The 57,671-nt window shown below is 44.0% G+C and carries 61 protein-coding genes and 2 pseudogenes (2 of these 63 running past the window's edge); 21 read left to right on the forward strand and 42 right to left on the reverse strand.

Annotation, left to right across the window (positions count from 1 at the left end; translation table 11 throughout):
* The 23 genes from H8S75_RS21065 to fliD form a co-directional block, all read right to left on the reverse strand.
* Positions 1-32, reverse strand: the 5' portion of a protein-coding gene (locus H8S75_RS21065; protein WP_187023314.1) for a HelD family protein. It extends 2,044 nt beyond the left edge of the window; the window shows 32 of its 2,076 coding nt (coding positions 1-32); the start codon lies at positions 30-32; its stop codon lies off the left edge, out of view.
* Complete coding sequence (locus H8S75_RS21070; protein ID WP_187023258.1) at positions 19-870, reverse strand: helix-turn-helix domain-containing protein; 852 nt, start codon at positions 868-870, stop codon at positions 19-21. Before H8S75_RS21070 ends, H8S75_RS21065 begins: the two co-directional genes overlap by 14 nt.
* A 295-nt stretch (positions 871-1,165) precedes the next feature.
* On the reverse strand, positions 1,166-2,380 hold the full coding sequence (locus H8S75_RS21075) for a sensor histidine kinase (RefSeq protein WP_187023259.1): 1,215 nt from the start codon (positions 2,378-2,380) through the stop codon (positions 1,166-1,168).
* The gene (locus tag H8S75_RS21080; protein ID WP_187023260.1) at positions 2,377-3,057 is read right to left on the reverse strand and encodes a response regulator transcription factor; all 681 of its coding nucleotides are present in this window, start codon (positions 3,055-3,057) and stop codon (positions 2,377-2,379) included. Before H8S75_RS21080 ends, H8S75_RS21075 begins: the two co-directional genes overlap by 4 nt.
* 48 nt (positions 3,058-3,105) lie before the next feature.
* Entirely contained in the window at positions 3,106-3,411 is a 306-nt protein-coding gene (locus H8S75_RS21085) for a choline transporter (RefSeq protein WP_187023261.1), read from the reverse strand.
* 498 nt (positions 3,412-3,909) lie between these two features.
* On the reverse strand, positions 3,910-4,059 hold the full coding sequence (locus H8S75_RS21090; RefSeq protein WP_187023262.1) for a hypothetical protein: 150 nt from the start codon (positions 4,057-4,059) through the stop codon (positions 3,910-3,912).
* 296 nt (positions 4,060-4,355) lie between these two features.
* Complete coding sequence (locus H8S75_RS21095) at positions 4,356-5,561, reverse strand: site-specific integrase (protein ID WP_187023263.1); 1,206 nt, start codon at positions 5,559-5,561, stop codon at positions 4,356-4,358.
* A 74-nt stretch (positions 5,562-5,635) separates the two neighbouring features.
* On the reverse strand, positions 5,636-5,848 hold the full coding sequence (locus H8S75_RS21100; protein ID WP_002571651.1) for an excisionase: 213 nt from the start codon (positions 5,846-5,848) through the stop codon (positions 5,636-5,638).
* Between the two features lie 427 nt (positions 5,849-6,275).
* Entirely contained in the window at positions 6,276-7,211 is a 936-nt protein-coding gene (locus tag H8S75_RS21105; RefSeq protein ID WP_002571650.1) for a DUF5688 family protein, read from the reverse strand.
* Positions 7,212-7,601: 390 nt separating this feature from the next.
* Complete coding sequence (locus H8S75_RS21110) at positions 7,602-7,970, reverse strand: DUF5688 family protein (RefSeq protein ID WP_002571648.1); 369 nt, start codon at positions 7,968-7,970, stop codon at positions 7,602-7,604.
* Positions 7,971-8,057: 87 nt separating this feature from the next.
* Entirely contained in the window at positions 8,058-8,831 is a 774-nt protein-coding gene (locus H8S75_RS21115; protein ID WP_187023265.1) for a hypothetical protein, read from the reverse strand.
* A 181-nt stretch (positions 8,832-9,012) separates the two neighbouring features.
* Positions 9,013-11,232 carry a PcfJ domain-containing protein gene (locus tag H8S75_RS21120; RefSeq protein WP_187023266.1) on the reverse strand — a complete coding sequence of 740 codons (2,220 nt, stop codon included), beginning with the start codon at positions 11,230-11,232 and terminating at the stop codon, positions 9,013-9,015.
* Between the two features lie 3 nt (positions 11,233-11,235).
* Positions 11,236-11,802, reverse strand: coding sequence for a DUF7666 domain-containing protein (locus H8S75_RS21125; RefSeq protein WP_002571645.1), 567 nt, complete (start codon positions 11,800-11,802; stop codon positions 11,236-11,238).
* 26 nt (positions 11,803-11,828) lie between these two features.
* Positions 11,829-12,545 carry a Cas9 inhibitor AcrIIA9 family protein gene (locus H8S75_RS21130; protein ID WP_002571644.1) on the reverse strand — a complete coding sequence of 239 codons (717 nt, stop codon included), beginning with the start codon at positions 12,543-12,545 and terminating at the stop codon, positions 11,829-11,831.
* A 59-nt stretch (positions 12,546-12,604) separates the two neighbouring features.
* On the reverse strand, positions 12,605-13,060 hold the full coding sequence (locus H8S75_RS21135) for a hypothetical protein (RefSeq protein WP_187023267.1): 456 nt from the start codon (positions 13,058-13,060) through the stop codon (positions 12,605-12,607).
* A 20-nt stretch (positions 13,061-13,080) separates the two neighbouring features.
* Positions 13,081-13,440 carry a hypothetical protein gene (locus tag H8S75_RS21140; RefSeq protein WP_002571642.1) on the reverse strand — a complete coding sequence of 120 codons (360 nt, stop codon included), beginning with the start codon at positions 13,438-13,440 and terminating at the stop codon, positions 13,081-13,083.
* A 343-nt stretch (positions 13,441-13,783) separates the two neighbouring features.
* Positions 13,784-14,488, reverse strand: a complete 705-nt coding sequence (locus H8S75_RS21145) for a response regulator transcription factor (protein WP_169728237.1) — start codon at positions 14,486-14,488, stop codon at positions 13,784-13,786.
* A gap of 437 nt (positions 14,489-14,925) precedes the next feature.
* Complete coding sequence (locus H8S75_RS21150) at positions 14,926-15,153, reverse strand: hypothetical protein (protein WP_187023268.1); 228 nt, start codon at positions 15,151-15,153, stop codon at positions 14,926-14,928.
* A gap of 68 nt (positions 15,154-15,221) precedes the next feature.
* On the reverse strand, positions 15,222-15,419 hold the full coding sequence (locus H8S75_RS21155; RefSeq protein WP_147296733.1) for a hypothetical protein: 198 nt from the start codon (positions 15,417-15,419) through the stop codon (positions 15,222-15,224).
* 262 nt (positions 15,420-15,681) lie between these two features.
* Positions 15,682-16,089 carry a bacteriohemerythrin gene (locus tag H8S75_RS21160; RefSeq protein ID WP_021641493.1) on the reverse strand — a complete coding sequence of 136 codons (408 nt, stop codon included), beginning with the start codon at positions 16,087-16,089 and terminating at the stop codon, positions 15,682-15,684.
* Between the two features lie 22 nt (positions 16,090-16,111).
* On the reverse strand, positions 16,112-16,510 hold the full coding sequence (locus H8S75_RS21165; protein WP_021641494.1) for a hypothetical protein: 399 nt from the start codon (positions 16,508-16,510) through the stop codon (positions 16,112-16,114).
* A complete protein-coding gene (locus H8S75_RS21170; RefSeq protein WP_021641495.1) occupies positions 16,510-16,881 on the reverse strand; it encodes a flagellar export chaperone FliS in 372 nt (123 codons plus the stop codon). Before H8S75_RS21170 ends, H8S75_RS21165 begins: the two co-directional genes overlap by 1 nt.
* A gap of 36 nt (positions 16,882-16,917) precedes the next feature.
* Complete coding sequence (gene fliD / locus H8S75_RS21175; RefSeq protein WP_187023269.1) at positions 16,918-19,350, reverse strand: flagellar filament capping protein FliD; 2,433 nt, start codon at positions 19,348-19,350, stop codon at positions 16,918-16,920.
* 178 nt (positions 19,351-19,528) lie between these two features.
* On the opposite strand from fliD, the gene H8S75_RS21180 reads away from it, so the two are divergent.
* The 3 genes from H8S75_RS21180 to tnpA all read left to right on the forward strand — a co-directional run bounded on the left by H8S75_RS21180 (position 19,529) and on the right by tnpA (position 21,337).
* The gene (locus H8S75_RS21180; RefSeq protein WP_187023270.1) at positions 19,529-20,290 is read left to right on the forward strand and encodes a ParA family protein; all 762 of its coding nucleotides are present in this window, start codon (positions 19,529-19,531) and stop codon (positions 20,288-20,290) included.
* A gap of 17 nt (positions 20,291-20,307) precedes the next feature.
* On the forward strand, positions 20,308-20,895 hold the full coding sequence (locus H8S75_RS21185) for a late competence development ComFB family protein (protein ID WP_049943619.1): 588 nt from the start codon (positions 20,308-20,310) through the stop codon (positions 20,893-20,895).
* A 220-nt stretch (positions 20,896-21,115) separates the two neighbouring features.
* A complete protein-coding gene (gene tnpA, locus H8S75_RS21190) occupies positions 21,116-21,337 on the forward strand; it encodes an IS66 family insertion sequence element accessory protein TnpA (protein WP_044902213.1) in 222 nt (73 codons plus the stop codon).
* Positions 21,338-21,586: 249 nt separating this feature from the next.
* Here the strand turns inward: tnpA and H8S75_RS21195 are convergent, their stop codons facing one another.
* From H8S75_RS21195 to H8S75_RS21240, 10 genes are all read right to left on the reverse strand, one after another.
* Complete coding sequence (locus H8S75_RS21195; protein ID WP_187023271.1) at positions 21,587-22,075, reverse strand: hypothetical protein; 489 nt, start codon at positions 22,073-22,075, stop codon at positions 21,587-21,589.
* A 57-nt stretch (positions 22,076-22,132) separates the two neighbouring features.
* On the reverse strand, positions 22,133-22,666 hold the full coding sequence (locus tag H8S75_RS21200; RefSeq protein WP_187023272.1) for a hypothetical protein: 534 nt from the start codon (positions 22,664-22,666) through the stop codon (positions 22,133-22,135).
* Positions 22,667-23,059: 393 nt separating this feature from the next.
* Positions 23,060-23,470 carry a hypothetical protein gene (locus tag H8S75_RS32785; protein WP_021641503.1) on the reverse strand — a complete coding sequence of 137 codons (411 nt, stop codon included), beginning with the start codon at positions 23,468-23,470 and terminating at the stop codon, positions 23,060-23,062.
* Between the two features lie 98 nt (positions 23,471-23,568).
* Positions 23,569-23,883, reverse strand: coding sequence for a type II toxin-antitoxin system HicB family antitoxin (locus tag H8S75_RS21210; RefSeq protein ID WP_021641504.1), 315 nt, complete (start codon positions 23,881-23,883; stop codon positions 23,569-23,571).
* Positions 23,884-23,893: 10 nt separating this feature from the next.
* Positions 23,894-24,712, reverse strand: coding sequence for a type II toxin-antitoxin system HicA family toxin (locus tag H8S75_RS32470; RefSeq protein WP_049943621.1), 819 nt, complete (start codon positions 24,710-24,712; stop codon positions 23,894-23,896).
* A 182-nt stretch (positions 24,713-24,894) separates the two neighbouring features.
* Entirely contained in the window at positions 24,895-28,170 is a 3,276-nt protein-coding gene (locus H8S75_RS21220; protein ID WP_021641506.1) for a GGDEF domain-containing phosphodiesterase, read from the reverse strand.
* Positions 28,171-28,206: 36 nt separating this feature from the next.
* Positions 28,207-29,583: a methyl-accepting chemotaxis protein gene (locus H8S75_RS21225; protein WP_021641507.1), complete on the reverse strand. Its 1,377-nt coding sequence runs from the start codon at positions 29,581-29,583 to the stop codon at positions 28,207-28,209.
* A gap of 60 nt (positions 29,584-29,643) precedes the next feature.
* The gene (locus tag H8S75_RS21230) at positions 29,644-30,843 is read right to left on the reverse strand and encodes an N-acetylmuramoyl-L-alanine amidase family protein (protein WP_187023273.1); all 1,200 of its coding nucleotides are present in this window, start codon (positions 30,841-30,843) and stop codon (positions 29,644-29,646) included.
* Between the two features lie 29 nt (positions 30,844-30,872).
* Positions 30,873-31,145 carry an EscU/YscU/HrcU family type III secretion system export apparatus switch protein gene (locus H8S75_RS21235; protein WP_021641509.1) on the reverse strand — a complete coding sequence of 91 codons (273 nt, stop codon included), beginning with the start codon at positions 31,143-31,145 and terminating at the stop codon, positions 30,873-30,875.
* On the reverse strand, positions 31,132-32,574 hold the full coding sequence (locus H8S75_RS21240; protein WP_021641510.1) for a hypothetical protein: 1,443 nt from the start codon (positions 32,572-32,574) through the stop codon (positions 31,132-31,134). Before H8S75_RS21240 ends, H8S75_RS21235 begins: the two co-directional genes overlap by 14 nt.
* Before the next feature lie 105 nt (positions 32,575-32,679).
* Between H8S75_RS21240 and H8S75_RS21245 the strand changes: the two genes are divergently transcribed.
* The 11 genes from H8S75_RS21245 to csrA all read left to right on the forward strand — a co-directional run bounded on the left by H8S75_RS21245 (position 32,680) and on the right by csrA (position 41,963).
* Positions 32,680-34,761: a chemotaxis protein CheA gene (locus H8S75_RS21245; RefSeq protein WP_021641511.1), complete on the forward strand. Its 2,082-nt coding sequence runs from the start codon at positions 32,680-32,682 to the stop codon at positions 34,759-34,761.
* An 11-nt stretch (positions 34,762-34,772) separates the two neighbouring features.
* The gene (locus H8S75_RS21250) at positions 34,773-35,279 is read left to right on the forward strand and encodes a chemotaxis protein CheW (protein ID WP_021641512.1); all 507 of its coding nucleotides are present in this window, start codon (positions 34,773-34,775) and stop codon (positions 35,277-35,279) included.
* A 15-nt stretch (positions 35,280-35,294) separates the two neighbouring features.
* Positions 35,295-36,107, forward strand: a complete 813-nt coding sequence (locus H8S75_RS21255) for a CheR family methyltransferase (RefSeq protein ID WP_021641513.1) — start codon at positions 35,295-35,297, stop codon at positions 36,105-36,107.
* A 10-nt stretch (positions 36,108-36,117) separates the two neighbouring features.
* Positions 36,118-36,696, forward strand: coding sequence for a CheB methylesterase domain-containing protein (locus H8S75_RS21260; protein WP_021641514.1), 579 nt, complete (start codon positions 36,118-36,120; stop codon positions 36,694-36,696).
* Positions 36,697-36,775: 79 nt separating this feature from the next.
* The gene (locus H8S75_RS21265; RefSeq protein WP_021641515.1) at positions 36,776-37,078 is read left to right on the forward strand and encodes a flagellar biosynthesis anti-sigma factor FlgM; all 303 of its coding nucleotides are present in this window, start codon (positions 36,776-36,778) and stop codon (positions 37,076-37,078) included.
* 13 nt (positions 37,079-37,091) lie between these two features.
* Positions 37,092-37,586 carry a flagellar protein FlgN gene (locus tag H8S75_RS21270; protein WP_021641516.1) on the forward strand — a complete coding sequence of 165 codons (495 nt, stop codon included), beginning with the start codon at positions 37,092-37,094 and terminating at the stop codon, positions 37,584-37,586.
* Positions 37,587-37,599: 13 nt separating this feature from the next.
* Entirely contained in the window at positions 37,600-39,117 is a 1,518-nt protein-coding gene (gene flgK, locus H8S75_RS21275; RefSeq protein ID WP_187023274.1) for a flagellar hook-associated protein FlgK, read from the forward strand.
* Positions 39,118-39,129: 12 nt separating this feature from the next.
* Positions 39,130-40,128: a flagellin family protein gene (locus tag H8S75_RS21280; RefSeq protein ID WP_021641518.1), complete on the forward strand. Its 999-nt coding sequence runs from the start codon at positions 39,130-39,132 to the stop codon at positions 40,126-40,128.
* Positions 40,129-40,169: 41 nt separating this feature from the next.
* Entirely contained in the window at positions 40,170-40,763 is a 594-nt protein-coding gene (locus H8S75_RS21285) for a DUF6470 family protein (RefSeq protein WP_187023275.1), read from the forward strand.
* Positions 40,764-41,274: 511 nt separating this feature from the next.
* The gene (gene fliW / locus H8S75_RS21290; protein WP_187023276.1) at positions 41,275-41,733 is read left to right on the forward strand and encodes a flagellar assembly protein FliW; all 459 of its coding nucleotides are present in this window, start codon (positions 41,275-41,277) and stop codon (positions 41,731-41,733) included.
* Complete coding sequence (gene csrA, locus H8S75_RS21295; protein WP_021641521.1) at positions 41,727-41,963, forward strand: carbon storage regulator CsrA; 237 nt, start codon at positions 41,727-41,729, stop codon at positions 41,961-41,963. Before fliW ends, csrA begins: the two co-directional genes overlap by 7 nt.
* A gap of 2 nt (positions 41,964-41,965) precedes the next feature.
* Here csrA and H8S75_RS21300 read toward each other — a convergent pair whose 3' ends face one another.
* The gene (locus tag H8S75_RS21300; protein WP_187023277.1) at positions 41,966-42,607 is read right to left on the reverse strand and encodes a flagellar brake protein; all 642 of its coding nucleotides are present in this window, start codon (positions 42,605-42,607) and stop codon (positions 41,966-41,968) included.
* On the reverse strand, positions 42,604-43,878 hold the full coding sequence (locus H8S75_RS21305) for a nucleotidyltransferase family protein (protein ID WP_187023278.1): 1,275 nt from the start codon (positions 43,876-43,878) through the stop codon (positions 42,604-42,606). Before H8S75_RS21305 ends, H8S75_RS21300 begins: the two co-directional genes overlap by 4 nt.
* Positions 43,879-44,105: 227 nt before the next feature.
* Here H8S75_RS21305 and H8S75_RS21310 point away from each other — a divergent pair, with 227 nt between their 5' ends.
* From H8S75_RS21310 to H8S75_RS21320, 3 genes are all read left to right on the forward strand, one after another.
* Positions 44,106-45,770 carry a flagellin N-terminal helical domain-containing protein gene (locus H8S75_RS21310; protein ID WP_187023279.1) on the forward strand — a complete coding sequence of 555 codons (1,665 nt, stop codon included), beginning with the start codon at positions 44,106-44,108 and terminating at the stop codon, positions 45,768-45,770.
* Positions 45,771-45,870: 100 nt separating this feature from the next.
* Entirely contained in the window at positions 45,871-46,644 is a 774-nt protein-coding gene (locus tag H8S75_RS33640) for a lytic transglycosylase domain-containing protein (RefSeq protein ID WP_277958342.1), read from the forward strand.
* A gap of 1 nt (position 46,645) precedes the next feature.
* Positions 46,646-47,500: a cysteine peptidase family C39 domain-containing protein gene (locus H8S75_RS21320; protein ID WP_187023281.1), complete on the forward strand. Its 855-nt coding sequence runs from the start codon at positions 46,646-46,648 to the stop codon at positions 47,498-47,500.
* On the opposite strand, the gene H8S75_RS21325 is transcribed toward H8S75_RS21320, so the two are convergent.
* The 4 genes and pseudogenes from H8S75_RS21325 to H8S75_RS21340 all read right to left on the reverse strand — a co-directional run bounded on the left by H8S75_RS21325 (position 47,440) and on the right by H8S75_RS21340 (position 50,631).
* Positions 47,440-47,835, reverse strand: a complete 396-nt coding sequence (locus H8S75_RS21325) for a replication initiator protein A (RefSeq protein WP_187023282.1) — start codon at positions 47,833-47,835, stop codon at positions 47,440-47,442. The two genes, H8S75_RS21320 and H8S75_RS21325, sit on opposite strands and share 61 nt — an antisense overlap.
* Positions 47,836-47,927: 92 nt before the next feature.
* Positions 47,928-48,062, reverse strand: a pseudogene (locus H8S75_RS21330) (RNA polymerase sigma factor); the annotation flags it as partial.
* Positions 48,063-48,446: 384 nt separating this feature from the next.
* Positions 48,447-49,781 (reverse strand): MATE family efflux transporter, encoded by a 1,335-nt coding sequence (locus tag H8S75_RS21335; protein WP_187023283.1) that lies wholly within the window; start codon positions 49,779-49,781, stop codon positions 48,447-48,449.
* A complete protein-coding gene (locus H8S75_RS21340) occupies positions 49,774-50,631 on the reverse strand; it encodes a GNAT family N-acetyltransferase (protein ID WP_187023284.1) in 858 nt (285 codons plus the stop codon). Before H8S75_RS21340 ends, H8S75_RS21335 begins: the two co-directional genes overlap by 8 nt.
* A 480-nt stretch (positions 50,632-51,111) precedes the next feature.
* On the opposite strand from H8S75_RS21340, the gene H8S75_RS21345 reads away from it, so the two are divergent.
* Positions 51,112-52,026, forward strand: coding sequence for a DUF4368 domain-containing protein (locus H8S75_RS21345; protein ID WP_277958344.1), 915 nt, complete (start codon positions 51,112-51,114; stop codon positions 52,024-52,026).
* Positions 52,027-52,121: 95 nt separating this feature from the next.
* Here H8S75_RS21345 and H8S75_RS21350 read toward each other — a convergent pair whose 3' ends face one another.
* Positions 52,122-52,535, reverse strand: coding sequence for a cysteine-rich VLP domain-containing protein (locus H8S75_RS21350; protein WP_002570053.1), 414 nt, complete (start codon positions 52,533-52,535; stop codon positions 52,122-52,124).
* 314 nt (positions 52,536-52,849) lie between these two features.
* Between H8S75_RS21350 and H8S75_RS21355 the strand changes: the two genes are divergently transcribed.
* From H8S75_RS21355 to H8S75_RS21365, 3 genes and pseudogenes are all read left to right on the forward strand, one after another.
* A complete protein-coding gene (locus tag H8S75_RS21355) occupies positions 52,850-53,875 on the forward strand; it encodes a hypothetical protein (protein ID WP_187023286.1) in 1,026 nt (341 codons plus the stop codon).
* A 253-nt stretch (positions 53,876-54,128) separates the two neighbouring features.
* A complete protein-coding gene (locus tag H8S75_RS21360) occupies positions 54,129-54,647 on the forward strand; it encodes a hypothetical protein (RefSeq protein WP_242353572.1) in 519 nt (172 codons plus the stop codon).
* A gap of 50 nt (positions 54,648-54,697) precedes the next feature.
* A pseudogene (locus tag H8S75_RS21365) lies at positions 54,698-54,925 on the forward strand (helix-turn-helix domain-containing protein); the annotation flags it as partial.
* A gap of 694 nt (positions 54,926-55,619) precedes the next feature.
* Here H8S75_RS21365 and H8S75_RS21370 read toward each other — a convergent pair.
* Both H8S75_RS21370 and H8S75_RS21375 read right to left on the reverse strand, forming a co-directional pair.
* On the reverse strand, positions 55,620-56,897 hold the full coding sequence (locus H8S75_RS21370) for an EAL and HDOD domain-containing protein (protein WP_187023287.1): 1,278 nt from the start codon (positions 56,895-56,897) through the stop codon (positions 55,620-55,622).
* A 2-nt stretch (positions 56,898-56,899) separates the two neighbouring features.
* Positions 56,900-57,671, reverse strand: partial view of a chemotaxis protein CheV gene (locus H8S75_RS21375; protein WP_002570057.1) — the 3' portion only. It continues 143 nt past the right edge of the window; the window shows 772 of its 915 coding nt (coding positions 144-915); its start codon lies beyond the right edge, outside the window; its stop codon occupies positions 56,900-56,902.

The following is a 57,671-nucleotide window of genomic DNA, read 5'->3' on the forward strand; positions in this document are numbered from 1 at the left end:
TCCGGAAACGGAATACTGCTATTGTCCATTATTATTTTCCTCCTGCGGCAGAATAAACCGCTGAGTCGGATATCCATACTCCACCAGAAGTTCTGCCTCCGCAAATCCAAGTCCCTGAATCTGCTTTCGCTGCCCTGTATCCGCCCGATCTCCTTCTCTGTATGTGGTAATACTTATTTCCTTCCCTTTCATCAGTTCTCCCATCACCTTATGCAGAAATGCTCTGGGGATCCCCTTTTTACGATACAGCGGATGACTTCCCATGAAATCAATACTCCCAGTCTCACTGGAGAATAAAAGAATTCCTACTGCAGTATTCCCATCCTTCAATATCAGGGCTTCTTTTGCCTCTATTTTCTGCTTAAGCACACCAATATACTCGTCCTCACACAAATATGGAAATCCGTCCACCACCAGTCTTACCAATTCCATCCAGCATGAGATATCCTCTTCATCTGCAAATGTGATATCCCAGGGTATCTCTTTCCTTTCACTCAACATAGCATAACTCCCTTCAAACCTAAATCTCATCTGCAACGGATAGAACCTCTCATTTTCCCGATACTTATTCGGCGGCATCTTATACATATCCGTAAAAATAGTGGTAAAGGCCTGTTGGCTCTTATAGCCGGCCATCAGCGCGATATCAATAATAGGCCTGTCTGAAAAAACCAGAAGTTTTGCTGCTTCTGTCAACTGCCTCCGTTTAATATAATCATGGATCGTAAGGCCCACTGTATCCGAAAATACACGGTGCAAATGGTATTTGGAATAATGAACCTCTTCTGCGATCTCGTCCAGTTCCAGCTTTTCAGTCAGATTATCCTCGATAAACCCAATTACCTTCCTTACTTTATCGATGCGTTTCACGGGCTGCCTCCTTTCTGTCAGGTACCCATTATAAACGATAAATAGCTTACTGTTTTTATCAATCTTGCTCATTTTATAACATTAACAGTTTACATAATCTTAATACAAAAAGTGATTAAAAACCAATTGCTGATTTTTAATCACTCCCGAATAAAACAGTATCCTGTATATTATCTGATTTTCCTATGGCATATATCCCCGCCGATATCTTTGGCAGCTTGAACATACACTTAATATCATATGATTCAATTATACTTCCCTATCATAGCACAAAGTTCCGTTCTGTTCCACCTGCTTAATCATTGCCGCAGACTACTGTTCCATGTCGAGGAGATACACATCCGCGTCTTTCCACACCGTGGTATGAGGCAGGGAACCGCAGTATAAATGTCGTTCCCTCACCGGCCGTGCTCTTCACCGCGACCTCTCCCCCGTGCTTCTCCACGATGTCCTTTACGAGGGGAAGTCCCAGACCGGCTCCGCCCACGGTGCGGGACCGGGACTGATCCACCCGGTAAAACGGTTCAAAAATATGAGGAAGCGCTTCTTCCGGGATTCCAATTCCCGTGTCTTCGATCTTCACAGTCACATCATTATCTTCTCTGCCTGTGACAATTGAGATGGACCCATGCTCCCTGTTGTATTTTGCCGCGTTCTCCAGCAGATTGCTTATAACGCGGTAAAGCATGATGCGGTTGCCGGTCAGGCTGATATCCGGCGTATTCTCGATGGAGACGGTCAAGTCCTTTTTCCGGATCAGCGGTGAAAGCTCATAAAGCGTTATGGCAAACACTTCGCCCAGTTCCACTTCCTCCTCCATCTCGTGGTCCTCATCTGACGTCAGACGCATCAGGTCCTCCACCAGACGGATCATCCGCTCCGTATTCGCTTTTACGATGGTCAGCACCTTTTCCATGCGGTCCGGCGAAGTCTTCCCGTCCAGCTCCAGGACCTCCAGATTCACCAGAATCGTGGCAAGCGGCGTCTTCAGCTCATGGGCGGCACTGGCGGAAAAACGTTTCTGCCGTTCAAATGAAGCGCTGACTTTGTCCATCATATGATTAAAAGACCGGGCCAGCCGGCCGATCTCATCCTGTCCGCCCTGTATCTCCACGCGGTTCGACAAATCATTGCCGCTGATTTCCTCAATCGCGGACGACAGCTCCTTCAGCGGCTTCAGCACATGGCCCGCCATCAGCCACGTCGCCCCGGTTCCCAGAATAAGGACCAGAAAAAGGGCCGCCATCCCCCATAGATTAAACTGCGTGCCCGCCTTTTTCAAGGAAACGGTAATCTCCTGCAAGTCCATATTTTCGTTAGGGACTCCCTCTTTCTTAACACTGGTGATGATAATATCCTGGGGCTGAAACGTCATCTTCTGCTCTAAGTCTCGTACGAAAATGCGGTCTGCCCCAAATAAAAACATGCTGGTCAGTATGACTGCCACACTGGCCATCACCAGGGCCGAGAGCAGGGTCAGCCGCATGCGAAGTGACAATTTCCTCATCATAGAGGTTCCTCCTTATCGATCAGATATCCGGCGCCGCGGATACTGCGGATGATTTCCTCATCCGTAACCGCCAGCAGCTTGCGCCGTATGACGCTGATATAGACCTTCACCTGATTGGAAAAGGGATCGGCCTCCCTGTCCCACACATGCTCCAGCAGTTCCTCTGCACTGACCGGCCTGCCCATATGAATCATCAGATATTCCAGAATTGCGAATTCACGCATGGAGAATTCCAGCTGCTTTCCCTGAAAAGCAGCTGTCTTTAAATTGGAATCCAGACAGAGACCTCCCCTCGTCAGGGCGGCCTCTGTCTGGATAAATGATCTTCTCAGCAGCATACGAATGCGTGCCTCTAATTCCTCAAAATGAAACGGCTTGGTGAGATAGTCGCTGGCTCCGCTGTCCAGCCCGCTGATCTTGTCTGCAAGCTCCGAGCGGGCAGAGAGAATCAGCACCTTCGCCGGGTTCTCCATGGACCGAATGTGCTTCAGCACTTCCATGCCATCCAGACCGGGGAGATTTAAGTCGAGCACCACCAGATCATACTCATTGATCCCGCACTGTTCGACCGCGTCGGTGCCGTCACCTGCAGCGTCCACCGCATACCCGCGTCTGCGCAGGCCGTAGCACAGCGCCTCCCGCATATCTTCCTCATCTTCCACAATCAAAAGTCTCATGGTAAATCAAATCCTCTCATCCTTTTTGGTATCCCGATAAAAATCCTTCTACTCAGCCGCGACGACGCTGTATATGACACTGCCGTCATTGCCGATTCCTTTTTCCGTCCAGCTGATATAAATCTTCGATCCATCATCCGCGATAATATACGATTCTCCATTTTCATCGGTTCTGATCTCAGACTTATATTGTCTATTCCCGTCCGCATGGTCCATAACGTTGGAAGTGCATACGGCGGATTTGCTGGTATCCGCCTGTACATCCTTTACAGCTGCAGATGCAGTAAAGGCTAATGTCGTGGTTGCTACGGCTGCTGCTGCCAAAATGGCTGTTGTTCTGTGTTTTAACATCATAAATGCCTCCTGTTATTCGTTCTTTTATTTTCTGTGTTATGCGATCACAGGCTTATTATACAGAAGCCATGGTTAAAGTACGGTTAGAAATTCACGATTCCTTCCGGAAAAATCCTCCGTCCGGCGCCCGGTTGTGAATATCCGCAAAGATGTCCATGGCTGTCCACCAATTATACACAGTAAACTTATTGAGTATCAATTATAACATTACGGCGATTCATAATGCCACAGAATGTAAAAAACTTAAGTTTAATGTAAAAACTCTGCCGGATCACCGGGAGACGCTCCCTGCAATAAAAATACCTCACAACTGCAAAGATACAAGTTCTCTGCGGCTGTGAGGCATTCGTGCTGAATTCACCGGTATTTGTGCATGCAGTACCAATAATATGTAAAACACCGTCCGCCAGTTTACAGACGGCCTCCGTTTCTTCGTCAATCCGGATCAGGTCCCCACTACGTTAGACACCTCTGCCGGTGATCTCCTCGATCGCCACTTTATAATTTCCACGTGTCACAGGAATGAAACGGAAACTGTTTCTCCACCTCATGGTCCGGCGCGGCAAACGGCACCAGCGTACAGATAAACTGGGCCTCCTCCCTGCTTACAATCACAGAAAACAGCTTGTCCCTGGAAACCTCTATCACCGTATCCGGGCCAAATTCCTCTTTTATCGCCCCTGTCAGCCCAGCCTCCGAAAGCTCAGCCCTATTAAGAAGGGCGAACCTCCCCCCGTTTTGACAGCAGATTGTATAAGTCTCTATGGTTCTGTCAAAAACTCCTGAAAAGTTACAAGCATTAAAAAATGCCCCAAACCTTTAGGAATATTGATTTCCTTAGGTTATAGGGCATTTATCTTTCACTCCGAACAATTACTTCGCGTAATCTGTAACTTGCTCGTTTTGCCCTTATTATAAGCACCTTCCCGGCCTCAAAAAATTTTTTACGCCAATTTTACGCCAATTTCTTCAACATTGCCCAATTTCCTGATTTCCTTGTGTTTTTCCTCATGTGTTTCATGTACATATAAATCCATTGTTACAGTGATAGAAGCATGTCCTAATATTTTTTGCAGAACATTTGGTTTCATTCCATCTTCAATACATCTGGTTGCAAATGTATGGCGAAGCGTATGGGGATGTGCCGGTTCAAATTCCACATAAGTAGTATTGTTAATTTCTGCTTCTGCTCTGCGGTCATTATTAATTCTGGTAATCACCCGGAGCATCATCATACGAAATGTCGATTGACCTACTGGATTTCCATTTATAGTGCAAAATATCAAATTATCAAACTCTTTGTTTTTCTGCCAGTTATCACTTCTCTGTCGGAGTTTGAAATTACATATCCGCTGATCTTTTAATAGTTGGATTGCCGTATCAGTTAACGGGACAGTCCTGATACTTTTTTTGTTTTTGGGACTTCCAAAGTAAAAACCACCTTTTGCCTTATCCTGCAGCAAGGTTCTTGTTATATGCAGCTCTCTTTTATCAAAATCAATGTCTTCCCATTTCAAACCGCCCACCTCACCTGGTCTGAGACCCGTCTGCAATAAAAGCGCATATGCATTATAGTACATTGTTCCCCTGCTATATTCAAGGAAAACTTTTTGTTCTTCTCTGGTAAGAACCCTGGAGTCTTTCACATCCCGTTGCTTACATTTTAACCCATTCGCCGGATTCTTCGCTAATATTTCACTCTGTACCGCCCCAGCAAACAATGCGTGTATTGTAATCTGAGCCAATACCATAGTTCCAAAAGCGTATCCTTCTTCGTACATGTTATTTAAAATGGTCTGCAACTGAATCTTTTTCACCTTGTTTAATTGCAAATTGCCTATCGCCGGTTTGATATTGTTCTCAAAGCGGCTTTTATAATTTTTTACAGTGTTGTCTTTTACAACCCCTTCCTTATAAAGCTTTATCCACTTTTCAAACCATTCGGTGACAGTTACCTTCTCCCCTGTACCAGAAAGGCCATGTTCATCTTCATAACGGGCATCATTAAGCCACTTTTTCACTACGGATAGTTTGAAATCATAAAACTCCATACGCTTTCCATATTGATTGGTATATCGGGCTGAATACCTTTTGTCTTTCCTTTGATATAAGCCACCCCCCAATTCCTTGCCACGTAAATCTTTGCCCATGTAATCCACCTTTCTGATTACACTACCTCTTAATTATAATCCTATCAAATTCGATTTCTCTGTTTGAACCGTATTTATAAAGAAATTTTCTTTTTTTCATCAAGCCACCCCTCAAACTTTTTCCGCTTTATCAGGGTCCGGTTTCCATTGTCTATCGTAAACTCCCGCTTCATATCCAATGCTGCCAGTTCCCGCAGCCGGTTCTCTCCTATCCCGAAATAGACGGCTGCCTCTTCTATCGTCAGCAGATACTTCTCCCAAAGCGGGACAGTCAAGTCTTTCTCCATTTTTTCACCTGCCTTCACACATAATGAGCGCAAGATTACAAGCCTGCCAACCGGCTGATGCCAACAGCCACATATATACGTCACCGCATATCCCGCACTTTACCGTCCAGGCCCACCCGATGGGTTTCACATCTTAGAGGGAAGTATCATTATCGTTTTCTCTACATATCATCGCAGATGATTGGCTAAATCAATTTCCAGTATATCTTCGCTCGCTTTCACAAGGTCATGGCAAATTGCTGTATTGCTCCACATAGAGGATTCTTGACAGTCTTGCTTTCTCTGATTTTCAATACATCTAAAACAAATCCCCATTCGGCGGTAAATTGTAAAACAGCATAAAAAAACGGCAGGGGAACTACTGGATTCCACCAATAGTCCCTTGCCGCTAACACGTTATGATAAACTCACTTTATTCTTTCGTTTTTTATCCGACCACTTCAATCCGGTCACGCTCCCTGCTATAAAAATACACTTTTTCCGAAAGAAATTCCTCACTGCCACAATTATGGTTCTGGAACCTTAAAGCGTCTTGGATTACCCCCGGAGATACCAGGTTACTTTTGTGGATCACCGCAGCCTCCGTATTAAGGAATCCAAAATAAATATCACTTTCAAGCAATTCGCTCAGCCTTTCCATTACACCAGGCATAAAAACAGCAATAGCTCCATTCACATAATTCACCGTGGTTACGAATATCCCGTCTCCCTGGTTGTTTTTTACTGTTTCCGGAACTGTATGCATAAATTCCTGTTCTTCTGACAGCCCAAAGCACAATGAATATACATCAACTGTCCTGGGAGGAAATAAACGGTATGTATTTCTTATTGCAGTTTCAATCACCTCTTTCTTTGTCTTTTCCCAGATAGAAAGCACGTTAGAGCTGACCATACTGCTGACATACTTATCTTTCATACTTCCTATATTTATGTATAATACCAGCGCCACATCACCAATTTGATAAAATATTCCTTTATCCAGTTTTTCCGCATTGGCATCATAATTGAGTGGACGTAAAATTAAAGAGTCTCTGATTTCATCGTAACGGTCCACCTTATCAAGCACCCCCATTTCTGACACCTGGCGCGCCATCTTCAGCGCATCTCTGACTTCTTCCACAATCTCTTCCATCGTCCCCCTTTTATCTCTTAAATCCTGATAAATCTCCTCCATAAGAAAACGCTGCATTCCCATTCCCTCATCGGTTGGTATTTTTACAATCAGGCAATCTTCTGTCTCCGGGCTGCCAGCTGGCACAAACACAGCCTCTGCTCCCCAATCCTTGATTATATCCTGTACTTCCTTTTTAATATCTTCAACAAACTTACAATAATCTCTGTTCTTATTCATTGATTTCTCCATCCTTTTCCTCCAGCAGTGCTGGTAATATTAATATCATGATCTTACATGGTTACTTGCGCACAGCCTATATCGCTGCTACTCCTATCAGGTCTCTGAATTTTAATCAACGAGCTCCGGGTTGCACCCAATCACAAACTTCTTTTTAATCCAATCATACTGATATACGCTGTTCGACAGGACACCGCCTTCCAGAAGCATCGTACTGTTCATGAATGATACCGTTTCCTGCCAATCCTTTAATTCCATTCTTTTTTTTACTGAAGGGTATCAATAAAGACTCATGTACACTGGAGGGTAATAAAATAATATCCTCTTACCACAACTCCGCAATCCGCTCCAGCAACAGTTCATTTAAAATACTGCCGCCCCCGTATTGGCCCGTGGCATTCGTCAGCATGTACATTGGATCTTCCACATTATCAATATCGGCCATATGCTCCAAAATAGCCTCCATGTTATCCCCATCTCTATCTGCCGGATTCCTGACGGAATCTGGACAACCTGGTAGACCATGGGCGGGATTAATACCGGAGTGTTCCGTTCTGCCGCTTCCTTGAGCGTCTCCAGCTTTACACCCCATTTTTCCAAATCGTCCCAGGTGATATTAAAATCATTCTCTCCATCGCACTGGTATACCCGGAATGTTTTCACCATATCCAGATAGGCTTCGTGGAATCTGGCTTTTACCTCTGCTGCCTCAGTGTTTTCCAATACATAAATAATTCTGTCTTTTATTTCCGCAAATGTCTCCTGCTTCATTCTTTTTCTTCCCTTCTTAAATAAAATAAAGCACCGGATATTTTCCGACGCCTTGTATTTTGGCAGTCTCCTGCCGTTATTCCTTTCTTATGCCCAGTACTCGCAGGGGAAGTAATCCTTTAAATGGTACTGCATGTCTTCCCACTCCTTATCCTTTTCAAACCACACTGCCAGTTCAGTAAGGCTGCAGTCCTTAAAGACTGTATAGCCGTACCGTTCTTCGTACTCTGCCGCTTTCCAGTATCGCTCCGGGTACTGCTCCCAATAAACTCTCCAGCTCGTCTTTCCCGCTTTGTAGCAAGGAATACAGTTATTGTGGTTTAAGCCATTTTTATAGGTTTGGGGGAGCGGTATCTTCCATTCCTGCTCAATCATCCGTTTTATCTCACAGTCCGGTATCTTCTTTTCGTATATGGAGAACCGGATGGTCCTCCCGGTCTGCCCGGCTCTGTTAAGCGCATTGTGAACCCGCTTTCCCTCCTCCAGGCCAAACCCAACATACTCAATAAAATCCTGGTTTTGGCTTTTTAAGTATTTAAAATATTCCTCCTTCATTTTCTGTTTTAATTCTACTGTACAAAACGGGAGAAACTGCCCCGGTATCGCTTTCTGGTCTTCTAAAAGCTCATCTAAATCCCGTCCGTCTCCCCATTCTGTAATCGGCACGCCAAGACGTCTTGCCACACGGCAGCGAAATGTATCTGCGTCGTGGTTCTCCGTAAAGGTTGGCGTATGCAGAAGGACGACCTCCTCTTTCTTTTGCTCCTGGAGCACCAGATACGCCATATATGCACTGCTGGCGCCTCCGGAATATAACACCACATGTTTCATACTCAGCCACTCACGATCAGTTCGTGGCAAGCAATATACCTTCCTAAGCTCGCAGTCTGACAGCCGGTTTCAGGGAAGCCGGTTTCTCAGCCGTATCATTCTTCGCTTTTCCCTAATCACGGCATCTGCTCACGCAACTACTATTGCTTTTACATTGTGTTTAACAGTCTCACAATAACCGGTTCACCGGATCAGTATGTCTCCTTTCCCTTTAGGCCGCTACACAAAGTTTATCTTCTCCTTCCTGTACAGATTCCACCAGCAGGCTGTCCGCCTTAGCGCAGCGCCCGGCTTCCATCAAATCCGCTTCCAGAACATCCGCGAGAGGCTTCCCCGCCAGATGTCCGTGTCTGATTTTCACATTCTTTTCCCTCATCTCGGCAAGTTCCTTCACACGCAGCAGAGCGCTTCTCTCTGCCAATTCCCAATCTTCCTTTGTCAGTCGCCGGCTGATTGCTTTCTGCCACTTCCTTATAAAGTTTTTCGCTTCCTCATAATCAGCGTTCTGTTTGTCTCCAACTGTCCGCTTCTGACGCGCAGTCCCTCCCGGTTCCACTTCCAACGTATAATATGGCTGATCCGGTTCGCTGGCTTTGCGCAAAAAGAGAATATAGCTCTCCCTCGTTTGAATCCGGTCAAAATAGATTTCACTCCGATGCAGGCAATGCCCAAGTATGTATCCCTCATTTATGATGTCCTCAATTCGGTCCGGAGCAATGACCATGTAATCTTTATCTCCATATTCGTACTTCTCTTTGATTTGCTGGCAGATTTCATCAACGTCAGGATACTTTTCCAATATTTCTGCCGCCTGCATAGCAATCTCCTTACTTCCTAACAATGCAAGTAAATCATCATGGGCTTTGATTAATTCCTTTGGCTTAAATATCTGTTCCTGCCCTAAATCCATTTTCAACCGGCTTGCCATTGCAGTATAATCCTGCCATGTTGAAACCAGTTCCTTTGGAGGCCGTCCAGTTTCACGGTACTGCCGTTTTAAGTAATTGCAGACTCTGGCCGGAGTCATTTTTTCAATGATAAAGTCCAAGTCACCGGGGCTTAAATTATTCCGCTCAAAATACTCAATGATTGAATCACGTATGTTGTTTTTCCGCAGCTTCTCAAACCTCAGCCATTCTAAATACACAAAACCTCCGTTATGCTCTCTAAGCCGTTTCATACGGTTCTTATCAATCCCCAGGGATTTTGCAAAATCATTGCTATCGCTTAATTCAAGCTCTCTGTGGTCATAGATAACGCTCCAGGCGAGCTGAAAGAGATCTGATTTTACAATTTGCTCCAGATACGGTTTTCTGCTCAGTGTCTCAAGATATTCCATTGGATTTATCCTGTCTACTTTCCTGGCTAACTGCGGCAATCCGGTTTTTCTTAAAGCTCCGGCAGACAAAGCCGGCAGTGTCCGCTTATAAACAGCACCCAGCTTTTCCTCTCTGGATTTGTAATATTGATAATATCCAAAACCGGCATCTGGTTTTTCCCCTTTTATCCATCTATATTCCCAGAATCGGTATCTGCCATAATAGTAAGGGGTTTCTTCTAAATCCGCACTATAAACATATCTGCGTTCCTCCCGGCAAAATATATCAGGGGTTTCATAATTCCCTGCTGAATAAGCCCGCGTTGCACAATACTGCCGGACGACAGTCCCCTCTCCACATTTTTGCACAAGGTATATCATTTCCTCTTTCGTGAAAAAACGCCCTGCGCGTCCTCTTGATTTAAACTGAATTTTGTTTCCACAGCATCTACACCTACCCAGCGCATTATGCTTTGGTTTGATAATCGGCACCTTCTTCTCACAATAGGTGCAGTAACCTGTTTTGGCGCCATTCCTCACATAATCATAAAAGACATAATTTTGATGTATACCATGCTTATTAACCCAGTGGTTCCAGTCTTTCGGTTCCGCCGGAACCTGCGCCATCACTTTATCCCATGACTCCGTTTTCCTCCTGTGTTTTCTCGCTAACGCTTCTTCGCGTAATTGCTCCTGATAATCCAGTATTCCGCTATATCCATCTGCCGCTACCCCAAGATACTTTTTCATTTCCTCATTTTCTTCGGCAGTAATATAGGAATTGGAATCATCAATATATCTGGGCCATTCAAGGTTTATCAACATGGAACTTCTCCATTTTGTATGAATCACATCCCAGGTAAGAAATGTTCTGGTTTTCCCATCTATGAATACCTCATATACCGGCTTGACAGCCCCGATTTTCAAATCCCTTGTAAGATAAAATGCAGTTTTCAAAATCCCATCCATAACCTGGCATCTTATATAAATCTCATACCGGTATGTATCCGGGCCAAACTCTGCCCTTTTCTTCAGAATATCCTGTCCAGCGAGCCGAAACATCTCACTGGTAGGAGCCAGTCCGCCAAGCGCCATCAATTTTTTTCTTTCCATAGTTTATGCTGCTTTCCTTTCTGTGATAGATCCGTCCGTCAAATACCAGGTATCCGGCAGGATTTCTTTTCCATCCACAACAAAAAGCCCGATTTCTGAAACGTCTCTGCTGCCTGCGTCTTCTTTCACAAATCCCAGGACATCTCCTGTTTTTCCTTTTGCAGCCGGATTCTTGCCTCTGACTACAACAAAACCATTCCTTGCTTCTCCCTCATTGTCAGCCACCCTTGCATGATTGCTTCTCATGGGATGTTCGCATATATACCTGAGACTGTGTGCAATAAATTCAGCAAGGTTCAACTGCTTTACCAGCTTTAACCTGGTTGCAGAAATTTTACTGTCATGGGCGTCCTCATCAATGTCTCCATCTGCCAAAACCATGTAATAGACCGCGTTGCTCCAATCTGAATAATATGTCAGGCAGTCCAATGGGTTTTCAGCACAGTGAAAGCCATTGTGGGAGCAATTTGCCACATCTTCCTCATTCCATATTCCTAATCTGTACTGAAACCGATTCCCGCCGGAGGTACAGGACAGGTCTTTATCAAACGCTTTATATGCAACTATCACTTGTGGACTCCTCCTATTTGTAAAATTTAAAATAAAGAAACCTGGCCTTCAATTTGGTCTTTATCCTCTTTTAATACTCTCTTTTCAGTCACAGCCTTGATAGAGTCTTCCTTCTGGGATACCGGTTCCGACGGAGCTGATTTTTTCTTACCAGTACGTTTCGCCGACGAGCTTTTCTTTCCTAATTTACTAACCGGTGGCTTTGGCGCATTGCGCTCCAGGAATTTCTTCTCTTCTTCCTGAACTGCTCTGGCAGCCTCCTCTGCGTCATCCAGTTCATAGTACTCACTTGCCCACTGGTATACCATATCCTCTCCAACTGCAACACAGGTTTTTTGCGGTCTCTTGCTTTCCTCATCGGTCACCATTTCCCGCGCTTTTTTCATCAAGTGCTCGATACACCGCTGCAATGTCTTATGGTTTTGAAGGACTCGCCTTGAAAATTCAGAATCCCCACAGTTTTCCAGAAGATACTGTCCTATCACATCGCCAAATTGAGGATCATTTAAAAATCCCATCTCATCCAACAGCTTGCTTCTGACGGTTTCATAGGTTTTTGCATTTCCTCCGTCCACCAGAAAATACCGTTTCCCTTTCAGATAGTCTTCTATATCGCCTGTGGGAATTTTATTTTTCTCTGCCAGAATCTTGATTTCTTCCCGAAGGCCAATTCGCCTTAAATCCGCAGCAATCCCATTGATTTCCTGAACGCTTCCTATTTTGTCATAAATTTTTTCTACCATTTCCTATCCTCCTGACATAAAAACAGCCGGAGCAACCTGCACCCCCGGCCATAATAGGATTAAGCAGCTGTATCCATTTCCTGCTGTCCTTCTTCGATTTCACCTTCTTTGGTTCCACCTTCTTCTGTTTCTCCTTCCTCTGGATGTTTTTCAGTTGGCGTCTTTCCCTTCCTGTCTTTATCCTCTTTTTCCAAAATTGACAGCAGCGCCAAGATCAGTCCCCTGCACCATGTATTCTGCCATTTTTGATTATAAATCTGAACGCCGTCAACAATGTCCCGCCATTCCTCTTCGGACAGTTCTCTTCCGTTATACTTTTTATAAAACGCATAGCACTGCTTCATAACATCGTTGTACGGGACGCTTAATGCCTGATCCAGACCGCTTATAAATGCCCGTAACAGCGGTTCATCCGGATAAGTCTCCGCCAGCGTTTTGAGATCCATTGTCTGCTTGCCGTTAAAAAATGCGAACATGTCATTGAATAAATTTTTCACAAGAACTTGATAAACCATCCCTTACCTCCATCAACATTTCAGGCCACCTGTTTTGATTTCCGTTCTTTTTCCTGCGCTTCCAATATCCCTAAGAGTTCCAGCATATGCTCTTTGCACCACTGGTTATCCCAGGCGTTGTTTATACGCTTGAAATCTTCCACTGCCGCGTCCCAATCTTCATCACTCAATTCCCGGTCTGCATAACGTTTATAAAAAGCATATGTCTCTTTCATAATCATATTTGCATCCGATTCCACAGCCAGATCCAGATTTCCAATCAGCGCCATAAAAAGATTGCTGTCCTTGTATTTATCATACAAAGCCAGTACTCCCTTATTCGCATTGAAAAGCACATAGAAATCATTGAATATTGATTTTACCTGAACACTTTCGTCCATTTACCTCCCTCCTCTCTATTTTTAAAAAATAAAAAAGACACTCAGATTTATAAAATCCAGTGTCATTCCTGCGCGGTCTCTTACCGCTTTTTTATCTTGTCTCTGTAGCGTTTTACATCGTGAATTAGAACCTCCTCTCTGAATTTTTATAATAAAAAGGCACAGAAATCCTGTTTATTCCTGTACCCAATTATTCCTGGTATAAAAATTGACTTCCGGATATCTTCCGAAACAAAACGTAATGTGTTTTTCAATCACACAAAATCAATCTCATCATAAGTCTATAACATTATACAGCATAAGTCAATCTTTTTTATACCACATATAGTTGATATTGTGCTTTTTAAACTGTCAAATCGGCTTCTTTGTCTCCCTCATCAAACCGATATCCAATTCCCCATACTGTTTGAATGTTCTTACCTGCCTCCAGTCCTATTTTCTTGCGCAGCCGTCCAATATAGCTCATGATGTTACTACCATCTTTTACAAATTTACCGTTCCATATTGCGGCGTATATCTGCTCTTTAGAAAAGACCACACCGGGATTACTCGCCAAAAGGAGAAGAATGTCAAATTCTCGTTTTGTAAGAACAATTTCCCTGCTTTTTATTTCTACCGTCCGTTTGCAGGGATTAATAAGTAATCCGATGTTTTTATGAAACACAGGTTTTAAATCTAATCTTTCTACGCCTCTTTTCATGCAGGCTTCCATCCTTACAATCAGCTCATCTGTATCCGCAGGCCAGACTAGACAGTCATCTGCTCCCAAATTTAATATTTTGATTCTGTCTTGAATTTTAAGCTGTTTTGTCAAAACCAATAAAGGCGCACGACTCAGCTTACGGATGATTTGCAACAACACACTCCCATCCATGTCTTGTATTAAAACATCAAGTATAATCAAACTATATGTTTCCTGCATAATCATTTCCATTGCATGAGTTGATGTTCGGACACTTAATACTGTAGTTAAGGAGTCCATAAAGTTATCTTCAAGCATATGTCCAATACAATTTTCTCTGCTAATTACTAATATGTTCCTCTTCATGTACTGTCCTTTTTTCGTCCGTAATATGTATGCAATTAATAGATCCCTTTTGAGAATATATGCCATTATTATAGCGGATTGCTCGTTATCCAACGTCAGTATAACCGTCCTCCCGGACTCAAGCTTACCGACTTAGCTAAAGTCCCATTGCTTATGCGAGATAACAGGGGGCTGCCACAAAATTACAGGGACATACGGGTTCGGATTATTTCGGAACAATAAACCAGGTGCATCAGAACTACACCCCCCATCGTGTATGTAAGAATTGAAATAAACGGGAATATATAGAGAACTACCTAATCTGATTCACAATCACAGGCAACGCTTCTGACGGTTTGCAATTTATGAGAGTTGGTTTAGGAGCATTTTTACGCAATACTACCAGTGGCTCTATTAGTGATTCTTCTAGTTCTTTTGTATAATTCGCATCTTTCATATCACTTTTTGCATTTACAATCCTCAACAACATCCTCTGCTGAGACATCCGCCTGATTTTCATCCTCTTTAGTAGTTGCAACATACATTACTTCCACAGAGTCCGCTTCCCTGCTCATCTTTTCAATCGGGACACCGCTAAATGCCATCTGGACTGAACCATCCCAGATTTCATTGTCCAGTTTGTTTTTACCCAGCATCAGGTCGATATTATAGGAAAAAGATGCCACTAATTCTTTCTGTTATCCGCCTCAACGTTCTCCTTAACCGAATCCTCTGTCCCCGTAACGATGCGGTCTCACACAGTCCTCCATCTTGGAAGCACGCCCTCGTCAGCACCGATATAAATGATAACGCCGTCTTCCATATGGATAGGTTCCAACACGACTGCGGGCTGTATGTTTGTCTCTGTTATATAGCCCCCTACTTCCTGCTCCTCATAAACCTCCGGAACAGAATACCAGGCAGTATGGGGGCCATCATCATTATCTGTCACGTAATCAGCTTCAAAAGGGGGCTCCATTCACATAGATACTATCAGCCACATATCCTATCTGATTCTCAACACCAAATATCAGGGGATGGCCTTCCTCACCCCCATGTAGTCCTTCCACAATACGACCACCGAATTCAGGATGGAACTCATAAGATACCTCGTGTCCGTCAAAATCAGCCAATACCCTTAACACCAGGTGTTTATTTTTACTTTACGAAATGAAGTTAAAATAACTTTCTACACAAATCAAATACCCCATTCCCTATTTAGAATTGCGAATAAACTCCGCAAGCCTTTTATCTTCTAACCTGATATGGGAAATCAATACCGCTATCTCTTGGTTCAGTTGAGTTATCGCTCGCATATCCGCCCCCTCTTGGGAAATCTTCCTAATCAGCAAGGAAAGCCCGTTTTTATATCTCTCATGGAATTGGCGGTGCCCTTCATACCCAGGATAATGATATCGTACCTGAAGGCTCTCTTCATCGTTAAAATGCTTCCTGACGTAATTCTCCAGAAAGTTTACCGTGGAAACCACCCGTTCCCTCCCTTTTCCTTGGGAACAAGCATCTAAAAGATTATTAACTGCATCAAACAATTGGCCGTGCTGGGTGTCTATTAACTGGTTTCCCGTCTCCAAATCTTTAGTTATCTTATATTTAGCCTGCATCTTCCTATTATCTCCTTTTCTCTTATGTGTAATAAAAAGAATCTTTCCCAGCTGTTTTCAGACTGAGCTTGCGATCCATTTCAATGACATGTCTAACGATTTCATAAACCTTATAACTTTTCTCCCTAAGTAATTCTTCCTGCGCATTTCCTGGAATATCATCATCCGCTTTACTCAGAAGGCCTTTTATATGCCCTCTCTGTTCAACAGGTATACTGTCTATCAGAATAATAACCCCCCTCCGACAAGCCTCCATTTCATGAATCGCCTGCTGGCGCATTTCTAAAACCAATTGAATAGAAACACGGTCATTGGCTTGAATGGCGGATTCCAGTTCCCCAGTAAGATGTCCAAGCTCCGTCATAATTCTATACTGTTTCTGATACTGTTTAATAATTTCATCAATGTATTCCCCAGTCACTAAATCCCCGCTTTCTTGTTTGCCTCATAAAATGCAGTCCGCAGCTCTTTTACAAGTTCTATAAGCTCAATGATTTTTTCATCATCCCTCCCTGCTTCAATCCTGGCAAGGTAAAATTTAAAAAAATCATACATTCTGCTTAATTGTCCACTAATCTGGTATCGATTATCCAGAGTGGAGTTAAGATAATCTACAATTTCCGCGCTTCTTCCGATAGAATGTTCAAAAATCCCATAATCCTGATTTTTCAGAGCCAAATCAGCCTGAAGCAATCGCTTTACCAACTCATCATATAGGAGCAATAGAAGTTCTCCCTGTGTCATAGTAAATATAGACTGGTTTTTATACGCTTGATAACCTGACGCATTCATAATTCTTTTCTCTCCTATTCCGGCACCACCTATTCATTAGCCCCCAAAAGAACTAAACATATTGCTTTGACTATTCATTTGGGCGATAAGCTGTTCCATACGAGTAAACTGCGAACTATAGCGGTCAATTTCATTCTGGAGTTTTTCAGCCAGGCTATCAATTCGTTTATCTATCTCGTCCATCTGTTTCTGAATTTCATTATTTAGCAGAGAGGTTGCAGCGGAGGTGCTTCCTGCCCTGGAAATCAGACTTCCTTTGGTGAGTCCATCAGTCTTGGCATATATGTTAAATACCCCGGACATCCTTGCCATAAAGCCATCCTGTCCCTTTCCATCCACTGTGCCTGTAAACAGGCGCTGTACCTGCTCAGGATTCCGTTCCAGGGCTTCCTTAAACTTCGTCTCGTCAAATGAAATTTTACCATTTTCTGAATAGCTACCTGATATCATCAGCCCCATATTCTCCAGGGTCTGCCCATTAGCCACACCACTGAACACAAAGCGCAGTTTATCGGACAGTCCCCGCAGAAGGGTATCTCCAAACAGCAATCCTTCCTTAGCCTTATCCTCATAATTTTTAATTTCGAGTTCCGACATTTTTGCCTTGGCTTCATCTGTGAGCGGCTGATATTTCCTGTTTGGTCTGGAACCGACCTGCTTGGCAATCTCATCCACCATTTTATTATAATCCTCTACCATCTCGGAAACCTTCTTGGATATACCCTCAGAATCCACTTTACAAGAAAATGTGACCGGTTCAGACTTAGAAGCAGGATCCACATTGAATACATCATTAAGGGTAAATGACGCCCCCTCAAACACAAAGGAATTGCCTGGTCTTATCACCGTCACCTCCTCATCCGAGCCGCCATACCTGACCGTAAACTCCGCATCTTGCCCTGTCTGGGCTGTGCCATCGCAGCCAGCAAACAAAACATTCGCAAAGTTCTGGACTTTCTTTTTCCCCGGAATCATCACACTAGGGCTGGATGTATCTGGTATCTTTGCCTCCACCTCTGCCTCTTTCTCAAAACCAACCGCACCTCCACTGCCGCTTGTTGTGGCAGTAATGGTGAACCTGTCTGCAATTGACAAGTATGTGACTTTGACACCGGCATCGGAATCATTTACAGCCTGGACTATATCCCGGATACTGCTCTTCGATGTCAGCCCTTTAATAACCGTTCCATTAATCTCCAGATATAATTCTTCATCATGGCCGCCTGTTAGAGGTGAAAACGTATATTTATCCAGGCTGTCCCTTGTTCCATTTTTAAGAATCCCACTCTCCTCAATTCCCAGATTCAGATTCAAACGGTTAGAATCCCCTGCCGTCATCTTCATGGCGCCGCTGGAACCTAACATCCCCCTCGTACCGCCCGTCACACTGAAGACGGAGGATGCATGTGTTGTTTCAAAGGTCAGGCTTCCCTTTTTGGAATTCATCCCCTCAACCGTTACTTTCCCCCTGCCAAAATTCTTATCCATCGCCGCTTGCATATAGACAGCCAAATCTTTCATAGTCATGTTCCGAAGCTCCACTGCATCAGGCAGCTTTATGGTCTTAGATACACCGTCTAAAGAGAAATACATCTCCTTTCCACCCATAAAATCAGTGATAGTAATCTCTGAAACCAAATCCGTTGCTGTTCTTTCCTTGCCCTCCAGCACACCAGTAGAGCCGATGTTGTTATCGTCTGTCAAATCGGCATCATTGAAACCAAGTGCTTCCATAACTCCATCACTGCCGCCAGTAAGGCTCACCATATTGTCATGATTGGCCTGTTTGTCCTTAAATTTGAATTTACCATCTTCATAAGACAACTCCACCTTATCTCCCAGCTTCCCATTATCTGATGTCTCCACCTGGTCCAAAGCCGCATTAATAAGTCTTGCTGTTTCTATTGGATTCGTATAGTCAGCTGATGCGCTTAAAAATACGGAATAAGACTGTTTGCCATAAGAAAAATATAATGAAGAATCTGCCAGCTTCTGGAGCTGGACTTTACCCTCCAAATCAATTTCCCCGCTAGCCAACTTACCAACGCTGGCATTCTCCTTTGCCGTCAGTCCAGCTGTAGTTGCCAGTTTTTTCACACTGGTTACCTTAAGTCCATCTAGTAAAGCAGAGGAACCGGATACCTTTACCTTGGAGGCATTACTCCCTTGGGAGGTAACGATGCTCCGGTCAAAGGTGCTTGCACGGTACAGACTATTCTGTGCTGTAAGCCGTAAATACTTGCTGTTAAAGTCTATCAGCTGGGAACTAATATTCCTATAAGCATCCATCTTCCATTGAAGTTTCTGGCGTTCCTGAAACTGCTGTGATATTTTATTTCTTGTTCCCGTGGTCATCTGCTCAATCATGGTATCTGTATCTATCCCACTAGCGAGCCCTGATACACCTCGGATGGTCGCACCATATAAGTTTGCACTGGTTGCAGATGATAAGCTTCCTATTGATGCCATAGTACCTCTCCTCCTACATCTTTCCATCCATATGACGAAGTTTCTTTCCTCATAGTTACTGAAATAGATTGTTTTTTGTCAAATTTTATCTTATACTTAATATCAAGGATAACGTTTCTATATTTTATATCGGCATACATGCTATAATGATTAAGAAGATTGATTGGAGAAAATTGTTTTGACCAAAATTATATCTATTTCTAACCAAAAGGGAGGGGTTGGAAAAACCACTACAGCTGCCAGTTTGTCTGCCGGACTCTTTGCATTGGGACAAAAGGTCTTAAGCATTGACTTAGATCCTCAGGGAGATTTAGGTTTCTGCTTGGGTCTTGAAAGCGATTCACCAGTAACACTTTATGATGTACTTACAAAAAAGTGTCCCGCTCAGTCTGCAATCCAGAGTACAGAGTACGGAGATGTGATTCCATCGGATATATCTTTAGAGAGTGTGGTAGTGGAATTCGCCAAGGGTGGCTGTGAAGCTTATTTAAAGGATGTCCTTGGGTCAGTTATCGATTCCTATGATTACATCATCATTGATACCCCTCCAGCCCTTAACATCCTAACAGTAAACTGCTATGTGGCCTCTGATTATATCATCATACCCATGCTCACTGAAATATTAAGCCTTTCCGGGGTTATAAAGATCCGTGAGACCATACAGGCTGTTCAGGAATCCTTCAATCCCAGGTTAAAAGTACTGGGAATTCTGATGACAAGAAACATAACACGATTGAATTTGTCAAAAGAGGTAGAGGAAATGGCCTCTGATTTATCTGCCCTATTTAATACCAGGATATTTACAACCAGAATTCGGAATGGCGTAGCTACAGCTGAATGCCCTGCTCATGGAAAGCCTGTGCAGTTTTATGCCCCTCGCTCCAATCCAGGCAAGGACTATACCGCTTTTGTCCAGGAAGTTTTCACTATACTTAAATAACAATGAGGAGACACGACATGCCCAAAAAAACGAATAAAACCAATCATGTCTTAAACCTTCTGGTAAACGGTAATCAAGTGAAATCCGATGCCTCACCATCCGAAGTCCTGCAGTCTGCCCCCCAGCCAATAACGGGTTCACAAATGACCGTTCCACAGGCATCAGCTTCACCAGCGGCAATACGTATCGTTGAGTCTGATCAGGGCATCAATCATCCAATCGCCGATGCGATTAAGGTTTCCCTAGAACAAGAGGTTGCCCTGATGGGAATCCAGCCCAAATCACCAGCTCCTCCCCAGGAGGAAGAGAGTTCCGAAAAGATTGTGCCCGATAAAGAATTAGATTATCAATTTGTGAATGTCATGGAGATTACTGTAAAGGAGAATCTACTGGATTATATGGAGCGCTTTGGGTTGTGTACCTGCCTGCGTTGTCAGGCCGATGTGATGGCGCTGGCTCTTACCCGATTACCTGCCAAATATATTGTTGTACCTCAAAATGCAGTATCCCCTCTTCTCAATTTTTTTTCAGGTAAATATAAGGTTTCTATCATGACCGAGCTGACGAAGGCCTGCTTTCAAATTCTTGACAATCCTCGTCATTAGGAAAGGAAACCAGGCAAGACAAAAACAGGTTCTATACTGAATGTCGGGGGGCTGTAAAATAAGTTCCTAATTATGAAACGCCAGTTCCGGCAATTGTCGGTTCTGGCGTTTCTTTGGTAAGCGCCAAATATTCCACCGGATTTCATAACCCTCCAGTTTAACTTATAATAGTAGTCGAAAGATCTTTAGATTATTTCACTACATTTATGGAGGATAGGTTATGTCAATTACTCGCAAAACCCGTGTTCTAATGCCGGAACAGATCAGGCTGATTAATGAATGCCGCCAGAGCGGCATGACAGATGCTGACTGGTGCCGTGAAAACGGCATTGCAGTGAGTACCTTTTACAACTGGGTCAGCCGCTGTCGAAAAGCTGCAGCGGATCAGATCCTGCCACCGAATTACGGTTATCTTGGGGACCGCGTCCGAAGTCAGACATAACCCAGTTCCAGCCTTACGCAGCAGATTTCCATCTTTATCCCAGTATCCGCTGAACCTGTGTTCTTTTACCTTGTGCCTGTTTCCGTCATAGGAAAATGTAATCTTTTGATAAAGGTTCTCACAATGTTTTTCTTTGGACGGAACCAGGTTCTGTATTAGATTCCTGGTCAGATCATAATTAAGTCTTGGAGTCTATATTATAAAAGAGCTGGAACACCTTCATAGTGTAATTGAGGAAGAGTTATAGAGTTATATTAATACGTTTTCTCCATTTGAATTTCTGTGTTTCAAAAACAATCCTTCCTGTGTAGCTAATCTCTGTAATACTTGAAGCACTTCAGTCGTTAATTGGTAAAAAGAAACTGAAAATCCTCCGTCAATACTCATTAGAAATTGAGGATTAGAAAAAAGTATTTGTATCGAAGAAAAATCCCTTGATATTACATTCTTTATTACATATGCTAATTTGTCAGGCGAGCTATCTCTGATATTTATATCAAAAAAAAGTTCACATTTCACATCAGCAGGTATTGAAGATTCAGTCATAAAAATCTCACAAGGGTAAAAATAAATCAACTTTAATGCAATACAAGATACCTTCTCTGCATATATAGGAAGATAAGTTTTTTCAAAGTAATTCTCTAATTCCAGAAAACGTACATCTGATGTTTCATATGGAATATAGTCAATATAGTAATAGTCATCTGATTTTTGAAGAAATTCTATTATTTCATACATAATAACTAACCCTCATCACTTTGCAAGAACTTCTCCATTTTCTCCTAATGAAGCAACTCAATTCCCTGCTTTGTCTTTTAATTTCCACTTTCGACCTCCATGTCCCGCTGTATCTTTATCAATTGTCCAACCGCCTTTTTCCTTATAAGAATTTTTTCCACCTACTTTTTCATTAAATTTTCCTAAATCTACATCTCCATTTTCTTTTCTTAATCTGGAGGGAATTTTAGCTCTTATCTTAGCTATTGTACGAGCTTGAGAAGTTTTATACAGCCATGTACCTGCCACTACCGCTACACCAGCGACTACAATGGCTCCAGTTGCCGCAATTGCAACCTCTCCAATGCCTGGGATAAAATATACTCCTGCCGCAATTGGACCTCGTGTTTGGATGCCATTATCTTCTGAATTACTAACTTCAACAGCCTGATTGAGTAAATTTGTAAATTCCGCCTTGCTATAGTATACACCATTAATAGTAACACCGTTTTCTGTTATTATAACACTTCCAGAAGGTACATTTTCACTTTGGATAGCAGTACTATCGTAATTATTTTGAGCAAATGCAGAGATATTTGTGTTTATAAACATTAATGCAATGTTTAACTCTCATGCCATACATAAACACCATATACAGATTTTGTTTTAATAAATTTTCCGATCGGAACAGTTAAGTATTTCGGGTTATATGTTACAACATTTGTACTCTTTACCACAATTTCATCTTTTGATAAACCGCCACGTGGTATATAATATTTTTGCACCTTACCCTTTGATTCGTCCATGATTGGAATGAAAGTTACCCATACAGTTTTCCTAGGCTTTACGTTTATAGTAAAAGAATCTGTTTTACTATAACTTTTTCCCCAAGAACCACCTAATTTAGCTTTAATAGCATCTTTATATTTTCCTTCAACAGAAGGAGAAACAGACCAACTTTGAGAAACACTTAAACTTAATTGATAGGATTGTTGAGAAGATGAATCATTTCTTAATTTTATTTGTCACTGTTTTTTCCAATTCAGTACGCTCAACATTTTTCCTATTGCTAGACTCACGATAACGATACTTATAATGAAAAGGGCCACGTGTCTCTGCCTCTGATTTTACCCCTTCGCCAGAATACTCTGACTCAAGCATAGATTCTCGCTGCTTCCCCTCACGAACAGCCCTATCATACCATTCTTGTGCCTCTTTGCCTTCAAGTGTCGTAAATGTACCATCTTCATTTGGAATACTAATATATGTCACTGTTCCGCTACGATCAACTGGTTCGCCACCAATATTTTCCGCTGCAAAAGTAGGCAACGCAAGTAAACATACTAAAAATATCGTCCAAAATAAGCTAGCTATATTTTTTTTAATTGAGATTCCAAGACAATTAATTTTTCCCATAAAATCTTCCTCCTAAAGGCAAGTGTAACACCACATCTTCCTTTTTCTCACAAACATGTTAAATCGAAATTATTAAATACATTAGATTCATTATAAACTTATCTAAAAAATTGGAAATTGCGTATATCAATATCTTGTGTTCGATACTTAATCAGAAATACTTTTTCATTCTCTCCCAACTCAATTTGTTCTAATGGTGTCGGGATTGGCAATTTATCAGGTACAAGACTACTTCCGTCATCATTAATAAGAGATAATTGTAACACTTCTCGAGCCATTTCTATTCCTTCTTTATCATTTCTGGCACAAGTATTAGCCTCTGGGATATCTGGAAATGTAATTGCTATCCCATACTTCTCTTCGTGGTTGTCATATTCATCGTAATTAAATACTGCATAATACTCAATATCCATATATATCCTCCTAATTAATCCAACCTGCCTGCCTCCAAATATTTCTTAAGGTGCCAATAGGAATTTCAGTATTGAGACCATGATTAGGAACAGTTACAGTCCTGTCACCCTTTTTCCATTTTTCATGACTTCCTGATTGACCTGTCTTTTTAAATCCTTCTTTCTTTAGTCGTTTGTGAACGTCTTTAACTTTATTGCCAGTTGGTTTTTTTTCACCTTTCTCAGCTTCTTTTTTTGCCTCTCTTTTAATTTTAGCAAAGGCCGATGAAACATTTGATTTCGATGATGCAAAGGCAGTCTGAAATGCTTTGGTAATTTGATTCATCTTGGGTGAGACAACCTTCCAATTAGCAGCTATAACCACTACGGTACTAGCAGTTGCTGCAGCAAGTAGAATATCACCAACTGGAAGAGGGCCATCAGCAATTGCTGCAACCATTGAGGCTCCCATTGCCTTAAGTGAATAGAGCACAGCAGAAGGTAAACCCAATCCACCAAGTTGGGTCATTAAAACCCGCATAGGATCTGTCGAAGCTGCCATGGTATTTACCCGTATTTTAGGTGTTGTAGGTGGCGTAAAGTTTTTATCAACGTAAGTTAGATGGAATTCCAACATCTCAGAATCATATGCTAAAGATGCATCGAATATCGCCTTGGCTTCTGGTGTTAATGAATTATATACTTCACGGGCATCTTCAATTATTTCTTCAGTACTAATTGAATCTGTTTCATCATTGAAATTTTCAGTAGCATAAGTAGGAACTGCTAAACTAAATATCATTGATAATGTTAATATAGAACTTAATATTTTATTAGTCAATTTCTTCATACTGAATTCCCCTCTTTCATTTTTTACATTCTTAGTTTTTCTACGTGCAATTATCACAAAAATTAATTAATAAGCGAAAATTTCCTTGCCTATCAACTATTAACAATGCATTGGATTCACCCTCCATTCTTTTTCATTATTTTAAATAGGCATTCGCTAATGATTAGTCCTTAATTCATCCATTAGCCCAAATATTTTTTTATGAACATATCCAAAGGGATAGGTTTTGAATAGTAATACCCTTGTCCAATGTCACAACCATACTCTGCCAGAATCCGTTCCTGCCCGATCGTTTCCACGCCCTCAGCGACTATCTCAAAGCCCATTTTATGGCACATGTCAAGAAGTGATTGCACTAAGATGCGGTTATTTTCATTCTCTTCCAGCTTTGCCACCAACCCTTTATCTATTTTCACCTGATCAAAGGGAATATCCACCAACATAGATAAATTATTATAAGATGCCCCAAAATCGTCTAATGAGATACGTAATCCCAACGCTTTTAACTGTCTTACCATATACTGAACAGTCCCATTCTCCAAACACCCGCTACTTTCAGTAATCTCTACCTCAATACGGTCCGGCTGTACCCCATAGCGCTCTAATATATTCTTTAAATCATCCTCTAAATATAACTCCTGCAGGGTCTGCCTGGAAAAATTGACAGCAATCGTAACCTTCTCCGGCCATAACTTTATAAACTGACATACCTTTTCAAATACGTAAAGATCCAGGCTGGCAATCAAATTGTTATCTTCCAATGCAGGTATAAACTTATCAGGGGTGAGCATTCCTTCCAGGTCATCGTTGTACCTCACCAGTGCCTCTGCCCCAATAAGTTCATGAGTCCGTAGCGATACTTTGGCCTGAAAAAAAATTTCATAGGCATTCTTTTCAATGTTATTCAACATTTTCCCCAGAACCCCCATCCTTGATACTCCCCCTGACCTCTCCGCAGCTATTTTCTGGTAATAAGACTTTTTTTGGTTTTCCACCAAATATTCCGCATCAACAACACACTTTTTTATGCTCTTGCTTTTATCATCAAATACCTGACCAATGGATGCAGAGAGTTCTAAGTGCTGATTCAGCCTTTCATGCAGGAGCGACACCCCAGACATAAATTCTTCCTCATTCTGATTCAAAAGGATAACATAAAACACATCTCCACTAACTCTATAAATGGACTCTTCAGGGAAACATTCCTTCAGCACAAGTGCCATTTCCCTGAGAAGTTTGTCTCCGTACTTCAATCCCAAAAGCTCGTTGATACGCCTCATCTCATTCATACTGACAACCACTACCCCGATACTTTTTACAAAATCACCATCGAACTTGGTACGGAAGTCAAAATAACTATCATAATTTTTCACGCCAGTTTTTTCATCATGCCCACTTAAATAGTGAAAGCGGTCAGCCAGTTCTCGTTTCTTCTTCTCCTCCTGTATAACAAAAAATAATTTTCTAATAATTTTTTTATCATTATCTGACTTCTTCCTGTTGATTATGACTAAAAATTCCGCTTTATTCCCGTTTACCAAAACCGTAAGCACATCGAGGACTTTCATACCTTCCTCCATCATAATACGATAAAGTGCAACTGAACCAGAGGCTGCTTCTTCCAGAGAAAAAATACTCAACATTTCTTCCCAGCCTCTATTTTTTGAGTACTGTAACACAGCAAGTGAAAAATCGGTCTCATCGGTCACCAGACTGTTATTTCTCCGCCAAATATAGAAGTGCTCCATTTCCCAGTTATTAATATCTATCGAAAAAACAGCTGCGGCATCAGACTGATAAAATGAGACTGCTCCCTGAAGTGCCGTATTTATGAATGAAGACAGGTTCGGCTGCTGGACCATTTCATAGACACTCTCGATTACATTTTTTCCATCGTCCGCCTCTTTCATGGACTCATCTATATTATTCTGTAGATTTCTGGCAAATGCCACCATATATTCCTTCCCACCATGACATATAAGTATGTTTTTAATCAGAAACTCTTGCTTAAGCCATTCATTGTATTGCCTCCATTGAAAGAATTCATCCCTACTCCATTTTAGTACTGTACAACTGGTACACGGTAAACTCCTATGGTGCAACAGCTCATAACATTTCCTCCCTACACAGTCATCGCCCAGGATTCCCAGCCTCCTGGTGACAGCTCCGTTGACAGCCATCACTATGTAATTTCGGGGATCCACAATATAAGCCATCTCACTCCTATCAAAACAGAACTCCTGCAGCACTGCCGTCAACCCATTGTCCACCTTCCAGGGCCGAGACCATGCATTCTTTATTCCGCTAATGTCCTGAAGATAAAGGAATGCACATACGTGTCCATTATAAATATTTACATATAACCGCCCTCTAAGTGCCATCCAAGATACGTCATTCCGCTCCACCGTGCGTCTAAATTCAATGCCAACTTCTTTCTCTCCCTGTTCAAAGGCTCTCATTAAGTAATCTCTGTTCATCGCTCTCAGATATTTAGGAATATCCTCCGGGTAAGTCACATTTTTAATTCCCTGCTCCGCAATATCAGAAAAGGTCATGGTTTCCTTCTGACTAAAATAGACAGACCACAACCCCCCTATCCAGAGAACCTTGTTATCAGTCAAATCCACCTCTCCATATGCAGCATATTCCTTAAGAAAAACAGTGAACAACAGCATATCCTTAACATAGGATGTCTCTAACAGTTTCATATTGTCAATATTCTTTAGGACACCCTTACTTCTTTTCTCCCTACCACTGCCAGCAGGGGACGAAAGTGTTAGACGGTACCATTGCTCCTTGCCATTTTCTTTCCTAAGCTTGATGTCTGAATTTCTGTTGGTGTTCCCCACCTCAGCTACTTTAAAAGTGTCCTTAAAAACATCCTGACTGTCCGGAATGATACATCCAGAGTCAATACACTTCTCGACAAAATTTGTCACAATCCGTTCCTTCCCTGGAAGCCAGGAAAACCCAGATACTAATACCGCCGTACCCGTAATATAACTATATTCAAAAATATCATGTTCCAACCCCAGAACTTCATAGGGGAATTCCTGAAGTCCCTTCACTCTTCGGTAACTGCCGTATAGCACAGCAACTTCCGAATCTTCATAGTCAAACTCTCCTTCACAGAGTACAGGTACATAGCCTTCCTTAGGAAAATTCCAAGTAAACTGAATTTCTATCCTATTTTTACTTCTAATAGCGTTGTCAATGGCGGAATCCACATATCCATAATAACCTTTATGAATTCTTTTATACAAAAAATCATAAAGCGCTTCTGCAGATAAGGCACTAATCTCTAGTAATCCACAGAGTCTTTCATCAATCCACGCATACCTTTTCCCACTTCTTTTCTCCAATACCATTTTCCAGAGGCCAATATTGCCCTTCGTTATGGCCTTTTTTATCCATTTAGAATTTATAACACAATTGTTTTCGTTTTCCAGTCCTATCATGCTAGCGCCTTCACTCTCCTCTGACAAACCACCGAATTAGTATTTATCTCTTCCATCAGAAACTACTGAAGGCGCAATTTCCCTGCCAGATAAGTCCGTCTTATAAGTACTTCCACTCTTTGCTATCTGCTTTGATACCCTTCCACTGCTTTCCAATTCCTGACGATATTCCTTGGAAGTGACTGGATTATCTGTTAGTTTAAATCTATCAACTACGTTCTTTAAGACCTGAGCCTGATCAAATAATTCCTGGCTAGCTGCAGCACTTTCCTGCGAAGCTGCAGAAGTCGTATGTACCACGTTAGATATCAAATCAATACCTGTAGTAATCTGAGCAGCCGATTTAGATTGCTCTTCCGTAGCCTTAGAGATGCAGTCAATAGTCTCCACCACATCGTCTGCACCTTTTGTCACTTCCTGCATCCTTTCTGCCGTTTCACTGGCAAGTTGTTTTCCATATTCAACAGCCCGCACTGAATTATCAATCAGCGCCGCCGTATTCTGGGAAGCCTCCTTGCTTTTTGCTGCCAGATTGCGTACCTCATCAGCCACAACGGCAAATCCTTTTCCCGCCGCTCCGGCTCTGGCCGCCTCTATAGCGGCATTTAATGCCAGTATATTCGTCTGGAAAGCAATATCTTCGATATCCTTCATAATTTTACTGATTCTCTTTGAGCTTTCGTTAATATCCAGCATAGCATTCAGCATATCCTGCATCTTCTTATTGCTTTCCCGTATTTGTCCTCCTACAAACTTCACCCGTTCACTCGCCTGAGAAGAATTATCAGCATTCTCTTTAATCCGGCCCGAAATACTTCCGATAGTAGTTGCCAATTCTTCAATGGAACTAGCCTGGGATACTGCTCCCCGAGACAAATCCTGGGAACTGGCCGATAACTGCTCTGCGCCCATTGAAACCCGGCTAGAGGCCACCTTAATTTGGGAAAGTATAGACTGGAACGAGGCAACTATGGCCATAATACTGTCTCTAAGTTCCGTAAAATCACCAACAAATTCTACATTTGGTTTTACCGTCAAATCCCCTTCTCCAAGTGCTTTCATGCCACATTTTATATCTGTTATATAGGTGTTCAATACCCGCGATGTATCATTCAGGGCTACATACAAGCTCTTAAGTTCCATCAAATCCGATTTATCGTCAACCGCGGTATGCAGGTCCCCCTGAGCCAAATCCTCCAATCGTTGCGTATAGTAATCCAACGGCCTGCAAATCCAATTCGATATATTTGCAGCCGCATACAACGTCAAGGCCAGAAAAGAGACACTAATCAATATTTGAAATAAACTTGTCACACCTCCATGTGTTAGTACCGGCACAATCCCAGTTAATATCCCAAAAAGCAGATTCAAACCCCCAAATATTGCTATCATTTTATTTTTAATACTATTCATTTTTTATCCTCTTTCATCATCATTCTGGACCTACCACCTCGTGTCAAAACGGAATTACAATCAAGGTTTCCATACCCCTGAAGAATCCACATAGTAACCATCTATCCATGCATCATGTAACATTTGTCTTGTAGAGGTATCAAAGTAATGCCATTTCCCATCTAACAACCACCACCCAGAAAGTGCAGCATACCGGTCATTCATATAGTAAATTTTCCCATCAATGTTGTTCCAGCCTGTTACCGCTGCCCCATCATTGCCAAAATAATACCAGTTACGGTTATCCCAAACCCATCCTGTCCTCATGGCTCCATCCTCGCTCAGGACATACTGATGGCCTTGCCATTTTTGCCATCCAGTAAGCATATATCCCGCCGGATCAAACAGATACCATTTGCCATCAATCTCCTTCCATGTGTTGCTTGGATATGTGCCATCCTCCTCCTGGAACCACCAGCCACCATCACTCTTCTGCCAGCCATGAATTGGCCGTTTTCCTCCATTTGAAGCTGCATACCATCCATACCTTCTGTCTGGAGTTTCCCTTGATTTAAGACGCAGACCATCGGATTTGGTCCAGGCTGTAGGCCAAATATAAGACGCCTCCTCCGAATCCTTAGGTATACCTCTAACATGGAACACATATGTACCCTCCTGTACCATGTAAGGATAGAAATCATAAGAAGTCCCTATCACCTTCTCCAACTCACAAATCTTATTTCCATCCCGGTACAGTACAAGCTCATAAGCACTGATTCCCTTTATAGCCTCCCATCTAGCATTGCCATTAGAATAATCATCATCCCACCATGCATCATCAGGTTTATCATATTTGCCTGCCACAGTGGGTAAGGTAACCGTGATAATCAGTGTCTCCTTATTATCTGCAATCCTGGCGGAATTATAATCAGCCCCATAAACCGTCACCTTTCCCTTGCCATTGGTTTTATTAAAATAATAGCCAGCCCTGGCATGCAGGGAAATTTTCACCTTCGGCTTGTCCCCAATCTGCCACCCCTCCTCATTCTTCATGCCGCTCCACTCATAATTTCCTACAGAGTAGGAATCGCTGTCCTTAGTAATCATAATATATCCCGACATATCCCCTTCCCTAACCGCAGACTCCACGTTGATGGTTACTGTTTCAACAGGAACCCTGGTCTCCTGTTTTCGGGCTGCTGCTTCGGCAGTCATAGGAAAACAGGTGGTAAATACCAGCACCCCTGCCATAAAGACCATCCATCTTTTGTTTTTAAACATATATCCACCTCTTTATCTTCTATCGATAATCATCTAAATGTATAATTCAGGAAATACACATAAATATCAACTACCAGTTGATATAATCCAGGAGGGATCTCACTGCCAACCTCCATCTGGCTCAACACATTAGCTAATGAATTATCCTCATAGACGGGTACTCCATTCTCAACCGCCAATTCCACAATCCTTTCCGCCAGGAAACCAGAACCCGAGGCCACAACAGCTGGCGCCAGTCCACGTTCTTCGTCATAACTAAGTGCCACTGCTTTCTGATTAAAAATCCTGCTAAATTCTGACATCGACAATCTCCTTTTCCCTTGTAAGTCTGCCAAAAACATCAATCGGTCTCAGCGGTTCCTTCATTGCCTTAAGTGTAACTGCATGCGGAGACATGCTGTTCTTTGCTATCATTGCATTCAAAGCGTTTTCCATCTCCCGCTCCTCGCCCGACAATTTTCCAGGATAGTAAAGCTGGATTCCCACTTCACCACTCTCCTTGTAATCCAGAATTATATCAAACATCCCTAGCCTCTTCACTTCCATTTTAATCAGCATTCGGATTGTCTTTTCGTCCTCTCTATCCTTCTCTTTCCTGCCATCATTTTGCTCCACCCAGATTTCCGAAAACAAGGACTGACTCCCCATGTTTACCGGAATCATAAAATGCAATAGGGGCATATATACACTCTCATTCCCCAATATAGTCTTTAACATCTGTGAAAAGACATCCTTAGAGGCGGCAGATTCTAGACCAGCCTTTAACATGGCGCAAAGTTTATCATTGAATTTTTCTTCTGGTCTGTCCATCCTTTTTTTCAGAAGTCCCGAGACCAGCATAGCTGCCCCCTGTTCCCCCACTGGTATGTCTGCCATTCCCAAAGAGAAGGCCAGACCAGTAAAAGCCTCCAGGACCTTATCCGGATTGCCGTTGATATAGGCAGCAGTCTGATGGGTAACCAGAGACATCAGACTGCGAACCAGCCCCATGTCATGGGTTCGGTGGATATAGTTTGAAAAAAATGGAATCAATTCCCGCAAAAGCACCTTCCTGTTATTCTGATAATTCTCCTTCATATAAGCAAGGGGATCCTGACCCATCAGCTGGTCTGTCTGCGGCAGAATCAGTCTGGATAATATCCCCTGCAAAATCTGCGCGTCCGCCGGGAACAGATGCTCAGACATGGCATTTCCTTCCCCAATAATCATCTGAAGCTTATGGCCGCCAGCAACCATATCACCATATCTTCCCGCTGCCTGCAGTATCTGACTTTTAAACGTCATCTGGGATGTAGAATCGAAAGCATTCTTCAAAAACCGGAAGAAATCCTCCGAATATTCAGAGCCTCCCCTGGCTTGGGCCTTCATAAATTCCAATATTCCATTCTCATCCAAGTCCGCGATGCCTGTCAGTTCAGTATACAGTTCCATCAGTGCAGGATTCCCTCCAAAGGCCGCATATGCCTGTGCCTTGTCAAAGAAGAGGCCGGAAAACTCCTCCACAAAACTAGAAGATTCCTTCATCTGGCGAATAAAGCTATCATAATTAGACTGTGATAATAAATTGGAAGCTTTATCCTCCCTCTCGCTGCGATTATCCGGCCTGATAATTTTAGACGGGTCTACCACATTCTCAACCCCTCTGTCACCAGGCCTGATTGGATTATCCCGCAATGTATTACTTTCAAAGCCGGGATTCACCGGCTGCGTTGCTCTTAATATATCTGCCATATTTCACCAGTCTTTCTAAATGTTTTTGTACCCGTTGACCTTATTTTTTTTCCCAATTTACCGATTAAACTAATATACACTAATAAGAGAAGGCGGTGCATTATTATGGATAATGGCATGGAAAATATGCTGGACACATATCTTTTTGAAACAAACTCTCTTCTGGCGCAATTAGATGAACTTTTAATCAACGCTGAGAAATCAAAAGATTTTACAGCGGATAATGTAAATGAAATTTTCAGAATTATGCATACAATCAAAGGTTCCTCCGCCATGATGGAATTCACTTCCCTTATGACAATTGCCCATAATATTGAGGACTTATTCTACTTTATCCGCGAAAATGGAATCGAACAACTGGCCCCAGTCTTTAAACAGGATTTGTTTGACCTTATGTTCAGTTCCACGGACTGGTTAAGGGCGGAAGTCGAAAAGGTTGAAAACAATCAACCCCTTACTGCTAATATCGGCAATTTCACATGCCAAATTAAGGCATTTCTCGACAAAATAAGTAAAAACTTTACTGATACGGATAGGGATACCCTGCACCTTCAGCAGTCGCCCTCGAAACAGCTGGCAGAATCAATGGATTTTCACAATCTGGTAGAGCCGTACATAATAAGAGTATTTTTTGAAGAAGGAATCGGCATGGAAAGCTTAAGGGCATACATGCTCATGGATAGCTTAAAGGGTGGACCGTTTTCCTTCTCCTGCTATCCTCCGGACGTAGAGACAAATTCCGATACAAGTGAATTCATCATAGAACAGGGGTTTTATCTGGGTTTTCGCTCCCAGGAAGAGCAGGATGCCGCTGTACACATCCTGGTCAATTTGCCGAACATATCATCTTACGAAACACTAGTAAATCTCCCTGAAACAGCGGATGAAAAGGCACCTGAACTAGACGCCATCAGCACCGTACCGGAAAAGACATTCTCCTTGCCCGCTGCCGCCCCAAATATTAATGACTCTGGGGCCAAATCAACCCACAGTGCTTCCAAACAGAGTTTAATCAGCGTCAACTTATCGAAACTGGACAGCCTTATGGCTGTGGTTGGAGAAATCGTCATCACAGAGTCCATGGTTACCTCTTCTCCTGATTTGAAAGGGCTTAAGTTGGATTCCTTCTTAAAATCCAGCCGTCAGTTGCGAAAGCTTACGGATGAACTTCAGGATATTGCCATGTCCCTGCGGATGGTCTCCATATCCGGTATCTTCCAAAAGATGAACCGTATCGTGAGGGACATGAATAGAGAATTAAACAAAGATGTGGCATTAATCATGGTCGGAGAAAATACGGAGGTAGATAAAACCATCGTAGATTCAATCAGCGATCCAATTATGCATATTGTCCGCAATGCCATGGACCATGGGATTGAGACCGACCAGGAGACCCGTCTGGCAGCGGGGAAGCCTGCCCAGGGCACCATAACCCTTTCCGCAGAACATACGGGCAGCGAAGTGCTTATCTCAATCAGAGATGACGGTAGGGGGATGAGTTCGAAAGCCATACTGGATAAAGCTGCGAAAAATGGGCTTCTCACGAAAGCGGAAGGTGATTACAGCCGGCAGGAGATCTTAAATCTTCTAATGCTTCCCGGCTTTTCCACCAATGAAACCGTAACGGAGTATTCCGGTAGGGGAGTTGGTATGGATGTGGTCAAAAAAAATGTAAAGGCCGTAGGCGGAACCGTCCTGCTATCCAGCGAAGAAGGAGAGGGTTCCTGCGTGACATTAAAGATTCCTTTGACCTTAGCCATCATGGACGGCATGGAGGTTTCAGTAGGGGATTCTATTTTCACCATCCCCACCTCCAATATCCACCAGGCTTTTAAAGTCACCCGTGAAAAAATAATCCATGATGCAGATGGTAAGGAAATGATTGAATGTATGGGTAGCTATTACCCAATAGTGCGTCTCCACCAACTTTATAATATAGAAACAAAAAGTGATGATATTGAGAGTGGAATCCTTATTTGGGTGGAATCCAGCGATAAGTCCTATTGCCTCTTTCTAGACGAACTTCTAGGCGAACAGCAGGTTGTGGTAAAACCCCTCCCTGCCTATCTGGATAATTTCGATATCAAGCACTCCGGCATCACCGGCTGCACCATCATGGGGGATGGAAATATCAGTCTTATACTGGATATATCCTCCCTGTTTGATGTAGCCCTCAGACAATATTAAGGAGGAATACCATGTCAACCACCTGGTCAGATAACACAAATTATGATGGGGAATCCTATTTTGAGGAATCCTCGGAAACAGAAAACGCAGAAAGCCTAAGCCGCTATGTGGCATTCATTTCCAATGGCCTGACTTATGTCATAAATGCTTCCTGTGTGACAGAGATTATAACCAACCATTCAATCAGAAAACTTCCTATGGTACCTAGCTATATACCTGGTATCATTAATCTGCGGGGGCAAATCATTCCCATCGTAGATGTCCGCCGAAGAATGGGAAATTATTATCCTTCGGATGAAAGTTCAAAAAAACAGAACTGTATTATCGTCATCAGTATACATGCGATGGAAATTGGGATCATCGTGGATACAGTCACTAAGACTCTGGATATCTCTGAAGCTGCAATTGCCCCCATGCCGGCCAATAACAGGCAGGAATTAGTAAACGGTATCCAGACAACACCTGATGGAGAGACTGTCCTCTTCTTTGACCATGAGATGCTGGTCAATACCTTATAGGAAGTCGGTGCGTATATGTTTGAAATTTCACAAAAGGACTTTGCCATCCTGTCCCAATTCGTACAGAAGAATTATGGTATCAATCTATCCCATAAAAAGGGCCTGATTGAAAACCGCTTAACCTCTACATTGGTCCATGATGGCTACCAAAATTTCTCCGATTATGTCCGTCATATAACCGAAGAACGTCCATCCCAGGATATTGATATCATGCTAAACAAACTGACTACAAATTATACCTATTTTATGCGGGAATCAGAACATTTTGAATTTTTCAAATCCACCATCCTTCCTTGGATTGTCGAAACAAGGAGGGATAAAATCATGTGTATCTGGAGCGCTGGATGCTCCAGTGGGGAAGAGCCCTATACACTCTCTATGATTATCCAGGATTTTCTGGGTAATCAGGCATCCCTTTGGGACACCCGGCTTCTGGCTACCGATATCTCCCAGGAGGTTCTTTCAAAGGCAAAGACGGCCCAATACCCGTCAGAAGCGTTAAAGGGGGTCAGCGAAGATTGGAAAAAAAAATACTTTGTAAAGCAGTCCGGACACGACAGTTATACCGTAGCCCCTCGGGTCCGTTCCGATGTAATATTCCGTACATTTAACTTAATGTCACCCATCCGTTTCCGCAGTAACTTTGATGTTATATTCTGCAGGAATGTAATGATATACTTTGACGGCTCAACCAGAGATTCTCTGGTCAACCGTTTTTATAATGCCACTAATCCGGGAGGATACCTGCTGATAGGTCATTCGGAATCAGTCAACAAATCCGCCTCCTCCTATCACTATATTAAACCCGCAACCTATCGGAAGCTGTAAGGAGGAGCACATGAATATTAAAGTCATCGCCATTGGCGCCTCTACCGGAGGGACAGAGGCTATTTTGGATATCTTAAAGAAACTGCCGGATGGGCTCCCCCCCATAGTGATTACCCAGCATATGCCAGCCGGTTTTACCGCCATGTATGCTCAACGTCTGGACAGAGCCTGTGCCATGAAGGTGAAAGAGGCCAAAGATGGAGACCATCTGGAACGCGGTTTGGCTCTGGTCGCTCCAGGAGGGATGCAACTAAAATTGACCGGTAATTCTTCCGGACTGTCCGTCCGTGTCTGGCCCGGCAAACGGCTCCATGGTGTGGCCCCGGCAGTGGATAAGCTTTTCCATTCCGCTGCAAAGCTTGCCGGTTCAAGCGCTGTGGGAATCATACTGACAGGAATGGGCCAGGACGGTGCGTCAGGCCTTCTGGAAATGCGCCGCCGGGGCGCTTACACCATTGGTCAGGATAAAGCCTCCTGCATCGTATATGGCATGCCTATGGCTGCTTATGAAATGGGAGCTGTGTGTATCCAGGCTCCGCTTTCCGGAATTCCCGCCATATTGATGAATTATCTGACCCGTTCATCTTAATTTAACTGCCATTCTGGCCGATATATACGATAGGAGGTAGGGAATCGGATGTGTATACTTAAAAGGAAGGAGGGCTCCCATGAAAATTAATCCCATCGGTTCATATTGCCTTCATCCGGCAAAAAATGAAATGCCTCCCCATTCGCAGGGGAACAGCAGAGGCACCACGACAAACTATGACACGATAACAATACAGAAGGAGGGAGAGGATGTATGTTTCCGAAAATCCTTGGTTTCCCATATATGGACCGATGTCCGCCGGGGAGCCTCCGCCGATAAGCTGGCGGACTTAGCTGACAGAATCCGCAACGGAAACTACCATCCTGATGTAGATGCCATCGCCGATAAAATCATGATGTCAGAAATCATTTCAAACGAGTAAATGGAGAATAACCATGAATGATAATGTTTCAGAATTTCATACACAGCTCAAGGATCTGCTCATCAAGTATTCGGACCTTTTTAAGGAACTTGGAGCAGTGGAGCAGCTAAAGTACCAGGGGGCAAAAGCATTTGACCTTCATGCTTTAAATACTGCCATGAAAGAAGAACAGGTACTCATCATGACGCTGAGGGGATATGAGCAGAAACGCATTTTGCTGTTTAAAGCCTTAAATCTTCCTGAAAGAACACCCTTGAGCCAATTAGAGCAGATTCTTTCCCCTGCCGTAAGGAGAGAGTTTAGCGATTACACAAAACAGCTTTTAAGTTCCTATTGTTTTTTTCTTTCCATTTATGAAAAAACCCACAATATACTGGAAATGAATGCCCGTCTTCTAGACAGGCATATCCAGGATTTAGATAAGAGGACTACCTTGGGCAGGCCCTACAAGCAGGACGGTTCCTCTGAGATTCAATCCTTTCATCGCATGAAAAATATACAGATATAGGAGGTACCGTTCCATGATACGCTCATCCTTTACAGGATTTAATACGGCACGGCTTGGCCTCATGGCCAGCCAGAACGCCATGGAGGTGACGGGACAGAACATCACCAATGTAAAGACCACTGGATATAGCCGCCAGCGTCTCGAGCAAAGCAGCTTATTCGGTTCCACCAATATTTACAATAAAGTTTCTGATGCCCATATAGGCTATGGCGTGATTGTTAACACAGTTTCTCAAATCCGCGATCCCTTTGTCGATACCCGGTACCGTCTCCAAATGGCTAATCTGGGAGAATTTGATAAGAAGCTGTCCATCTTAAATGATTTGGAAAGCCACCTGGATGAAATTGGAGGAGGCAAGGATGCACTGGCTGCTCAGCTGTCCGATTTCCACAGCAGTCTCCAGGCGCTGCAGAATTCCCCCGGTGATGTGACGATGGACAATGCTGTCAGAGGTGCAGCCAAATCCATTACCGAATACTTAAATCTTTACAGCAATCAACTGAAGGAACTGAGGTCCCAGATGGAAGGAGGGCTATCAAGAGATACGGATGATATCAATAAACTGCTGTCCCAGATTCAGGAACTGAACATCTCCATAATGAACAGCCAGGCCAATGGACTCCCCGCCTTGGAACTCCAGGATCAGAGGAACCTGCTGCTGGATTCCCTGTCAACCTATGGCAAAATCAGCGTAAACTATACCAGTACCATAGCCCCTTCCGGTGCTTCCATTGATACCATGACGCTGAATATGACCATGTCGGATGGCTCTTCTGTGAATCTGCTGAAGGGAACCGGCACCCCGGCCGTATTCCAGCTCCAAACCAGTGCAGACGGCTCACTCCGCGTGGATATAACTCCCGGCGATGGTTCCGCCAAGATAGAGGGCGCAGCTTTTTCCGCGGGTTCCTTCAAAAGTACCCTGTCCATGCTGAATGATGATGGTAGTTTTGATGGCACTGCCACTCACGGGATAGGTTATTATCAGAAGAGCCTCGATGAATTTGCCAGAGTATTTGCTAAAACCTTCAACACGTTGAACAATCTAAACGGGAAGCTTGCTGGAAAGGATTTGTTCACCTCCTCCGATGGCCAAGCCATCAATGCAGGCAACATCCGGATTACTGAGGAGTGGATGAAAGGGACCATCCGTATCACCGGCGGTGCGGCTGCCGATTCCCCTGCCGGAGACAACAGCAACATCCTGAACATGATATCTGCCCTCACCGGCAGTCAGACATTTACCGATGGAAAAGGCGGTACAGTATTCAAGGGCAGCTTTCAGGAATGCCTGGAAGATTTCCGGAATATTCTTGCAACAGATACCAAGACCACAGAATCCACGATGAAAAATTACCTGAGCATCGTCCAGGACATTGCTTCCGTCAGGGAGGGTATATCCGGTGTGAATTTGGACGAAGAGACGGCCAATATGATGCAGCTCAATAAAGCATTTACTGCTGCTGCCCGGTTGATGACTACTCTGGATGACATGTTAAACTCAGTAATGGGTATGGGTATTACAAAATAAGGAGGGATTTGAATGAGGATTACCACTAATTCCGTCATGAACAACTATATATATAATCTGAATACAATTATGGGCAACAGGGATAGCGCGGGGAATCAAACCATGACCCATCGCAAATTCACCAAAGCCTCCCAGGACCCCCGCTCTGCCCAGACTGCATCTCTGCTCCACCGCAGATATCTGCAGAATAAAGACTATATTTCTACGGTCAAGGCCCATCAGGAACGGCTGGACATGGTCAGTTCTGCCCTGGAGGATATCCAGGGCCAAGGCTCAAAGGTCCTGAAAGATTCCGCTCTCAAGGCTATTAACGGTACCACTTCTGCCAGCGAGAGAAGCGCTTTTGCTGAAACCTTCAGACAGATTCAGGAATCCATGCTTCAATATGCCAATACAACCTATCAGGGAAAATACATATTCGGCGGATGCCACAATGACAGCGCTCCCTTTTCCGGGAGCGGCAGCCGCATCACCTATGTAGGAACGGATGTCACCAGTGGCCAGATTGCTGCCTTGGATACCCTGAGCCAGGAAAAAGCCTACGTAGACATCGGCCTGGGATTAAATAATGGTCCCGTATCGGACAGCAATACCTTAAATACCTCCATTCCCGGTATTGCTGTCCTGGGTTATGGAGTCACCCCTGATGGAATCAGCAAGAATCTGATTGCCCTCACCGGCCAGATGTCTGAGCTTCTTAAAAGCAGCGAGGGAGACTGGGTTAACGGAGGGGCCCAGCGCTTCAAGGACATGATGTCCCAGTATGAGGACAGTCTCAATCAGGTGATTGACACACAATCCGCAATTGGTGTTCAGAGCCAGTCATTAGAGATCACAGCCAGCCGTCTAAACGATTTAGACCTCACTTACAACACCCAGATCGTAGACGTGGAGTATGTCAATGATGCCGAGGCAATCTCTGAATATTACTACGCGCAGTATACTTATAATGCAGCCCTGAGGGTAGGAAGCTCCATTCTTGGACCCTCCCTGCTGGATTTCCTGAAATAGCGGCCTGATTGAATGATACATGGAAGGAAAGGAGATTTAATATGCAGCAGTTGATTAACATCCAAATGATTCCACTAAAATATGAAATGTCCATTACCCCCTCCCGTATCCAGAGGAATTCCAAGGTTTCTCAGCTTCAGATAGAGCATACGCCCGGCAGCCTAACCATACAGGCAAGACCCGCCAGGCTTCAGCTCAATAGTCAGGAGGCCAGGAATTCCGTGTGTCCTTCCCTCAGCCTGTCAATACGCCAGAACGCGGCTAAAGGAGCGGAATGCGTTGGTCAAAGTGTACAAAAGAGCGCAAAGGAGGGAACCATGATGGCAAACGCAACGCCGTCTCAGAACATCTTAAAAACCATCATTGACAGTTGTGTTTCCTTTCCTGTAGGAGACTTTAATCTGGATTTTATTCCTAAAACCGGACCAGACATCCAATATCAGGAACCCAGTCTGGATATCCAGTATCAGATGGATCGGATGAATTTCGATGTCCGCGTGTCTGGCGGTGATATAGAATATATTCCCAGTTCCGTGGATTTCACCATCACCCAATGGCCTGATGTATTAATTGAATATATTGGCCAGCCCATGTATGTTCCCCCCAGGGATGATCAGTTTTCAGCAAGAGCGTGACCCGCTCTTGCTTTTTAAAAGCCTGCTAATCAGTCAAGTCTCAATTGAAGATTCTTCAAAGAAATTCATGGAGGTAAGTTATTGTACTACAATAAGACCGCCATTGGTGCCGGCAGTCATCTATACAAGATATAGGGCTCGCCACCAGAACACTTTTTGTCAAGAAACTGATAAACTCGGTCATCGGCGGGAGCTGTTTGAGGCAGCGATGTCACGATCAAACACAACGTTTTTCGCAGCCGTGATGGTCCGCAATTTGACGCAGGTTTGCTTTTATCCTCAAATAACTCCTGTGGTTCGCTTGGCTGAAAATTATATCCATGCCTTTTGAAAACGCCTGATAACGCCCCGTAAATGCTTTAAAACCGATTTTATGGACCAAGGACTCCACATGGAGGCATCGCCACACCAACGCCATTGCATTCTATAACTTAAACAACGCAACGGTTAGTCCTAACTAGCTGTCAGGTATCTAACCACCACAAAATCTATTATAGGAGGAGGTAATTTCATGCATTTTAACACACCCTGCTTTGGAACTGTCGAATACGAACAAAAGGACATCATCCGCTTCCAGGATGGTCTGCTCGGCTTTGAAAATATGATTGACTACCTGTTAATTCACATCTCACCCATTGAAGATTCTTTTATGTATCTTCAGAGCCTTCAGGATGAAAATCTGTCCTTTATCCTAGCCAACCCCTTCACTCTTTATCCAGGCTACTCTCCCTCTCTGAGCAAGGAGGATTTAATACAATTGGATCTGCAGGACGACACCCCCGTTATCTTCTACTCCATCTGTGTCCTGAAAAAAAACATTGCTCATAGTACCTGTAACCTGAAGGCTCCCCTGGTAATACGTACAGATACCAGGAAAGGCTTCCAGGTGGTACTTCAGGACCCGCAGTATGGTTTTCACCACCCTTTTCCAGACTTATCCTTAGATGAAAGGGGGGAACTGCGATGCTGATACTGCAGCGAAAAACCGGGGAATCCATATGTATTGGAGATGATATACGGATTACGGTGACAGATACCTCCGGTGATAAGGTCAAGCTGGCTATAGAGGCACCTAAATGCATTCCCATTGCAAGGGAGGAGCTAGTGGAAGCCGCAAAAAATAACAAGGAGGCCGCCGCATTTTCTGCCGACGCCCTCACCAATCTCACACGTGTTTTAAAAACGGTTAATATTGAATAATTTTATTCGCGGGCAACAGGCCTCCCTTCTTTGCTGCAGAGTTGCCGCCGCTGCTGTTCAAAGATATATGCACACAGCTTATCCTCAATTCCTGGAGGGTAAGCTGTAAATGAACAGCCCACCCTCCAAACATCCCCTACCTTCTCCCGTCTGCATATCCTACAGTCCATCCTGACCTTCATTTTTGACAAAAAATCAAACCTCAGTTCAAAGCTTTCCCCGATATCTCCCAAATCCTCCCTTGTCTCGATAAGGCAGCCGCCCAGACTCAGATCCCGCAAAACCACCTCCATCAATACACTACGTTTTCCCTTTCTTTTTAGTATTTCAGCCCTTTCCGATATTTCCACGCGGAACGCTTGTCTGCGTTCACCATTTAATATATTTTCTATGTCATTAACGGTAATCATGTCCACTAAAATCCTTTTTACAGTACCTGTCACCATGCAGAAACCTTCGGAAAAATTGAAGATATTGACCTTTACCTCCATATCCTCTTTCAATCCCGGAATGTTTCCATTTCTTCTGAAAATGACAAATTCTTGCTCACTTATCTCCTGTATGGAGCCTGCCGCGACTAACTTGTTCTCCTTGTTTCTGACCTCACAAAAGCAATTCAGATACTTTATGTTCAAATAGTTCATATCCAACCTCCTGATCTGCTCTCATTACTCCCTTTTCCATCTTCTCCCGCCCGCCCGCGCTTTTCCTCCTTTGCTGCCCGTCCACGTCTTTCCCAACGAGACAAGATTCTTTCCAAATAGGGGGAAATTAGGAAAAAGAAACTTTGTACAGCCCTCTCCACTCTTTGGCGTAATCTCCTGAAGGGTATATGAATGAGGCGGCGAATCCAACAAAACCATAAGAGCCATGGATGGTGTTCCAATACGGGATAAAGCCCAATCATATACTTCCTCTGGGGAAACAACCAATGCAGAACGGCCAAGACTCTGACCTTCCTCTCCTCCTTAATCTTCCAGATTTCCAACCTGGCCATCAGGGGAAGCAATTTCATACAGGCCTCCTTCGCATACATTCCCTTGGACAGAATATATTCCTCCATATCAAGATAGCCATTGTTCTTCATCTCTCTGGGAAATTTCGCGAACCACAGCCACGCCAAAGCCCTTAAGCCCCTGGAAAAATCAAGGACATCACATTCGGCTAGCCGTTGATCAATATAGGCCCAGTTAAGACCTTGCCCATACGACTGCAGGTAGAGATAGATGTCTACGGCATCACGGATATCTACCTGTGAAAAGGAAAACCTGACGGCACTCCAACAAACCATCAGCAGATACCGGTCCTCCGGATCCATACAATATAGTTCATTCTCTCCCCCAGCCTTATGGATTCGTTCCCATAGATTGGCAAACAGTCGCTCCATCTTTCGGTCGCACCGGAACAGGTGGACATACGCGGTAATATGCCAGCCATCAGATGCAACGAACCGGTGTCCCCCCTGCAGGCTTTCCCCCTCATAGCGAAAGCCGCCTGCATACATAGTCTGAAACAATCTCCCCTCCCTGTCTTCCCGGACCAGAAAGGACAGCCCGTCCACCTCTCTCATATCTGACTGGGGATACAGCCCCTTAACATCCTGCGGAGGCAACAGAACACTTGGGATATCATCCTTTTCAAGCATCCCAAGGATTCCATGAACCATCTTCCTGTAGGCAGCATCCTTTGTCACCAGTTCACGGAACCTGGCACCGTACCGTTCCCTCCATTCCGGAGGCATGGATTCATTAAACAGAAGGGCATAGCAGACCATTGTCTGTACCCTATGATATGCAGACATATTGAAGATAAGCCCCCAGTCATGCCTGTTGCCCGTATCCCCTGCTGCCTCGTTATTCAAAACTGCTTTCAGAAGAGAAAGCAGATAATCCATTTCCATCGAATTGTAGACCATGACATACTCCTTTTTATATTTAACTTCGGCAAATCCTGATAAAAATTAAGTATTACTTTCAACAAAAAAAATATAGTATTTTTGTGTAAAAATATCCCTCTCTCTTCCTTAATTCCATCTTAGCCGAAACCGATATAATATATGTAAGATAAAATTAATCCGTGACGCGTAACGGATTAAACATGCAGAAGAAAGGATTCTTCTGTATACACTCAAGGAGGAAAAATATGAGAATCCAACACAACATTGCAGCACTGAATTCCTACAGACAGTTAGGAAACAACAACAATTCTGTATCCAAGAACTTAGAGAAGCTTTCCAGCGGTTTCCGCATCAACAGGGCCGGTGATGATGCCGCAGGTCTGGCTATTTCTGAGAAGATGAGGGCTCAGATTACCGGTCTGAACACCGCGCAGAAGAACGCTCAGGACGGTATCTCCCTGGTACAGACTGCTGAGGGCGCGTTAACTGAAGTTCACTCCATGTTGAACCGTATGGTCGAGTTAGCGAACCAATCTTCCAACGGTATTTATGACAACGCAGTAGACCGTACCAACATGCAGAAGGAAATCACTTCCTTAAAGGATGAGATTGATCGTATCGCAGAAGGTACCAATTTCAACGGCATCAAGCTGTTGGATGGGTCCCTTGACGGTGCAGGAAGCGCTGGTGCAAATGGACTGGTTGGTGGAAAAATTGCCAACTGGAAGGCAGCTGTCTTTACGGGTACAGGTAAGGATGCCAGTGCCGCTTCAGCTATTGATTTTACTAAAAAAGATGTTATTTTAGTTGATGGTTCCCGCGTAGAGGTAGACTGGAGCACCTTGAGTGCAGATGAGCAGACTCTCCTCACTAAGAATTGGACAACCAATAACAATGCTACAGTATCCAAGGATGCAGCCGCACTGATGGAAAAGACCATTAATGCAGCTATTGATAAGGCAAATAAGGATCGGGGAACCAGTATTGATTATGTCAGCGTAACTAGCACCGCTAATAATCAAGGATTTACCATTACCAGTGGTATGAAAGGTACTGGTGCTTCTTCTATAGGCTTTGATCAGTCTGCAAAACCTACAACTAACAAAACTGTATTGGGTATTGTAACCGGTGTTACGGATACGCAAGCAACTGCGGCAGCCACTTCCACCCTGATTATTGATCCCACCAGTGCTAATGGTTCATTTAATATGTTAATAAATGGAGAAGAGCTCAATATCACCACTTCTACTTTAACCAACACAAGCACTGCAACGGATATCGTTAACCAGCTTCAGACCGCAATCGATGCTGCCCTCACCAATTATGATACTGCAAAAGGCACAACAGGTACTCCCGATGCCATGCAGGGTAAGGTAACCGTATCCTTTAATAATCAGGGTGCATTGGAGTTTACAAACACCAGTGGCAATAAAATCGGCTTCTCCGACAAAGAAGGTGGTGAGGTCGCCAAGACTCTGGGCATCTCCGCAGAAGGCAAAGCGATTGCAGGCGGTGGTCTGACCCTTCAAATTGGTGATACCGCAGAAGATTTCAACCAGTTGAATGTCTCTGTTTCCGACATGAGCACAAAATCTCTAGGCATTGACAGTATCAGTGTAGCAACCCAGGCAGGTGCCAATGCTGCTGTAGATAAGATTAAGGCGGCTATCAATACCGTATCCTCTACCCGCGGTACTTTGGGCGCTGTCCAGAACCGTCTGGAGCATACCATCAACAGCCTGAGTGTAAGCGCTGAGAATATGACAGCCGCTGAGAGCCGTATCCGTGACGTTGATATGGCCTCCGAAATGATGGACTACACCAAGAACAATATTCTGGTTCAGGCTTCCCAGGCCATGCTTGCACAGGCCAATCAGATTCCGCAGGGAGTTCTTCAGTTATTACAGTAATGTTTCATAGGAATTCAGAAGAAACAGCTTTCGGGCTGTTTCTTCGTATTAATGCAACATAATATGGATTCAGAAAAGTGAGGAGGAAAATATGCGCTCCATGCAGATTACCAGCTTAGGCAACACCAATCTCAAGGAAATGAACATACGGCAGAGGCAGTCCATATCCCCAGAGGGAACTGAATTTGCCCAGACGATCTCATCCAGACTTTCTGCCCCCAGTGGGATGGAGAGAATATTTCAGGAGGCTTCTTCCGCCTATGGCATTCCAGCCATTGTCATTAAGGCGGTTGCCAAGGCCGAGTCGGATTTTAATCCCAGGGCCCTCTCTCACTGTGGCGCCCAGGGTGTAATGCAGCTTATGCCCGCCACGGCCCGTGGACTTGGAGTGACTGACCCATGGGACCTTCGGCAGAATATCATGGGCGGAACCAGGTATCTCCGTTCCATGCTGGATAAGTATGACGGGAACCTGAAGCTGGCCCTTGCCGCCTATAATGCCGGCAGTAACAACGTGGATAAATACGGTGGAATTCCTCCCTTCAAGGAGACCCAGAACTATGTGGCAAAAATCATGGGGATGTTAAGGGAGTCCGGCGTGACGGAATATCCTTCGCTTTCTCCAGGCATGTGCGGACAGACTACAGGCCAGGCAGTCCGGAATGCGCTATCTAGCGACAGCTATAGTCAGTTATTGACACAGGTTCTGGGATTCGACGGTTTTACCGAAGATGATTATATCCTTCTGCTGGAGATGATGCGGCTTTCAATGTCTTCTTCCCTTAACAGTGTATTTGCAGGAACGCCGAATCTCGGGCAGTCTCCATCATTTGGTAGCGTTGGTTTTCCGAATCTGCTATGGGAGGCAACATAGTTTGAAATTTTATAGGGCAAACAAATATGTATTATGTCACATAAGTCTTACAATAATATTATTTCTAATTTCAGTCTGTTTTCTAATCGGTTGTTCGCATCGTTCCGAAGCACAACCGATTGATACAAATTTCGGGACGGAAGATGACATGCCAATCTCCATTTCAACCGTTCTCCCGAATCAGAGCGATGTTCCGGATATCCCGTCTCCTGCTGAAGAGTCCATGCAACACCCAGGATATCCGGATTATCTGGAATCTGTGTCTGGGCTTTTTACCTACTATAATCAGGAAGACAGCCGTTGGGGCAATTCCCTCTTTGGCCCTAAAGATCCCATCCGAACTCACGGCTGTGGTCCTACGGTACTGGCTATGCTGGTATCCAGCTATACAGGTCTCACCCTAACACCAGACATAGCGGCTTCATGGGCGGCAGATAATGGGCTTTGCGTTCCGGGAGACGGCTCATCACATGATATTGTTGAAACGGGCTGCTCCGCTTTTGGGCTGAAGCCCCGTCCTCTCCCGGATCCTACCGTGCAGAATGTTTTAGATGAACTATATTCGGGTAATTCCCTGGTGGCTCTTGTTGGAAAAGGATACTTTTCCGATAACGGCCATTTTCTCATACTGATTAAACCAGGAGCAGACGAAAACACGGTCCGCATTGCCGATTCTGCCAACTTAGAAAACTGTTATCATGATTGGCCTATTTCTTTTATATTGGAACAGCTGAAGAGTAATTCTTCTGGTGGGAAACTGCTGTGGTCCATAAACCTTCCATTAGAGTGCGGTTTTCAGCCCTCCGGCGTACCGGAACGGGATTTCTTGAAGACGGTGTTTGAAACCGCTTCATAGGATTTTGGGTAAATGCGGTTGGGTTTTCCACAGCCCTGCTTTTTAATGTCAATCAACTCCGCATACTGCAATTCCTGCAGGGTGTTGACCGCTTTCTGCCGCCCACAGTGGAGCAAAGCGACCACCTCGCAGATGGGATAATACAGATAAATGCGCCCGTATTCGTCCACCCAGCCGTTCTTGCGGGATAACTCCGCCCGCCGCAGAATAAAGGCGTACAGTATCTTTGCTTCGTTGGACAAGGGCATGAATGAGGGGGCTTCAAAGAGAAAATTGGGGAGCCGGGTAAAGCTGAACGCCTTTTCCGGCTGATGGATATAAATGGTGTTTGTCATATCGTATTTTGTGGACGGTTAGAAGCCCGTTTCCGAGGGCGGACGATAGTCTCTATTGCCTGCCCCTGTTCTGTGCTTGCAAAGCCATGTAAATCAAGGGATATTTCCCTTGCTTCTTTCCGCTTCAAATCCCGCCATGCGTTGATTGCTTCGTGGCGTAATACAATCTTGCAGAACGCATTGAAAGCGTATTCGATATGCTCCATGAACTGTTCAGAATATCTCATTTTCTCTCACCCCTTTTCTGCCCAGTAGGGGGTTATTACAGCAAATACCCATACAGCAGAAAGCGCATGGGTATTTGAGTAATGCGAGTTATTAAGACATGTTAAATGATATGTGTGTTCATACTCATAGGCAGAAAATCCCATTCCACAAGACAGGATTTTTTTGATAATTCACCATAGCCAAAACTACCCATGAAATAAAAAACAGACATAGCAGTACCTCGCACCGCCATATCCATGAAAGCTGTCCTGCCACATAAAAACGACGGCTTTGATTGTTATTTCAAAACCGCCGTTTAGCCGCTTGTATTCTGTTTTGGCGCATGATGATTTTGCCGCCACACAACGGTTTTTTATTAACCGCCGGACGGCATGAAAATCTTTTTATGCGTAGTGATACTTTTCTCTGTTCTGATGAAGAAAAACCAGTGCTAGAATCATAGTGATTAACTCTGCTATCGGTACTGCAAGCCATACACCCGTTACGCCCAAAAAATAAGGCAATGTAAGCAACAGCACTGTAATCAATCCGAAAGTCCGCAGGAACGACAAAATTGCTGACAGCTTCCCGTTTGATAATGCTGTAAATGTGGCAGAGGTAAAAATATTCAGCCCGCAAAACAGAAAACTAAAGGAAAAAATCAAAAATCCGTTTCGTGCGATTTCGTAAACAGGAGTTCCCGTTTCCGCAAAAATTCCAACCAATGGCGAACCAAAAATAAAAGCTATTGCAAAAACAGAGATAGAAATAAAGACAATGAACCGCATACAAATACAAAATACATTTTTTAGCTGTTTTTCGTCCTGCTTCCCATAGTTATAACTGATAACAGGGGCTACTCCCATAGAAAAGCCTATGTAAAGGGCACTCAACAAAAACTGTGTATAGATAATGATTGTGATTGCCGCAACTCCGTTTTCTCCAAGCAGTTTCATCATAATGCGGTTAAAAAGGAATGTTGTAACCGCTGTTGCCGCCTGACTTACCATTTCGGAAAAACCATTGGTACAGCTTTCAGCCAATACGGAAAAATCTATGACTGGCTTCCTAAAATGCAGGCTGTTTTTCTTTGTGGAAAAGAACCACAATCCAATCACCGCCGGTATCATATAGCCAATGCCCGTACCAAACGCAGCACCCTTAATGCCCATGTGAAGCGGCACCATAAAAATATAGTCCAGTAAAATATTAGCGATTCCCGCGCTTACACCAAGCAACATACCAATTCCGGGGCATCCTGCTGTTACAATCAGATTTTGAAAAAGCACTTGCAGGATACTTGCAGGCGTGAATAACAGCAGAATGAAAAGGTATTCTTTGCAATAGGAAAATAAAATACTGCTCGCTCCAAGCCCCCAAACAATCCTGTCAATAAAAGCTGTTCCCATGACTGCAATCAGTACACCTAACAAAATGCCTGCCGAGATAATCAGCGTAAAATACTGTGCCGCTCTTCTTTGTTCTCCTGCTCCCATTTTGCGGGCTACAATCGCGCTTCCTCCTGTTGCAAGCATAGTTCCAAGACCGACAATCAGATTGATAACAGGGCAGACAATATTCAATGCCGAAAGCGCATTTGTATCTACAAATCGTGCCACAAAAATTGTGTCAACGACTGTATACAGCCCCATGAATATCATCATTAAAATTGTCGGAAATGCAAATTTCAGCAATGATTTTATTGTGAAGTTCTGTGATAGTGGATTTAGGTCACTCATTGTCCCCGCCCTCCGTTTTTTCTCTGTGAAGTATAAACCGCTGTGTCGGATAGCCAAATTCAATTAACAGTTCCGCTTCAGCGAAGCCAAGGCTTCCCCATATCTCCCGATAGCCTGTATCTGCCTTGTCACCCTTCCGAAAAGTCGTCACGCTAATCTGCGCGGAACGTACAAGTTCATACAATGCCTTTTTACAAAATGCTTTCGCTATCCCTCTTTTCCGATACTGCGGGTGTACCCCAAAGAAATCAATGCTCCCCGTCACCTCATGAAATGCCATAATCCCGATTGCCGTATCAGCGTCTTTCAAAATCAATGCACGCTTATTTTTGATATACTCCTGTAACTGTTCAAAATATTGTTTCTCGTCTAAGTGCGGGAAACCGTCAATGACAAGGTGAACCAGTTCTATCCATGACGGTATATCTTCCTGTGTTGCAAAGACGATTTTATCCTGCCAATTTTCCTCGGCCGAATTTGTAGGGTTTTCGTTCAAAACAAATTTAAGCTGCAATGGATAAAATTTTTCTTCCTCCCTGTACCTGTTAGGGGATTTTTTATACATGGCTTTAAAAATATCCGTAAAGGACTGCTGGCTCTCATATCCGGCAGAAAGCGCAATTTCAAGGATTGGCCTGTCGGAAAGTACAAGCAGTTTTGCGGCTTCGGTCAACTGGCGGCGTTGTACATAGTCGTGGATTGTCAACCCTACCGTACTGGTGAACATTCGGTGCAAATGATATTTTGAATAATGTACCGCCCCCGCAACTGTTTCCAAGTCCAGTTTTTCGTGCAGATGGCTTTCGATATAGTCGATTGCCGCCATTACATTTTTGATATTTCCCGGCATTGCAGCTTCCTCCTTTCTCTCTGCATTATAGCAGGATATTTCATTCCATTTTTCATATATCTTGCGGTTTTAAGGGCAAATATTTACCAGTATACAACAGTCTGCTCCGATAGGAAAGATTTTCAACTATTTTCTTTTGATATTTTGGCATTTTTCAAATTTCCCCGTAGTAGGACATAAGGAAAACTTTTTTGAAGAATTTCTCAAAACTTCGTCAAAACCGTCCTGTGCGGTGTTGTAGGTAATGAGAGAACTTCAAGAGGGTTACAAGGAAGCCCTACTGATAAAAAGCAATGGATTGTAGACGAGGAAGCCGCCGCTGTGGTGAAATGGATTTTTGATTTATGTATCGCCGGAAAAGGACCTATGCAGATAGGAAGGACATTAAAAACGGAAAATGTACTGTGCATAAGAGCCTACCATGCAAAGCAGAAAGGAAATCCGCTTCCTGAAAATCCGTATCAATAGCATGAAAGCACGATTGCAGCAATGTTGGAACGCATGGACTACTGCGGACATACGGTAAACTTCAAAAGCTATTCAAAATCCCACAAGTTGAAAAAGCGTATTCCGACAACAAAGGAACAGCAGGCTATTTTTTACAATACCCATGAAGCGATTGTAGAGGACACTGTTTTTGAAAGGGTGCAGGAGTTAAGGGCAAACAAACGCCGCCCTCCCAAACGGGCAGACCGACAGGGATTATTTTCTGGTTTGGTCTATTGTGCAGACTGCGAAAGCAAGCTACATTTTTCTACTTGTAAGAGTTTCCGGCAAGGGCAAGACCATTACCGTTGTGCAAAATACAAAAGCAATATGGGAAGCTGTACGGCGCACTTTATCCGAGAGGAAGCTTTAAAGCAGATTGTGTGGAGCAGAATATTTGATGTGACCGCCCTTTTCTTTGATGACATCATGACTTTTAAGGAAATGATGTATGCACAACGCTCTGCCGAAACGGAAAAGGAAATGAAGCGCAGGAAGCGGGAAGTCGGACAGGCACAAAAACGGATTGCAGAACTTGACCGTATCTTCAAACGGATTTATGAGGACGACATAAGCGGCGCCATCAGCCACGACAGGTTTTTGAAGCTGTCCGCAGAATATGAAGCGGAACAGCGTGAACTGGAAGAAAAGGTCAAATCTGAACAACAGGAAGTTGATACCTATGAACAGAATAAAAGTGATTTTGACAACTTTTCTGCGATTATCCGCAAGTATGTGTGGATAAAAGAACTCACCCCCGCAATCGTCAATGAATTTATCAAAAAAATCATAGTCCATGCGCCAGAAAAAGTGAACGGGAAACGGGTACAGAAAGTGGATATTGTTTTCAACTTTGTAGGGGAAATCAATTTCCTTTCTGACGCGCAGCCGAAACATCAAGGCGCATAAGAACTCAAAAAGACGGTATAACCCTTGTAATTGGGCTATATCGTCCAAATCGAAAATACTTCCCTATAACGAAAAACATAAGGACTTATTAGTCCCTAACTGTCCACAGTAGACCTCCTTTTCCGTTCACTTTCTGTTTTCTGCCGCCTGTAAACGCTGGCGGCGCAGTCGGGACAGTCTTTTCCCCGGTTGGATTTTGGGACGAACACCCTGCCGCAGACCGCACAGCGTTTCAAGTCCTTATCCCGGAAAATCTCCGCTTCCAGCGTTCCGGCTTGTGGTAAGACCGACCAGCGGAACCACTTGCAGCAGACCGAGAAAGAAATGGTCTGTGGGCAGGTGTGGGCGTCCCCATCGTCAAGGGCGATACAATTCCCCTCCTCATGGTAGCAGCACTCCCGGCGGATCAGGGCGTTTGCCTGTTTCCTCTGTGCCGGGGTCATACGGTAAAAGGATCCGTCTGGCTTGCGCTCTAAGGGCGGAAGTCGTTTATATGGGTTATCTTTCATGTGTTCCCTCCGTTTTTGCTTTCCTTTTGCCGTTCTCCCCGAAAAGTTTTCCACCCCCATTCCTGCGGCGTATTTCTCCTTTGGCACGCAAATGCGCTGCTTCTCCGGGAGAGATATTCCTTTTCGGACGGTCATTCTGTTTTCAAGGTGCGGCTCATCGATGTACTAAGACAAGTCTACACCTAAATGACCGCCCGTCCCATATATCCATAAGGTAGGAAATCAGCCCAGAAAACTCACTATTTCCACGCTCTCGGAATTGTGGTAGAATGGAAGAAACAGAACGGTAAATCGAGATTGGTGGTGGTAGTCATATGGACGGAACGAGGTTTCGTCTGGTGGTACATAACCTCAAAAAGCTGAATGGATTTTGCACTGCCGTAGAGGGCGTGGTGGAGGGCAGCAGCATATCGGTGAACGATTATCTGTGCCTGAACCGCACCGATGGCAAGCGTATCAAGCTGCGCGTGGAGAGCATCCTGGTTACACCGAAGCTGGAGGTTCGCACCGCCGAGCCCGGCAAGGCTGTGTGTCTGGTACTCCGCGGACGCAGGGCGAAGCAGATTCGCAGGGGCGATATTCTGGAACCTCCTGCAACAGGGCGGCGCAGGCATTCCACAACGGCCGAGGTCCTTTCTGTGATCCTTAGTTTTCTGCTGATCGCCAATCTCATCAACATTGCCATCTGCCTGCCCATGGGGTGGCAGGACAATATATCCGAGATCCTGCGCTATTCCCTGGTTTTGGGGGCGGTGAATATCCCCATGCTTTTGGCGGTCGAGCTGTGGGATTTTCTCTCCCGGCGACGCTGGCGGCAAAAGCAGCAGCGCGACGATTGGGAGACCGATTTCCGGGTGCTGAAATGCTCGCCCATCGCCTATCTGCTGCTCCTGCTCCCGGCGGCGATCACGGTGATGGCCGGTCTGTTTTTCTACCTGTGGGCTATGGACGAACCCCAGACGCTGCAAACCCTCTGGGCTAGAGGTGAGCTGAACCAGGAGCTCTTGACCCTCTTTGGGCTTGACCTGCTGTGCATCGGCTCTTTTCTCCACTCGACCTGGCGCAAGGTCTTTTATTCCCGGCGTTTGCTGCGGGTGGTCAGCTTTGGGATAGCCCACGACATCCCGTGGACACAGCTGCGCTCCATCCTCCTGCTGTGGGATAAAAAGAACGCCCGGATGATCCTGCGGACAGCGGAGAAAACGATCAGCCTCCGCTCGGATGTACTGTCCGATGGATGGGGAGATTTTCTGGACTTTGCGCTGACGATGGCGGGAGAACACGGTATTCCATACGAACTGCAGAATGTGAAGCATATAGGGCGATTCAAGAGAAGATAGGGCGCTTTTCGGATGCTCCCGAAGCGGGAGCGCATGGGTGACTGTATCGCTTGCAAGGAATGTAGTATCTTTAAATATCTTGACCATGCTTTGATTTTGGTTTTACGAGGGATTTGAAAGGAATAGGGACATTTTATGTGTTTTGAAGCCAAACGTTTAATGTGTAAGTGTAGATAGCTACCACCGTATGGTGATTTCACTGTCGGTTCAAGTTATTCATTCGATTATTTAATTGATGCTGAATGAGTAATAGATGACTTGGAAAATGAAATTACTTTTGCTGAAAAACTTTTTAAAATATGTTTTGAAAAAATTCGGAATTGGAGTGGTCAACATGAGATTCCTCAATAAAATCTTGAAGAAAGATAATGGTAACAAGAAAAAAAGCAACAATACACTCGAAGAAGATATTCCGTTGGCTTCCGACTGGGTGACAAAAGCACTCAATTCGTCCGGCTATAAAGCGGATTATTCTTTAGAAAGCATGAAAGAAATTGACAGATTTTTTGATGAACAGAATTCCGAAACAGGTTTGCTTTCAAAAAATGGCGGTATGATTTTATTTAGTTTAGGTTCATATATTGGCGAAACGGCGATTAAACTATACGGTGGAAAATGGATCACGGATGATAGCGACCCACAAGGAGAAATAAATATTGCCGTTAAGTTAAGTAATGGGACTGTTATCTGGCCTGTCCTTAGATGTTTGAAAAGATGCAAACAGGGATGTGAAGAAAGCATCTATGCCTATCTTTTTGCGCTCAAGAATTGATTTCATAGAGCGATGCATTCCAGTTTATCGAGCAGACAAGGAGCGAGAGCATGGAACTATCCATACAAGAACGATTGAAAGACCTGCGTGTGGAGCGAGGGCTGACGCCGGAGCAGCTTGCGGAACAGACCCACTTCTCCAAATCTGCGCTGGGTAGTTACGAAGCGGAGGACTTCAAGGACATCAGCCACTATGCCCTAATCAAGCTGACGAAGTTTTATGGCGTAACCGCCGACTATCTGCTGGGAGTGGCAGAAACAAAAAGCCACCCAAACGCGCTTTCAGCGCCGCCGTTGACAGCCTCGCCCGCCTTTGCTAATGGGTAATCAAGACGGGAAAGCCTTAAAATGGCTTCCCGCCCATTTCAATTTTGGGAGAAAAATCCACCTGCCTTTTCGTGAATGTGGCTATACGTTTGGGACACTTTGTCCCATAGTCCGGCGTGGGACAAGGGACGAAGGTTTTCATATACGCCCCGTCTGCTGATGAAAACAGGGCTGTGCTTGCGGCTCAACGTCACGCAATCATAGCCCTGTTTTCCTGCCGCTTCAAACGCCCTTGCCCTATCCGGCGGCAACGGCATTTTTACGGCAACGCCGACAGAGCGTATAACACACTACACTTTACATGCAAAGTCGTGTGCCAAGGGGCAAGCCCCTTTGGAAACCCCGGACAACAAAACAGGCTGCATATCCCGCACTTTTCGGTGCTTGATACTCAGCCTTTATTTGTTGTCAGCAGCCCCCGTTTCGTGGTCTGTGTGTAGTTCCTTGTAAACTGACCTAAATATCATAATAAAAAGCAGCGAAAAGAAATAGCAGCTTAAAAGCTAAGAGTTACCCTCATAGGCTTATTAAGCGAACCCTCTTTTAACGAGTGAAATCAAGAAGTGGATAAAAAGTAAGGATAAAAACAAGGAATCGCCAGAACCGTTAAATGCCGGTTCTAGCGATTCCTAATTAGGGACTTATTTTACATCCCCTTATGCTCTCCCTCGTCCTTATCCTCCCCAGAAAAAGTTATCCCTTTCCATATTTCATTCACTTCCTCCACACAATCAAAATAGAACTGTGCCACCATATTAGAAGGGATTCCCAGTTTTTTTACCATCTGGTTGATACTATTCCAGTCGGCCCTCTCGTAATCCAGCACTAGGGTATACAAGTCCCCACATATCCCTGTCCTGCTAATCAAGGCCTCCTTGATTTCCTCCCGGATAGGAAGTTCCTTTAGAATATCCTCCAGCGGGCTATCCACCATATATTCCAGGGTAGAAAACATACCCATCATATAAACTTCCCCAGGAGAGACCGGTAGTCCATCAATATAACGGGCCAACCTGGAACAAAACGTTCCGCGCATGAAGGATCTCTTTAAAACCTGCTCTGTGATACCGCCATCATCCTTATTATCACTCTGCATGCTCAGCAGGTAAACCCAGTGCTTCAGTTGACGGATTCCCAAAATGACCAGTGCCTGTCGTATAGAAGAAATCTTTTTACTCAAAGCAAAATACCTGGAATTAATCAGCTTAAATAATGCATAGGTCAAATAGGCATCCCTACTGATAATCTCCTCAATCTCTGTCATATCAGGCGTATCTTTTGTAACCGCTACCACCAGTTGGAAGAAATTACCTTGGAGGAAATCCAATTTTGCCGTTTTAATCAATGTAGCTTCTGATATGTATGTCCCCTGCAGATAATCCACCCCAAGAGTCTTTGCAAACTTATAATCCTCCCTGCTGTCAACTCCATAGGCAATGCACTGCTTGTTGAATCCTCTGGCCATCCTGACAATGTTCTCCATCGAACTCTCCCCTGACCGTTCCGTCCTCCCCTTTACATTAATTTTGAGGAAATCCACGTATTCCAGTATACTGAAAAAACGGGCTGAGAATTGAAAGTCATTTATGGCAAATCTATATCCCTGATTCCTGTACTTCTGTACAATCATCAAAGATAATGGATTTACCAACACATTATCCTCAATCTGTATAATCAGCTTACTGCTCTCAAATATCTTGGGTGTATTGCGAAAAAGCAGGCTTGGGGTAAACGTGGCAAAGATAAGTTTTCCATCGTATATCTTTTCATTATTCTGCATGAAGAAATTAGCTATGGTACCGGCCGCCATATGGTCCTCAGAACTATTATACAGGGCATCATCCCCAAGCTGGAACATGACCTCATTGCCGATTAGCTGATCATCCCTATCCTTAACAGGCTGTCTTACTACATAATTATTCATGCCTAATCCCTCTTTTCCAGTAAATAGTCTAATATCTCGACCAAATGGCCTATTTCCGGCTTAGAAAGTTGTTCATCAGCCCCCACCGCCTTCCCCTTCCGCCGCATCTCTTCATCGATGAGGGAAGAAAAAATAACTATGGGAATATGCTTAAGTTCCTCATCTTCCTTTACCAGTTTTGTGAGCCGATGTCCATCCATCTTAGGCATCTCAATATCCGTGATTATCAGGTCCACCTTTCCATTCTCCCTCCCCTCAATTCGCAAATAATCCCATGCTTCCTGTCCATTGTTAAAAAGCTCCAGGTTATGGTAACCGGCCTTAATTAATGCCTGCTGAATCATCTTAATAAGAAGAATAGAATCCTCCACTACCACAATGTTGGATGACCTCTCCTCCCGTTTCCCCAATTTCTCAATCTCTTCCATCTGTATACTGGTAGCCGGTGATATATCCGCTGTTATTTTTTCAAAATCCAGTATAGACACAAGACGTCCGCCACACTGAGTGATTCCGGTAGTTACTCCATCTTCCCCGCCGTTAATGCTTTTATCTGGCTTCTGGATATCCGCCCATGAAATACGGCTGATTCCCTCCACGGTGTTTACTCGAAAGGCTGTATACATCTTGTTGAACCCGGTTACAATAAATAAATCCCTGGAATTTTTTTCTGTCTCCCTCCCAGTCAGGTATAACGGCAAATCCACTACCGTCATAAGTGTCCCTCTTGGCTTGAATATCCCTTCAATGGAGGGATGTGCATGAGGTATGGGC

Source organism: Hungatella hominis (genome assembly GCF_014288005.1).
GTDB lineage: Bacteria > Bacillota > Clostridia > Lachnospirales > Lachnospiraceae > Hungatella > Hungatella effluvii.

Bases quoted from the DNA above. Each gene is read 5' to 3' on its own strand.
- H8S75_RS21075 (WP_187023259.1), bottom strand. From the start codon at position 2,380: ATGATGAGGAAATTGTCACTTCGCATGCGGCTGACCCTGCTCTCGGCC.
- H8S75_RS21080 (WP_187023260.1), bottom strand. From the start codon at position 3,057: ATGAGACTTTTGATTGTGGAAGATGAGGAAGATATGCGGGAGGCGCTG.
- H8S75_RS21085 (WP_187023261.1), bottom strand. From the start codon at position 3,411: ATGATGTTAAAACACAGAACAACAGCCATTTTGGCAGCAGCAGCCGTA.
- H8S75_RS21095 (WP_187023263.1), bottom strand. From the start codon at position 5,561: ATGGGCAAAGATTTACGTGGCAAGGAATTGGGGGGTGGCTTATATCAA.
- H8S75_RS21100 (WP_002571651.1), bottom strand. From the start codon at position 5,848: ATGGAGAAAGACTTGACTGTCCCGCTTTGGGAGAAGTATCTGCTGACG.
- H8S75_RS21105 (WP_002571650.1), bottom strand. From the start codon at position 7,211: ATGGAGAAATCAATGAATAAGAACAGAGATTATTGTAAGTTTGTTGAA.
- H8S75_RS21110 (WP_002571648.1), bottom strand. From the start codon at position 7,970: ATGAAGCAGGAGACATTTGCGGAAATAAAAGACAGAATTATTTATGTA.
- H8S75_RS21120 (WP_187023266.1), bottom strand. From the start codon at position 11,232: ATGGAAAGAAAAAAATTGATGGCGCTTGGCGGACTGGCTCCTACCAGT.
- H8S75_RS21130 (WP_002571644.1), bottom strand. From the start codon at position 12,545: ATGGTAGAAAAAATTTATGACAAAATAGGAAGCGTTCAGGAAATCAAT.
- H8S75_RS21135 (WP_187023267.1), bottom strand. From the start codon at position 13,060: ATGGTTTATCAAGTTCTTGTGAAAAATTTATTCAATGACATGTTCGCA.
- H8S75_RS21140 (WP_002571642.1), bottom strand. From the start codon at position 13,440: ATGGACGAAAGTGTTCAGGTAAAATCAATATTCAATGATTTCTATGTG.
- H8S75_RS21145 (WP_169728237.1), bottom strand. From the start codon at position 14,488: ATGAAGAGGAACATATTAGTAATTAGCAGAGAAAATTGTATTGGACAT.
- H8S75_RS21160 (WP_021641493.1), bottom strand. From the start codon at position 16,089: ATGCAGGCTAAATATAAGATAACTAAAGATTTGGAGACGGGAAACCAG.
- H8S75_RS21170 (WP_021641495.1), bottom strand. From the start codon at position 16,881: ATGAATGCGTCAGGTTATCAAGCGTATAAAAACCAGTCTATATTTACT.
- fliD (WP_187023269.1), bottom strand. From the start codon at position 19,350: ATGGCATCAATAGGAAGCTTATCATCTGCAACCAGTGCAAACTTATAT.
- H8S75_RS21185 (WP_049943619.1), top strand. From the start codon at position 20,308: ATGCCCAAAAAAACGAATAAAACCAATCATGTCTTAAACCTTCTGGTA.
- tnpA (WP_044902213.1), top strand. From the start codon at position 21,116: ATGTCAATTACTCGCAAAACCCGTGTTCTAATGCCGGAACAGATCAGG.
- H8S75_RS21195 (WP_187023271.1), bottom strand. From the start codon at position 22,075: ATGTATGAAATAATAGAATTTCTTCAAAAATCAGATGACTATTACTAT.
- H8S75_RS21200 (WP_187023272.1), bottom strand. From the start codon at position 22,666: ATGTTTATAAACACAAATATCTCTGCATTTGCTCAAAATAATTACGAT.
- H8S75_RS32785 (WP_021641503.1), bottom strand. From the start codon at position 23,470: ATGGGAAAAATTAATTGTCTTGGAATCTCAATTAAAAAAAATATAGCT.
- H8S75_RS21210 (WP_021641504.1), bottom strand. From the start codon at position 23,883: ATGGATATTGAGTATTATGCAGTATTTAATTACGATGAATATGACAAC.
- H8S75_RS32470 (WP_049943621.1), bottom strand. From the start codon at position 24,712: ATGAAGAAATTGACTAATAAAATATTAAGTTCTATATTAACATTATCA.
- H8S75_RS21220 (WP_021641506.1), bottom strand. From the start codon at position 28,170: ATGATAGGACTGGAAAACGAAAACAATTGTGTTATAAATTCTAAATGG.
- H8S75_RS21225 (WP_021641507.1), bottom strand. From the start codon at position 29,583: ATGAATAGTATTAAAAATAAAATGATAGCAATATTTGGGGGTTTGAAT.
- H8S75_RS21230 (WP_187023273.1), bottom strand. From the start codon at position 30,843: ATGTTTAAAAACAAAAGATGGATGGTCTTTATGGCAGGGGTGCTGGTA.
- H8S75_RS21235 (WP_021641509.1), bottom strand. From the start codon at position 31,145: ATGTCAGAATTTAGCAGGATTTTTAATCAGAAAGCAGTGGCACTTAGT.
- H8S75_RS21240 (WP_021641510.1), bottom strand. From the start codon at position 32,574: ATGGCAGATATATTAAGAGCAACGCAGCCGGTGAATCCCGGCTTTGAA.
- H8S75_RS21245 (WP_021641511.1), top strand. From the start codon at position 32,680: ATGGATAATGGCATGGAAAATATGCTGGACACATATCTTTTTGAAACA.
- H8S75_RS21250 (WP_021641512.1), top strand. From the start codon at position 34,773: ATGTCAACCACCTGGTCAGATAACACAAATTATGATGGGGAATCCTAT.
- H8S75_RS21255 (WP_021641513.1), top strand. From the start codon at position 35,295: ATGTTTGAAATTTCACAAAAGGACTTTGCCATCCTGTCCCAATTCGTA.
- H8S75_RS21260 (WP_021641514.1), top strand. From the start codon at position 36,118: ATGAATATTAAAGTCATCGCCATTGGCGCCTCTACCGGAGGGACAGAG.
- H8S75_RS21265 (WP_021641515.1), top strand. From the start codon at position 36,776: ATGAAAATTAATCCCATCGGTTCATATTGCCTTCATCCGGCAAAAAAT.
- H8S75_RS21270 (WP_021641516.1), top strand. From the start codon at position 37,092: ATGAATGATAATGTTTCAGAATTTCATACACAGCTCAAGGATCTGCTC.
- flgK (WP_187023274.1), top strand. From the start codon at position 37,600: ATGATACGCTCATCCTTTACAGGATTTAATACGGCACGGCTTGGCCTC.
- H8S75_RS21280 (WP_021641518.1), top strand. From the start codon at position 39,130: ATGAGGATTACCACTAATTCCGTCATGAACAACTATATATATAATCTG.
- H8S75_RS21285 (WP_187023275.1), top strand. From the start codon at position 40,170: ATGCAGCAGTTGATTAACATCCAAATGATTCCACTAAAATATGAAATG.
- fliW (WP_187023276.1), top strand. From the start codon at position 41,275: ATGCATTTTAACACACCCTGCTTTGGAACTGTCGAATACGAACAAAAG.
- csrA (WP_021641521.1), top strand. From the start codon at position 41,727: ATGCTGATACTGCAGCGAAAAACCGGGGAATCCATATGTATTGGAGAT.
- H8S75_RS21300 (WP_187023277.1), bottom strand. From the start codon at position 42,607: ATGAACTATTTGAACATAAAGTATCTGAATTGCTTTTGTGAGGTCAGA.
- H8S75_RS21305 (WP_187023278.1), bottom strand. From the start codon at position 43,878: ATGGTCTACAATTCGATGGAAATGGATTATCTGCTTTCTCTTCTGAAA.
- H8S75_RS21310 (WP_187023279.1), top strand. From the start codon at position 44,106: ATGAGAATCCAACACAACATTGCAGCACTGAATTCCTACAGACAGTTA.
- H8S75_RS33640 (WP_277958342.1), top strand. From the start codon at position 45,871: ATGCAGATTACCAGCTTAGGCAACACCAATCTCAAGGAAATGAACATA.
- H8S75_RS21325 (WP_187023282.1), bottom strand. From the start codon at position 47,835: ATGACAAACACCATTTATATCCATCAGCCGGAAAAGGCGTTCAGCTTT.
- H8S75_RS21335 (WP_187023283.1), bottom strand. From the start codon at position 49,781: ATGAGTGACCTAAATCCACTATCACAGAACTTCACAATAAAATCATTG.
- H8S75_RS21340 (WP_187023284.1), bottom strand. From the start codon at position 50,631: ATGCCGGGAAATATCAAAAATGTAATGGCGGCAATCGACTATATCGAA.
- H8S75_RS21350 (WP_002570053.1), bottom strand. From the start codon at position 52,535: ATGAAAGATAACCCATATAAACGACTTCCGCCCTTAGAGCGCAAGCCA.
- H8S75_RS21355 (WP_187023286.1), top strand. From the start codon at position 52,850: ATGGACGGAACGAGGTTTCGTCTGGTGGTACATAACCTCAAAAAGCTG.
- H8S75_RS21360 (WP_242353572.1), top strand. From the start codon at position 54,129: ATGACTTGGAAAATGAAATTACTTTTGCTGAAAAACTTTTTAAAATAT.
- H8S75_RS21370 (WP_187023287.1), bottom strand. From the start codon at position 56,897: ATGAATAATTATGTAGTAAGACAGCCTGTTAAGGATAGGGATGATCAG.